Origin of the sequence: Streptosporangium sp. NPDC002524 (assembly GCF_040295985.1) — a bacterium.
Taxonomy (GTDB): domain Bacteria; phylum Actinomycetota; class Actinomycetes; order Streptosporangiales; family Streptosporangiaceae; genus Streptosporangium.
In genome coordinates this window covers 342,573-400,243 of the sequence record NZ_JBEOWK010000007.1, presented here as the reverse complement: position 1 = coordinate 400,243, position 57,671 = coordinate 342,573, and the positions used below count along the sequence as shown (strand labels likewise).

Below are 57,671 nucleotides of genomic sequence, written 5' to 3'. Positions count from 1 at the left end.
TAGCCCCAGACCGGAATAGCCGCCCGTGACCACCGCGGTCCTGCCGGTCAGGTCGACCCCGGCGAGCACGTCGGCGGCGGTGCTGTCCGCACCCAATGCGTTACGGCTTCTGTCGTCATGGCTGATCATGCCGCGAACGCTAGATGCTAGACCGAGGTCTAGGTCAACCGGCTAATATCGCCACGATGAAGGCGGACGAGGACCTGACCATCGGCGAGGTGGCGCATCGCACCGGGTTCAGCGTGCACACCCTGCGCATGTACGAACGCGAGGGGCTGCTTGCCGGCGAGGTGCGACGCGACCGGAGCGGCCGACGGGTCTACAGCGGGTGGGACATCGAGTGGCTCGCCAACCTCGCCAAGTTCCGCGCCTCCGGCATGCCCCTCGCCACCATCGGCCGCCTCGCCCGGCTCGTCCGCGACGGCACCGGCAACGAGGCGGAGCGCCTGGAGCTCCTACGCACCCACCAGCACCACATAGCCGAACAGCTGACCCAGCTCCACGCCTGCCTCGACCTCATCACCCTCAAGGTCGCCGCCTACGAACACCACCTCGCGATCGGCGCCCCCGGCGACCCCTGGCAACGCCCCACCCCCAACGGCACCGGAAAACCCGCGGGCGAACCCTACCCGGCCACCGATCGGTCGGCCGACGCCGCTCCGACAAGGGCAGAACGCGACGGCGTTCGACCAGGCTGACCGGGCAGGCACCGCCCCGAGCACTGGACGAAGGCCGTGACGCCCTCGTAGCCCGCCACCGGGGCGGTGCCGACGGTCTCGTTGATGTCCTTCGGCGCCGAGACGGTCTCGTCCGTGCCTCTACAGCGCCCGCTCGAACTCCGGCAGTAGTTCCTCCAGGAGCCGCAGCTCGGCCGCGTAGAACTCCAGCGACACGGCGGAGTCGGCCGGGCCGATGGGCCAGTCGGCCACCTGCCCGGCCTGCGCCAGCTTCGCCCTCCGCAGCGCCGGCAGGATCGCCGGGCGGTCCGTCAGGCCATAGGCGTCGACCAGGATCCGCAGCCGGGACGCCAGGTCGGGCAGCGGGTCGAACCCGGACTCACGCAATTGCCCTGGACGGGCGATCGGCAGGAACGCCCAGGCCGCCGCGGCCAGCTCGGTGACCGGCTCGACCGGCCCGGCCGCGTCCCAGTCGATGAACGCCACCGGCAGGTCGCCGCGGTAGACGGTGTTCCACGGCCCCAGGTCGCCGTGCGAGACGATCTGCTTCCGGCCGGGCGGGTGTGGCCGGAACCGGTAGCCGGTCTCGGACGGGACGAACCCGCCGACGGCACGGTGCAAGCGGGCCAGCAGCCGGCCGGTCGCCGCCAAGCTCTCCTCACTTCGGGCGCAGGAGGGGAGCCGGGCGCCCCGGCCCGGCTCCCACTCCGGATCGGAGGCCACCTCCCCCTCCAGAAAACTCAGCACCTCGGTGTCCCCCTCGGTGCCCAGCACCCGCGGCGCCCCGCCGAACCCGACGGCCTCCAGATGCCGCAACAGCTCGTGCACCGCCGGCGACCACGGCCCCATCGGCCGCCGTACCTCGTGACCACGCCGGGTGACCCCGTCGGTCATCCGCCCGCCGGACAGCGGCACGTCGCCATGCGGGTCTGTGTCCTCGCGCATCGCCCCAGTATCGGGCTCCGGCGGGGCCCCGAGAACGCCGTCGGCACCGGTGTCCCGGACGGGGTCGGCTGCCGCGTCGTAGCGGCCCTCGCGCGCTCCGTACGGGGTGCGCGGCCGGTGGACGCACTCCTCCCGCACTGCCGGACGCGGTCGCCCGCGGCCGTCACGTCTCCTCCGGCATATCGACGCGAAGGTAGTCGCGGACGAGTCTGTGCTCCAACCAGCGCTGCGGCCACCGCACAACCGCTCGGACGAGACGCTCCGCAGCCTGGCGGATGTTCTGCCTCCTAACGTGTCGGCGAAGAGCGGCCGGTCGCGATGTTCCTCGCGTGGGGGCTGTGGCACTCCCGGTAGGCTCCCCGAGTCGCAGCAGAGACCGGGAGGTCGTCGTGACGCGCGAGGTGCGGGAGATCGAGGTCAAGTACCGGGTGGGTGACCTGGCGGCGCTGGAGGACGCCCTCGCGCGGCGAGGGGCTTCGCTGTCGGCCCCCGCGCACCAGGACGATCAGGCGTACGCCGAGAGCGGATGGACCTACGCCGACAGCAAGATCGGCAGGTCGTTCGCCCGGTTGCGCACCCAGCAGGGGCGGCACCTGTTCACCGTGAAGCGGCCCGTTGACAACGCGATGGCGTGTCTGGAGCACGAGACGACCGTCACCGACCGGGAGCAGATGCACCACGCCATCACGCTCATGGGGTTCCATCCCACGGTCCGCATCGTGAAGACCCGGCGCACCGCGACGCTGGGAAGCATGACGATCTGCGTTGACGAGGTCGAGCACGCCGGGGCCTTCGTCGAGATCGAGCGCACGGTGAGCGGCGAGGAAGCCGGGACCGCCGTGCAGGTCGAGCTGGACACCTTCGCGCGGTCGCTCGGTGTCGAGCTGGAGCGGGTGTCCGACACCTACGACTCGCTGGTCCGCGCCGCGTTGATGTCGGGTTGCCGTCAGCAGTCCGCTTGACTCCTTCGGCTCAGCCCTGGGTCGTCGGCCGAAGGTCGTGAACCTGGACGATCAGTTGCGTGGCCAGCGCGTAGGGCAGTGCCGTCTCGTCTTTCAGGCTGATCTCGACGTTGTGCTCGCCTGTGGAGATGGCTTTTCGACCTGGACCGGGCGTGAACATGTCGGCCAGTACGGCGACGGGCTCGGCGCGGGCGACGGTGCAGACCGTCGAGGAGATACGAAGCCGGGGGCAGGTGGCCAGCGCCTCCGGGACGCAGGCCCAGCAGGTCGGGGGCGCGCTGGTGAGTCCTCCGGTGGGCTCGGCGGGGATCTCGCGGAACGCGGTATCGGTCATGATCCACGGGATGCGGCCTGTGACGGGGTCGATCGCCGCCATCCCACAAACCTGGCACCGCAGCCTCTCCATGCACCGCCACTGACGCAGCGTGTTGAGCTTCCGCCACTGCGGCGCCCCTCTGCGGGTGGTCAGCACGCGGACGCGCAGCACTCCACGGACCGCATCGCCCCGGCGCGGATCTTTGTAGGCGAGCCGCATCCCGCCGAGCGGGCGACGCACGAACCACAGGGGTTGCGGTGCGACCTCGTCCGCGTGGGCGATGACGTAGGGGACGCGCGGCTGTGGCGGCGCGGGGGTTGTCATGGTGCGCTTCCTGATCGAGCGGTGAGGATCGGGTCCGCGTGGCGACCTGAGCGTTCCTCTGCAGGTCGCCGTAGCTGTCTCATGGCGTCAGCTGCGCGTTCGGTGCCCTGTAGAGGGCGGCGATCCGGGAGGCGGCGTCGTCGACGTTGTCAGCGGGCGCTTCGAGCTCCTTACGGGAAGCACCTCGACGTTCGTCCTTCCAGCAGTAGAACAGGCCACCGCCGTCGTCACTTCGGACACGCACCGTTATCTCGTTCGCCACGTGCAACTTGATCCCGTCGAAGTAGCTGATGGACGGGTAAATGCGATGTCCGTGCAGGACTGCACGCAGGCGGTTGAGGGCGTCGCTGGCCAGGACCATGTCCAGGCCCCCATCCGCCCTGCCAGGGGGCTGGATCGTCTTGCGATACTCCATCACCATGTTCCTTCCGTGCCAGGCGCAAACACTTGTTCCACCAGGTCCCGAATTTCGGATTAATCGACTACCTATCCGCAAAGAAGACAAATTCCAGAGAAGTGGAATCGCCATCAGCCCGGATGGGGATTAGCGGATGTTCGAAGGGGTGTCACGTGCAATAGTGGAGCAACGCCCGGAGCTCATCCAGACATTTGATTTGGCCAATCGAGTTGGCCAAACTGGCCAAAACAGCAGGTGGTCGCATGTCTCGCGCTTCCCATCCAATCGACCCCTCACGGTCGCCATGGCATCTGTTCGGCGCAACCCTGAGGCACTGGAGGGAGTCCCGCAAACTATCCCTGCAGGACCTCGCGAAAGCCATCCTGGTGGACTGGTCCCTGCTCGCCAAGTGGGAGCGAGGGGAGCGTCCTTCGCCCCCTGACATCGTGAAACGCCTGGACGACCACCTGGACGGCGGCGGCATTCTGATCGCTTTACATGAGGTCGCAATGGCCAAATCAGCACCATCGCCTATGGCAGGAACCTCAGATGTGCAGGATGCTGCGTCTATGGACGAGCTAAGACGCCGACTCCTCGCAGGCATTGCCGCGATAGGTGTGTCAGCAGCCGTTCCACCACTCGACGGACTTGAGCACTTACGTGCTGCGGTCGACCGCAGCGTGGGCGCTTCCGCTCTGAGCGAGTGGGAGGAGACCGTCTGGGAATACGGCTTGCAGATGACACACCGGCCCCCGGCGAAGGTGATCGCTGACCTGTCTCTAGATTACGTGGCGTTTCAACAGGTCGTGCCCGCTCACACATCCGCCCGCGACATGGATCGGTGGTACCGGGTGAACGCGCGCTTCGCGTTCATCATGGCCGACGCGCTCGGGTCGGCCGGTCACGCCCGCGACTCCAGGCACTGGTGGGGATCCGCGCGCCGAGCGGCCGAGCAGACCGGCGATCACCACGTGTTGGCCATGGCACATGCCTCCGAAGCCGTGCAAGGCCTCTACGAAGACCGCCCTCTCGCATTGGTGATGTCCCGCGCGGACGATGCCCTCGCGCTGACGAACGGTCAGCCGTGTCTGGCGACCGCCAGAGCTCTCGGCGCCCGCGCTCACGCGTTGACCCTCATCGGTGATCACGCCTCGGCATATGCCAGCCTGGATCGGCAGGCCGACGTCTTCGAGGCTCTGCCCGGCAGCGTCACCCAGGATCAGCTGTCCATGGACGGCTGGCCGGAGTTCCGGCTGCTGCACACCCGTTCCCTGATTTACGCCATGTCCGGTCACCCCGCCGCCGAGAGCGCCCAGCGGGAGGCACTCGCCGCTCATCCCGCAGGCAGGCCACGGCAAACCGTGCAGGTGCGGTTGCACGAGGTGATCACGGCTGTGCGGGACGGCGACATCGAGGAGCGCTTGGAGCAGGCTCACCGCATGGTCCGGACTCTTGGGCAGAACGCCAACCAGTTCGTCCTGCGCACCGCGCGATCGGTGGCTGACGCGATCCCCTCGGCGGAGCAGTCCCGCTCGGCAGTGATCGACTACCGTAGGCAGCTGGCGCTGCCTCGGGGAGAAACATGACAGAGATCATTTTTCGCACCTTGACCGGCGACGCGGTGGCCGCCGTGCTGACCGATCCCTACGTCGAGCTGTATTTAGCGACTCGCGCGGAACCGCCGTACAACTCAGGTCCGCTGTATCGGCGAGATCGCTACCTGGAGCGTACGGCCCGCCAAGCAGAGCGCGCCGGGTTCACCGCGGTGTACGCCGAGGACGGACCGACGCTGGTCGGTTTCGGGTTCGGTCTCCCTCTGGGCAGCTGGTGGGGTGGGAACGCCACCCCGTGCCCGCCCGAGGTGGCCGAAGCAGCATCGCTGTTCGCCGTCATCGAGCTGAACGTGCGCGAGGACTACCGAGACCGTGGCATCGGCAGTCACCTGCTGGAGGACCTGCTCGCCGGCCAGGACGCCCCGTACGCCACCCTCCTCGCCAACCCGGCGGCTCCGGCGCACGCCATGTATCTCCGTCGCGGGTGGCGGGTGGTCGGCACGGTTCAGGCGGCACCCGACGCCATGGTGTCCGACGCCCTGGTGCTGAACCTGTCCAAGAGGTAGGTGATCTCTGGCGCACACCTGCTACGCGAACGTCGCCAAAGAGCCCCGGAAACGTGGAGGCCGGGCGCCATGGGGGTGACGCCCGGCCTCGCGGTCCGGTTACCCGCGGGACGGTCCGGCTGTCCGATCAGGTGTCTCAGGCACGCCCAGCCTGTTCGGTGATCCCGGTGGACGACGGCCGGCCGAACCGGAGCCGCCCTCGCGGGGCAGGACGGGCGGCCGGCTCACGGGGCCCCGCTCCGTGAACCGGTGATGCCGTGCAGGCGAGAACCTCGTACACCCGCCTCTTCCGGACTTCGGTCAGGGCGCCTTCCTCGGAAGGTACAGGTCGACGGAGCTGTGGATGATCAGATGGTCGGAGCAGGGGTGGGTGTCGCAGTTACCGGCGTCGACGATGTCGACGCCGGCGATCGGCACGCTGAAGTGGTCACGGCTGACGAAGGTGTAGTCGATCTTGCGGTTGCCGCCGACCCGCGTGGGCCGGCCGCCCCGGACGGGTTCGCACATCCCGTCCTCGCCGATGCAGCTGTCCCAGTAGGTGTCGGTCTCCCAGAAGTTGCCGCTCCCGTCCGGGTAGTAGAGCGTGCCGATCGCGGCGTCGTCCGGGGTCAGGTTGAGGTCGCCCATCAGGATGAACGGCCTGGAGTTCGCCTCGGGGCCGAACACGCGGGTCAGCTCTCGGGTCTCGGCCTGCGCCCCGGCGGCGTCGCCGTCGGCCAGGTGCGTCGAACAGGCCTTCACCGGCTGGTTCGCCGGCGGGAAGTTGGCCACGACGCAGGCGACGCTGCGTTCCTCCGTGACCACGGGCTGCTCGCGCTCCTCCAGCTTGTGGTCGGTGGTGAACATGTAGCCCTTCTGCTGGGTCACATCGGCGCGTACCAGGATGGCGTTGCCGGCCTCGTTGCGGCTGTCGGGGAAGACGATGCAGTCGGGGACGAACGTGCGGGACTCCTGGAAGTACCCCTCCATCGCGTATCCGGCCGCCGCCAGCTGGTCCACCAGGTGCGCGTACTGGCGGTCGCAGATCTCGTTGAGGGAGATCACGTCGGGGCGGCGTGCCTGCACCTCCCTGACGATCCGCCCGATGATCGGGTAGGTGCCGTTGTTCAGGATGCCGCCGGACAGGTTGAAGTGCATCAGCTTCAGCGGCGTGACGGGGTTGAAGCGCACGCCGCTGGTGGCGACGCCGCTGGTGTTGCTGTTGCGCAGATGCCACTGGAAGGGTCCGTTGGTGAGAGGCAGCACGACCGCGGGGGTGTCGGAGCCGCTGCCGTCCCAGTCGCCCGCGGCGAAGAACACCGACGACGCGCTGCCGCTGCCGTAGGTGAACGTCACGTCGGCCGCTCCCTGGGTGTTGCTGTTGCGCAGGTACCAGGTGAAAGGGCTCGTGCCGGTGCCGATGAACCCCACGGTGTCGCGGCCGTCGTTGTTCCAGTCGCCCACGATGGGCTTGCCCGCTCCGCTGCTGTAGGTGAAGGTGAGTTCGGCGCTCCCCGCGGTGTTGCTGTTGCGCAGCAGGTACGAGTTGGGACTTCCGGGCCGGAACAGGCCCGGGGTGTCGTCGCCGTCCTTGTCCCAGTCGCCGACCAGGGGCTGGGTGTCCGAGGCCGCGCCGTAGCCGAAGGTCACGTTGGCGGATCCCGACGAATTGCTGTTGCGCAGTTGCCAGGACGGCGTCCCGCCGGTGCGTACGAAGACTCCCGGGGTGTCGTCGCCGTTGTTGTTCCAGTCGCCCACGATCGGCTGCGCGCCGGAGGCGCCGTAGGTGAAGACGGTGTCGGGTACGAGGTTGTCGATCCAGTAGTTGTCGTACTGGTTCGTCAGGTACCACGTCATCGGGTTCGTGGAGATGTCCACGATGCCGTACGTGTCCACACCGTCACCGTCCCAGTCCCCCGAGATGACGACCCTGTCCTGGGATTGCGCCAAAGCCGGTGGGGCCGACGATATGACCGCCATCGGCACCACTGCGAAGAGTGCCGAGACGATCACCGTGACAATCCTTCGTAACACTCGAATACCTCTTTCGGGTTCCTCGTGAGGTCGAGGTGAGTTCGTGCTGAGTCGGCGCATCATGAGATCGACAAAGCTCATGGCGTCGCGGTGGACTGGCACGGTCTCGCAGCTGCGGGGCGGGAGACGGTGGCGATCAGTCCGCTGATGCCCTGTTCGGCGATCCGGCACCGAGACAGGGCGGTGAATCCTCCGGCGGCACGGGCGCGGGGACGGCTTCGGCTTCAGTTTCGGCTTCGGCTTCGGCTTCGGCTTCGGCTTCGGCTTCGATGCCGGGTGTGGCGCCGTGTTCGCGACAATGCCGCAGTGAGGGGATGTGGTGAGGGCTGCCGGTTCACCGTTCGCGATCGGGGGGTGAATGCCGGTTCACCGTTCGCGATCGGGGGGTGGGTGCCGGCGTGCCGTCACGGATGTCGGCGGCGGTGCCCGGGACCGCCCACGGCGTCCGAGGGCACCGGTGGCAGTGCCACCTTTCCGGCCGGTGATTCTCCCCGGCCGTGCCGATGTCCTGGGTAGTGGCGGGCACGTTGGCCAGGGAGTCGGCCAGGGAATTGACGCCTCAGCGCCGATCACGCGAAGAGCCGGTTCGAGCGCGCGCCTTCCGGCGACGCGGACTAATCGGCGCGGCAAGCCGCTGAGCCACCTCTGCCGGTGGGCGAGACGGCCTCGCGTCTCGGCCCGGAGCAGACGGTCGTCACGTCGGACAACGCCGGAACCTGCCGGTACGGCCGAGATGAGGACTGCGCACAGGTCGTGCTCGCACGGTCGGTGCCTGGACAGACCAAAGCCATCAGGCGAGCTCCAGACGTATTGAGACGAATGTGACTTTCACCCGGACTTGATGGCGAAGCTACCTTGCCAAACTCAAGGCTGTAAAGCTTTTTTAGCTCTGGTCAAAAAGGGCCGAACTCCCCCAAAAGAAGTCACGGCCCCGGCATGTTAGCGTTTTGTCCGTTCTCCTCACGGAGCGAGATACGCGAGCCCGGCCCGGCGAGATGCCCAAGGACCATCGGGACGGCCCGCACAACCGGACGCGGCTGTGCGGCGATGTCGGCGGGACGCGCGAAGGCCGGGCGCCACACGTGTGACGCCCGGCCTCACGGTCCGGTTACCGGTGGGACAGCCCGGTTACCCGACCAGGTATTCCATGATCTTCTTGATGGTCGCGGCGCGTTCGGCGGGGCTGGCCACCTGCTCCAGGCCGAAGCCGAGGAACACGGTGTCCTTCGTCGAGACGGCCGCCGTCTTGTCGGGCTGGGCCCTGGCGAAGTCGCCGGCGCCCACCGGGCTGCCCGGGGGCGGTCCGGGGATCGCCCAGGCGCCGAGACCGGACTCGAAGCCCTCGGCGGCGAGCTGGCCGCCGGTGGTGGTGATCCTGGTGTCGTCCACGAACGCGCCGACGCCGCCGGTGCCGGGGTCGGTCACGTAGCTGATCGACACCTCGACCTGCTGGCCCGCGTACGCGGACAGGTCGAAGGCCACCTGCTGCCAGCCGCCGGAGCTGCCGGTGAAGGCGTTCCACGAGCCGCTCGTCCCGGTCGGCGTGCAGGGGTTGCCCGGCGTCAGGTAACGCAGCAGCCACGGGTGCTCGTCCAGCAGGAAGCCGGCCTCGCACTCGGTCGGGACGGCGGTCGAGGTGCCGCCGTTGAGGTCGGGCAGGGTCGTCCAGTTGTCCTGGCCGACCGTGTGCGCCTCGACGATGACGTTGTCGTAGCCCTCCTCGGTGTCGTACGAGAGCTGGAACTGGAGCTTGGGCTGCTGCGCGGCGGTGACGGCCGCGAGGTCGACCGTGCGCGTCAGCCTCTTGTACGCGTCGTCTGTGTGCGGGCCCGCCACGTACCAGTCGCCCTCGGCCGGATCGAACGGACCGCTCGCCCCGGCGTACTCGGCCACGGCCTCGCTCCTGAACTGCGGGAACCGCGCGGGTGGCAGCGTGTCGCTGGTCACCTGCAGGGTGCCCGCCTCGTCCAGCGGGTTGTCGGCGAGCGCCGGGCCGCCGAAGGTGCCGCTCGTGCCGTTCATCGCGGCGTCGCTGCCGGTGAACCCGGTCGGCCCGACGCGCGGGGTGCGGCCGTAGACGCCGAGGTAGTACTGGGCGAAGTCGTCGGCGAGGATGAGGCACTCCTCGAAGAAGCCGTCCTGGCTGGTGATGACGCAGTCGGAGTCGGGTGCGCCGTCCAGGCCGTAGTAGATGCCGCCGAGGCTGGTGCCGAAGAAACCGAAGTATCCGGCGGTCTCCCCGGTGTAGAGCAGCTTGCCTCCCTCGTTGAGGTAGTCGCGGACGGAGATGGTCAGGTCCTGCTGCTGCCGCTTGACGTCCATGTCGGGGAGCGGGCCGAACGGGGTCTGGGTCGACACGTCCTGGGCGTCCATCGCGAGCCGGTCGTCACCGAGGTACCAGGCCACCGCCTTGAAGTGGCTGAGCACGCCGAGGTGGTGCGGCACGCCCTGGGCGTCGACGTCCCACGTCTCCGAGGAGTATCCGGCGGTCTGCAGCGCCTGCCTGTACTGCGCCGCGTACTTCGGCGCGGTCACCGACGCCGGGTAGTCGGGGTTGAAGCCGGTGTAGTCCTCGTTCGCCACGACGAGCACCTTGGCGTTGGGCTTCTTCTCCAGCTTGTACGTGAAGCGCTGGCTCTCCACGGTCCCGGTGCCGGGTTTGTCGCCGGTGAACCAGACCTCTACGCTGTCCCCCGCTTTGGCGCCCTCGACCTTGGCGCGGTACTCGGCGAAGTACAGGGCGTTCTCGTCGCCGTACCGCTCGCCGCCCTCCCACTCCTTGAGGCCGCGCACCTGCACGGGGCCGCCGTTGATCCGGAAGTGCAGTTCCTTGGCCGACAGGGAGCGCCGCATGGTCACGGCCACCGGCTGCGGGTCGCCGTACGAGACGGTGAAGCTGTCGGGGCGGAAGTCGGGGACCGTGCGGTTCACCGGCGAGACCGGGTTGTCGGGAGTCTCCACGGACTTGGCGAGGTCGACCGCGAGCGGGACGTTCTTCGCGAACTCCGCCTGGATCAGGGCCTCGCTGTCGGGGAAGGTGAAGCCCGAGCCGCCGGCGCAGTCGGCGAGCGTCCACTCGTCGTCCGGCACGCTCTCGACCGCCACCTCGCAGGTGGTCATCTCCGGCGTGATCGTCAGTGCGCCGCGCTTGTTGGTCATCTGACCGTCGGTCTCGCCGTTGGTCGTGTACAGCTCGGCGCCGATGTCGGGGTCGTAGCCGGGCACGGCGGGCGTCGCGTCGTCGCCGAGCAGCGCCTCGAAGATGAGGTCGTCGGGAGAGGGGGTGGCCTGCTGCCAGCCGACGCCGTACAGCAGCAGCTGGGCGGCCGAGTGGTAGTTGAGGATGTAGGTGAAGTCGACCTTCTTGGCGAGGGTGTCGACGGCCATGGTCTCCGGCTCGGACTGCGCCCTCGGGCCCCGGTAGGTCTGGCTCGCCGGGTTGTCGGAGGAGCCCTCGTTGTCGTAACCCCACTTGTAGTCGAAGTTACGGTTCAGGTCGACGCCGTCGGCGCTGGTGATCTGGCCGTCGTTGTTGTTGTCACGGAGGTTCTTGCGCCAGAGGCGGTTGTTCCCGGTGAAGGTGTGGTCGTAGCCGTCGGGGTTGGCCACCGGGATGAACCAGAGCTCGACGCTGTCGATCAACTGGGTGATCTCGGGGTTGGTGCCGTAGCCGTTCAGATAGTGGAGCAGGAGCCTCCGGTTCATCTCCGGGGTGATCCACTCACGGGCGTGCTGGGCGGACATGTAGAGGACGGCCTTGCGCGCCCCGTCCCTGAGCTGCCGCGCGTCCTTGGTCACCTTGATCGCGGTGAGCGGCTGGCCCTTGACCGTGGTGCCGAGGTCGACGACCTTGGCGATGTTCGGCTTGGCGTTCGCCGCGGTGACGATCTGCTCGCGGATGCCTCCGGCGCCGCTGTACGGCTTGAAGACGCCGTCCCCCTTGGCCGCCAGCCTGTTCGCCGCCGCGGACCGCTGGACCTTCAGGCCGAGGCCCGCCCTGCCGAGCTGCTCCGCCTGGGCCGCGCCGAGGATCGCCTCGACGCTGAACTTCTTGCCGTCCGCGGACTTGGTGAACCGCAGTTCCTCGCGATCGACACCCGACTTCAGCAGCGTGTCCAGCTGCTCCGGCGTGAGCTCGCCGACGTAGACGTGTACTCCGTCGCCTCCGGCGGGTGGATCGGGTACCGCCGACGCGGGAGTGCTCACGACCAAGCCCAGGAGCAGGACCGCGATTGCGAGAATGGCTAATCTCGCACGTTTCATTGCTACCTCCGTACATCCCCCGAAAAACTGGAATGTCCGAAATCTGGGCGATAGCCGGACCTGAGTCAACGTCAATCCTCGCCAGCATTCCGCGCTGACCTCATGTGGTCAGACAGGGCCCCGGGTCTTCCGTAATCACGGGGGACGTGCAGGGGGTGAGCGCACCGGACCTACGAGGGAGGTGCCGAGTGTGAGCGCACCGGACCTCGGAGGGACGGGCCGCGGGTGAGCGCACCGGACTCACCAGGGACGTTCCGCGGGTGAGCGCACCGGCAACCCGAGGGACGGGCCGCAGGTGAGCGCACCGGAAACGCGGAGGATCCCGGGCCGGTTGACCGGCCCGGGATCCTCGTCACAGAGAACTACAGGAACTACAGAGAACTACAGGGAACTACGGGGAACGGGTTACCTGCCGTAGACCTCCAGCTCCCACAGCGAGTAGCCGTACGGGGTCGCCCGCTGGGTGCCGTACACCCGCACGTAGCGGGCGCTCGCCGCGGTGAAGCTCACGTCGTCCACGCCGCCGTCACCGGTCGTCGTGGCGTAGGCCTGCGTCCAGGTCGTGCCGTTGGTCGAGGTCTCGATCCGGTACGCCCTGCCGTAGGCGGCCTCCCAGTTCAGCCGGACCCGGCTGACCTGCCGGGCGGTCCCCAGGTCCACCGAGATCCACTGCGGGTCGGAGAACGCCGAGGACCAGCGGGTGCCGCCGTTGCCGTCCACCGCGTTGCCCCCGACGAAGGCGCCGTTCTCCGTGGAGGAGGTCGTCACCGGACGTCCGGACGACAGCAGCACGACACCCGGGCTCGGGGTGGGAGTGGGCGTCGGGGTGGGCGTCGGGTTCGGGGTGGTGCCGCAGTTGCCCGCGACGACCCCGGCCGCGTAGCGGAGGCCGCCGTACAGGTGCGCCCGGAAGTTCGCCTCGGTGTAGGAGGCGGCGGTGTGACCGAGACCGGTGTACCAGGAGCGGCCGCCCGAGTACGCCTTGCACCAGGAGATCGGGTGGTCGGCGCCCATCGAGCCGCCGGAGTAGGTCGACTCGTCGAGCGTGGCGAGCACGCGGGCGGTGGAGCGGGGGTTGGTGCGGTAGTTGTACAGCTCGTCGGTGCGCACCCAGTTCGCCGGGAGGTGCGTCGTCGAGGGGTGCGTGCGGTCCTCCACCTTCACGGTCACCTGCTGGATGGCCGGGTGGGAGGCGAAGTAGGCGCCGACGAGGTTGCCGTACCAGGGCCAGTCGTACTCGGTGTCGGCGGCGGCGTGGACGCCCACGTAACCGCCACCGGTCCCGATGTAGGACTCGAACGCCGTCTGCTGCGCGGCGTTGAGCACGTCGCCGGTGGTCAGCAGGAAGACGACCGCCCGGTACTGGGCCAGGTTGGCCGTGGTGAAGGCGCCCGCGTCCTCGGTCGCGTCGACGGTGAAGCCGTTCTCCGTCGCCAGCCCGCGCAGCGCGGTGATGCCCGCCGGGATGGCGTCGTGCCGGAACCCGGCCGTCTTGGAGAAGACCAGGACCTTGTACGCCGGATCGGCCGCCATGGCCGGAGCCACCAGACCGATCATGACGACGAACAACGCGGTGACGACCGCGATGATGTTACGCACCGTAGACCTCCATTTCCCACAGGGAGTAGCCGTACTGGGTAGCCCGCTGCGTTCCGTACACCCGCACGTAGCGGGCGCTCGTCGCCGCGAAACTCACGTCGTCCACGCCGCCGTCACCGGCGGTCGTCGCGTGCACCTGCGACCAGGTCGTGCCGTTGGTCGAGGTCTCGATCCGGTACGCCGTGCCGTAGGCGGCCTCCCACTGCAGCTTCACCCGGTTCACCTGGCGGGCCGAGCCCAGGTCGACCGAGATCCACTGCGGGTCGGAGAACGCCGACGACCAGCGCGTACCGAGGTTGCCGTCCACCGCGTTGGACCCCGCCGAGGCGGCGTTCTCCGCCGAGGACGCGGTGACCGGGCGGCCCGCCGACAGCAGCGTGCCGGTGGGCGGCGGGCCCGTCCCGGTGGTGAGGGTGAAGTCGTCCACGTCGAACAGCGGGCCCGCTCCCCCGGCGAAGACCAGGAAGAGCTTGGTGGTCCCGGCCGGGGCGTTCGTCAGGGTGGCGGAGACGTCGACGAACGTCTCCCACCCCCCGGTCGGTGCCACGGTCGCGGTACCCAGCAGGGTCCCGGTCGCCGAGCCCGCCCTGACCTGGATCGTCCCGCCGGCCCCGCCCGAGGACACCCGGGCGGTGAGCCTGGTGACGCCGCTCAGGACGTAGGGGTCGAAGGAGATCCAGTCGCCGTTCTCGATGCTGCCCACGGTCTTCGCCCCGTGCGCGGTCGGCTTGTCGTACTGGACCACCCCCTGGGAGGTGCTGTAGTGCTCTGCCTGCCGGTTCCTCGGCTGGGTGACGTGCTGGGTGTGCGTGGTGAGCCCGCCCGCGTCGGTGTACTCGGCGTCCCAGACCCCGAACAGGTTGGCGGCCCCGTCGTGCTCGCCGTTGCCCGGCGTCTGGATCGTGCCCGTACATCCGTTGGCGGTGGCCATCAGGTGCCCGTGGTCGTCGTGCCCGAGGACGTAGTTCATCTTCACCCTCGTGCAGTCGATCGTCGTGTCCTCCGCGTCGGTGACCGTGATGCGGTACGGCACGGCGTCGCTGAAGCCGAACACCTGCCCGTTGAGCGGGAGGTCGATCCGCACGACGGGCGCGGTGTTGCCGACGTTGATCTCGACGTTCGCCGTCGCGGTGTTGCCCGTGCTGTCCCGCACGGTCAGCGTGACGACCCGCCTGCCGTCGGTGGTGTAGGTGTGGGTGGGGTTGGCCGCGGTGGACGTGCCCCCGTCGCCGAACGCCCAGGAGTAGGTGAGCGCGTCGCCGTCCGGGTCGGAGGTGCCCGCCGAGGAGAACGCCACGGTGAGCGGCGCCTTCCCGGAGACCTTGTCGGCGGTCGCCTTCGCGATGGGCGCCCGCCCCCCGGCGCCGATGTGCTCGATGCGGTACAGCGCCGAGTCCTGGTTGCCGTTGAACCAGCCGGTGCCGTAGTCGAGCACGTAGAGGGCGCCGTCGGGGCCGAACGCCATGTCCATCACCAGCTTGCCCGTCCAGGGGAAGGGCTGGATGGTGCCCCGGGTGCCGTTCGCGTTCACCTCGATGTCCTTGATCCACTGACGCTGGAGCTCACCGGCGAGGAAGTGCCCGTCGAGCGACTGCGGGAACTTGACCGGCGAGTTCAGCGCGGCGGAGTAGCGGTAGACGACGCCGCCCATCGGCGACTCGGCGCCGCAGCCGAACTCCGGCAGCAGGGTGCAGCCGTCGTAGGTGATCCAGGCGGCCTTCGCCGCGGGCAGCTTGACCAGGCCGGTGTTCTTGCGGGAGGTGTTCTCGGGACCGCCCGCGCAGTCGTACTTCGCGCCGATCGTCGAGGTGTCGTAGTTGTAGCGGGCGTAGGTCTCGGCCGGGGTGTTGTTGCCCGTGCAGTACGGCCAGCCGAAGAAGCCGGGCCCGGTGATCCGGTTGAACTCGACCTGCCCGCCGGGCCCGCGCGGACCCGCGGTTCCGGCGTCGGGACCGTAGTCGCCGAGGTAGACGACGCCGGTGGCCTTGTCGACGCTCATCCGGAACGGGTTGCGGAAGCCCATCGCGTAGATCTCCGGACGGGTGTTCGCCGTCCCCGGCGGGAACATGTTCCCGGCCGGGATCGAGTACGACCCGTCGGCGTTCACCTTGATGCGGAGCACCTTGCCGCGCAGGTCGTTGGTGTTGGCGGCGCCGCGCTGCGCGTCGAGCGCGGGGTTGCGGTTCGGCCTGTCGTCCAGCGGGGCGAAGCCGTCGTTGAACCCGGGCTCGGTGTCGTCGCCGGTGGTCAGGTAGAGGTTGCCCGCGGCGTCGAAGTCGATGTCACCGCCGACGTGGCAGCAGGCGCCGCGGCTCGCCCTGACCTCGAGCACGGTCTTCTCGCTCGCGAGGTCGAGGGTGCCGTCGGTGTTCAGCCTGAGGCGCGTGAGCCGGTTGACGCCGTCGAAGCGCGCGAACTCCGCCGGGGTCCCGTCGGGCGGGGATCCGTTCGGCGGCGTGGACAGCGGGGGCGCGTAGTAGAGGTAGACGAACCGGTTGGTGGCGAAGCCGGGGTCGACTCCGATGCCCTGCATGCCCTCCTCGTCGTTGAAGTAGACGGAGAGCTTGCCCGACACCTTGGTGTTCCCGGCGGCGTCGGTGATCCGGACCGTGCCGTCACGGGCGGTGTGCAGGACGGAGCGGTCGGGCAGCACCGCCATCGTCATGGGCTCTCCCACCTCGGCGACCCCCTTGGCCAGCGTGACCTGCTGGAACTTGGTGGGATCGACGGGCGGGGCGGCGGCTTTCACGGTGGCGGTGGCTGTCGCTGTGGCTGTTGCCGTGGCGGTGGCCGGGAGCGGATACAGCAGGGCGGTGAGGGTGAGGAGAGCAGTGAGGGGTGGTAACCATCGGCGGAGCGAGGCCATGGGCGAGACTCCAGGTCTCAGTTGGGGGGTGGACCGGTGGTCAAGGTCTCGGGGCAGGGGTCCGGAGTCTCTGGCGGGGGACACCGGGAAAAAGCTGAGGGAGCGCTCTCCCAACCCGAGATTGCTCTTGCTCGACAATCCTTGTCAAGAGGCTGTTTAACCTGACGGAAACAGCTCGCACACCGCGAGCGAATACCGGTGCATCTCGGGGAACGTTCCCTTACGGCCTTTTGTATCGTGCCAATGGCCACTGACCTGGGCGAATCGGAACGCCTTTGAGGAAGCGCTTTCCTGGCTCGGCCGGGTCCGTCGGCGGACCGAACCGGTTTCGGTGTCGGCAGGAAACGTGAACGCAATCACCCCTTGCCGGGGAGCGCTCTCTCCAAGATCGCCATTTGCGGGCGTCCGGCGCGGCTGCTCGTGCGGCTCCGGGCCGCGTTCCGAGGTCGCGTTCCTGGGGCGTGTCCCGAGGTCGCGTTCCTGGGGCGCGTTCCCGGGCCGCGCCTCCGGAGTGCGGCCCCGGACCACGACCCCGGGGTGCGGCCCCGGACCACGACCCCGGGGTGCGACCTCGGACCACGACCCCGGGGTGCGACCTCGGACCACGACCCCGGACCGCCTCGGAGCGCGCCCGCGAACCGCGATCTCGGACCGCGATCTCGGACCGCGATCTCGGACCGCGATGGGGAAGAGCCCCGGCCGGGCGGTGTGCTCCGAGCCGGGGACGACGCGCCGACCGGTCAGTTCGATGCGGGGGCGTCCAGGACAGGGGCGTCCGGAGTGGAAGTATCCGAGCCGGGGGCGTCCGATGCGGAAGCGTCCAGGGCCGAGGGGTCCGGGGCGGAAGCCTCCAGGGTGGAGGTGTCCAAGGCAGGGGAGCCCGGGGCGGGGGCGTCCGATGTGAGGACGCCGTTCCTGAGGTTGACGGGGCGGTGGGCCCGGAACTGGTCGCCCGGTTTCAGGCCGTGTTCGACGACGCGATGGTCGGTACCGTAACCGGAGCGCTGCTGGTAGGCCCAGTAGGAGGTGCGCCCGGCGTCGGCCCACCGGTCGAAGATGACCACCGCGCGGGCGGTGTTGCCGCCCACCGGGTCGATGACGAGATCCCCCTGGATCAGCTCGGTCATCTTGATGCGCCTGCTGAAGTTCGACGAGGCGAGACTGATCGTGTTGGGACCCGGCTTCGGCAGCCCGAGGGTCATGGAGACGTAACCGGAGCCGTCGGTCCGGTAGCCGCCGTACGTCTTGAACTGGCTGTAGGGCACGCGCCGCGCGGTGGCCGGGTGCCAGCTCCTGGCACGGCCGATCATCCCGGCCCGGTCGACGGCCGGTTTCGCCGCTCCGGTGGCACCGCCCGCGACAGCGCCGGGGACCGAGGGCGCCGGTCCGGTGCCGTCGCCCGCCCGGCTTCGGAGAGCAGATCCGCCGAGCACGACACCGGCGGCCACGCCGACGGACAGGCCCAGCGCGGTCCCGATCAGGAACCGCCGCCGCGGGCGGCTCGTCAACCAGCGCCTTACGCGCGCACCGGGCTCACCGTCGCCTTCGTTCTTCCCGTCACCCCCGGTCTTCCATTCCCCTCCGGGGTCCATCTTGCCCCCGGTCTCCTCCTCGTCCCCGGGTTCCCTCTTGTCCTCGGGCTTCTCCCCGCCCCCGTTCCCCTCTCCCCTTGAGAGGTCCTTCGCTCCTCCGGAGAGTCCTCCCGAGAGCTCCGCGGTCGTCTCCCCTTCGAAAGCTCCCGCTGTCGCCCTGCCTCGGTCCCCTCCGTCCCCTTCGTCCCCTCCATCTCCGTCGGAGACCTCGGCGGGCGCCTCCCGGATCCGCTCGCCCGCCTCCGGGAAGCCCGCCATCCGCCGCGCCTGCTCGGCCGCCTCCCACAGCTCACGGAACCGGTTCTCGTCCTCCCGGCACAGCCGGGCGAGCCCTTCCACGGCGCCGAGGGGAATCCACGTGTCCCCGGCGAGCCATCGCCCCCAGGACGACCGGCTCGCGTGGGTGGCCTGTTCCAGCGCCCGCAGATCGAGCCCCGCCCGTTCCTTGAGAGCCCTCAGCTCCCGCAGGAGAACGCGGGTCGGCTCGGGCAGATCGTCGGGCAGCGGGCGCTGTCGTCGGCTCCGGCTCGTGTTCCCGATCCCATTCACCACGGTGATTCGTCCCAACCTTGTCCCAGAGGCCTGAGTCATCGCAGGTCATATCGTCACATTGGGAACTATTGTCCCAACTTCCCCAATTTCACGATGTGTTTCAGGAATTTCCTGCCAGCGTGTGTCCCGCCAACCGAACGATCAACGGCAGGAACAAGGAGAGCACATGCCCTCGAACCGAAACTCCTGGATCACGGCGGGAAACCTGGCACTCATCACGGTGCTCGCCTGCGGAGGCGGCCTGGCGCCGACGGCGTCCGCGCAGGCGGCGAGCACTCACACCGACCCGCTGGCGAAGGCGACCACGCCGCCGGCACCCACCCCCACCCCCACTCCCACGCCCACTTCCGTGACGCCGCCGCCCGCGCAGGAGGACGAGACCGAGACGTCCCCGGAGCCGGACGAGGAGCAGGCGCAGACGCTGGCCGCCGCGGCACCGGTCACCCGCTCGCAGATGATCGCCCGGGCCAAGACCTGGAAACCCGGCACCGCGCAGCGGATCCCCTACAGCCAGACCAAGACGCACGGCGGCTACCGGACCGACTGCTCCGGCTACGCCTCCATGGCACTCGGCCTCGGCAAGCCCGGACAGATCACCGTCGGGCTGGCCAAGAGCGCCTACAGCCGTCCCATCAAGATGTCCCAGCTGCTCAGGGGCGATCTGGTCATCGACGCCATCGGCAGCAACACCACCCGGCACGTCGTCATCTTCGACCGCTGGGCCAACTCCGCGCGCACCTCGTACTGGGCCTACGAGCAGCGCGGCGGCTACGGGACGGACTACCGGACGCGCAACTACGGGCTCGCGGCGAAGAGCGAGTACAAGGCGTACCGGGCGCTGAACATCCGCGAGGACGCGCCCCCGGCGCCCACCACGGTCACCCGCGCCCAGGTGATCGCCCGCGCGAAGACCTGGAAGCCCGCCACCGCGCAGCGCGTCCCCTACAGCCAGACCAAGACGAACGGCGGCTACCGGGCCGACGGCTCCGGCTACGTCTCCATGACCCTCGGACTGGCCAAGCCCGGACCCATCACCACCGCTCTCGCCACCGGCACCCACACCCGCCCCATCAAGATGACCGAACTCCTCCAGGGAGACCTCGTCATCGACCCCGTCGGCGGCAACACCGCACGACAGGTCGTCATCTTCGACCGCTGGGCCGACGCCGGGCGCACCTCCTACTGGGCCTACCAGCAGCGCTCCGGCTACGGCACCGACCACCGCGTCGTCAAGCACGGCCTCACCTCCGGCACCCAGTTCCGGGCCTACCGTCCGGTGAGGATCCGCTAGTGCACCGCTCACGGCCCTGTGCCGGACCGTACGGGCCGAGTGGCCCGGCCGGTCCGGCCCGTCCGGGCGGATCGACAGGTCCCGGGAAAGCGACAGGTCCCGAAAAAACGACGGGTCCCGGGAAAGCGACAGGTCTCACGGAACCGGCGGGTGCCGGGAAGCCGGCGGGCCGGGACGGATCGACGGGTTCGGGCGGATCGGCCCGGGTCGCGGGAGCGCTGCTCCTCGCGGTCACCATGGGAGTGAGCCTCCCCGCCATCCCCGCGACCGCGACCACGGTTGCGGCCGTGGCCGTGGCCGCCCCCCTGCCGACCGCTCCCTGCGGCAGCGGGGGTGTGACGGCGGGCGACACGGCACTGGCCGCCACGCTCAACGGCCGGCTCACGATGAAGATGCGCGGTTACCTGGACGGCTACCGCGTCTCCTGCGCCCGGACGGTGATCGCGGCGGTCCGCGCCCGCGGGCTCCCCCGGGAGGCGGCGGTGGTCGCGATCACCACGGCCATCGTCGAGACGGGTGTGCGGAACATCAACCGGGAGGTGGACCACGACAGCCTGGGCGTGTTCCAGCAACGGGCCACCTGGGGCAGCGCAGCCCAGCGGCTGGACGTGACCTGGGCGACCGGCGCGTTCCTGGACAAGATGCTCCGCAAGTATCCCGACGGGTCCTGGCGGACGGCGGTGGTGGGCGACGTCTGCCAGCGCGTACAGGTGTCGAAGTACCCGGAGCGGTACCAGCCGCAGGCGGCGGACGGACAGATGGTCGTCTCGGCGCTGTGGCCCACCGGCGGCGTGACCCGGGAACAGGTGATCGCCCGCGCGAAGACCTGGAAGCCCGCCACCGCGCAGCGGATCCCCTACAGCCAGACCAAGACGAACGGCGGCTACCGGGCCGACGGCTCCGGCTACGTCTCCATGACCCTCGGACTGGCCAAGCCCGGACCCATCACCACCGCTCTCGCCACCGGCACCCACACCCGCCCCATCAAGATGACCGAACTCCTCCAGGGAGACCTCGTCATCGACCCCGTCGGCGGCAACACCGCACGACAGGTCGTCATCTTCGACCGCTGGGCCGACGCCGGGCGCACCTCCTACTGGGCCTACCAGCAACGCTCCGGCTACGGCACCGACCACCGCGTCGTCAAGCACGGCCTGTCACCGGGAACCGATTTCACCGCGTACCGGCCCCTCGCCTTCCGCTGACCCGGAACGCTCACCGAGCCAGAACATCCACCGACCCGGAACACTCGCCGAGCCGGAACATTCACCGACCGGAACACTCGCTGACCCGGGACATCCACCGAGCCAGAACATCCACCGATCCAGAACATTCGCCACCTGAAACATTCGCCACCTTGAACGGGAGCCCGGTCACGCCCGTGACCGGGCTCCCCGCCGTCTCGCGGGCTCATCGGTCCACGGCGGGCTCATCGGTCCACTCGGAACCGGCTCGAACGGAACCGGACCGCGGACAAAAGCTCGACCAGGACGGGCCTTTCCACGCCGTCCGCACGTCCCCGCGAGCATCCTCCCTCGCCTCACGTCCGGCGATCAGCGATCAGCGACACAATCCGCTGCGAAAGGACAGGACTCCAAAGAAAGGCCACTCCGGCCGTGCCGGGATTTCCCGCCACCCGCCGACGGAACGGGTACGGGCTTTCCGGTCACACATCGGCGGAACAGATCGGGGTTTCCGGTCACACCCCGACGAGACCGTACCGGCTTTCCCCTTACGGACCGGCGGAGACACCCGGCCGAATGACGGACGGCCGAGGACCGGCCGTTCCGGATCCCCCTCGGACACCGGACCAGAATTGAGGTGACATTTCGTAATATTTCCCCTAAATACCCATACAGCTCTTCGTGACCCCCATTGGCGCGGAGCCCACCCGCACCCGCGAATCGGCACGGACAGCCCTCAGAACCCACCCCGGCGAAAGAGCCCGCGACAGGCTCCCGAGATGGAAGAACACCTCACACGAACTGCGACAACACAGAAAACCCGCCCTGCCCCCGGCGAATGCGAGTTGTTTCATCCGAAGGCCCGGCGGTGCGGGAATCGACCGAGTCGTATTCCAAAGAAAGCACACCACCGGATATGGTGACGCGCACCGGTATCTGCGGCAGAATCAGGGACCTGCTATGCGAAACAGAGAGCAACATCGATCTCCGGTGAGGTTTCATGGTTGTGGTGGCGGTCCCAAGTGCGTCCGGTCACGGGGCTATCCAAATCGAGCTCGACGAATTGGAGGTGGATGACCACTCCTCGATCTATGACGACGACACCCGAGGGCCACTGGAAAAGCCGCTGGTGATCAGCCGCCATCTGTTCAGCGAGGCGATCCAGATGGTGACGAACTGCGCCTACGAGGCGCGGGACCAGATCGCCGCCATGGCGGAGAGGGCGCGTCCCGACGAGTTCGAGATGCAGCTCGCCGTGAAGGTCGATGGCAAGGTCGGCGCGAAGATCGTGGAGTTGAGCTCGGGGGCACAGCTTCTGGTGACGTTGCGCTGGAGGAAGTCGGCCCCATGACCGAGGTGCGGATTCTGCCCTACAGCCACGTCGTCGGACAGACGGATCTGCGGCGGTGCCTGGAGCTGGCCTTCGTCGCGCCGGGCATCGGCGGCGTGCTGGTCAGCGGCGAGCGCGGCACCGCCAAGTCGACCACGGTGCGGTCCTTCAGCCTCATGGCCTACGGCGAGCTTCCGGTCACGCTGCCCATCAACGCCACCGAGGACCGCGTGCTCGGCGGCTGGAGCATCGACGCGTTGATGGCGGGCAAGACCAGGCAGCAGGCCGGCCTGCTGGAGGTCGCCGGTGAGCGGGGCCTCCTCTACATCGACGAGGTCAACCTCCTCGACGACCACCTGGTCAACATCATCCTGGACGTCACCTCGACCAACGTGCTCGTGGTCCACCGAGAAGGAGTCGACCGGCCGACGATCCCGGTCAAGTTCACCCTGGTCGGCACCATGAATCCGGAGGAGGGATGGCTGCGCCCGCAGCTTCTCGACCGGTTCGGCCTGCTGGTGCCGGTCAGCGCGGAGACGGCGGTCGAGCAGCGGCACAAGATCCTCCGCACGGTTCTGCGGTTCGAGGAGGAGGTCACCAGGCCAGGCTCCTCATGGCTGGCGGAGGGGGCCGAGCGCGACGGGGAGATACGCGAGCGCCTCGAACGGGCCAGGGCGAGAGTGAACGAGGTGGAGATACCGGACGAGATCCTCGAACTCTGTGCCCAGATCTCGGCGAGATTCAAGGTAGCCGGGCACCGCGGCGAAAAGGTGATGGCCCTGGGCGCCAAGGCGCGGGCGGCGCTGGAAGGACACAGGGTCGTCACCCCCGACGACATCCACGCGGTGGCCGAGTTCGCTCTGGCACATCGTCTTCCCGAGGCGGTTTACGGCGAGTCGATCAAGTGGACCGACGAGGACCGGGACCTGCTGAAAAAGATCATCACGGGATGACGATGGCCATGTCGCCCGCGTCGCGAGTGCGGCACGCCCTGGCGTGTGCCGCGCTCGACCCACGGCTTCGCGGAGTGCTCCTGTTCGACCTGGAGCCCACCCTGCTGCCCGACGTGGGGCACTGGCTCGGCTCGCTCCTGGGAAATCCCGGCCTGTTCACGCTGGGAGCGTCGACCGGCTCGGACACCATGTGGATCGGGCTCACCTCACGGCCCACGTTCGGCGTCCGTCCCGGACCACTGGTCGACAGGTCGGACGCCCTCGCCCTCACCGTCATGGTCCCCGACCTCGCGAAGCTCTCGCTCACCGGCCGACGGGCCGCGATCACCCTTTTGGACGCCGACGTGGCGCACCTGGAGCGCGACGGACTCAGCGTGACCTGGGTGCCGCGCACTCGGTGGGTGGCCGTCTGCGCACGGGCCGATGCCGGCAGGATCCCGCCGCACCTGCTCGACCGCTTCCCCCTGCGCGTCGATGCCTCCGGGCTCCGCGCGGACCTGGGACCGCCCCCGGACAAGTGGCGGCGCGCACTGGCCCGGGGCCGGCTGGCGACCGTACCCGACGAGGTGGTCCTGGGGATTCTCGACCACGTCCCGAAGGGGGCGTCCGGTGCGCGCAGAGACCTCGCCCTCGCCAGGATCGGCCGGGCGCTGGCGACCCTCGACGGCCGTACGGAGACCACGGACACCGACATCGGTGAGGCGGCGGCGCTTCTTCGCCTCCCCTTTCCACGTGGCCGTGGTCCCGTCAACGCTCTCGGCGACGGCGCCACCCTTGGAAGACGCGACCGTGGAGGAGGCGACAGGTCCTGGAGGCAGGGCGGCGAGAAGGCCTCTCCCCCGCGGGCCGACGAGCTCAACGTCGCGGTACCGGCTCCCGCGGAGCCGCTCGCTCCGGGGACCGCCACCCCGGCCGATCCTCTCGGCCCCTACCCCGAGGACGACAGCGAACCCGAACGGGACCCGGAGTCGCTGCGTTCCCGGGCCGCGCGGCACTCCTCGTCGCGGCCGAGCCACGGCAGGCCCATCGGGTCCCGGCCGGGCGCCTTCGGCGATCTGGCGGTCGTCGCCACCATCGTCGGGGCCGCTCCCCTGCAGGCCCGGCGGTGCGAGGACCACTACTCGCTCCCGCCGCACCCCCTGCACCTGATCGCGCCGGACCTGAAGATCCACCGCAGGAGTGCCGAGCCGGCGAGGCTTCTGGTCCTCGTCCTCGATCACACGTGCCGGGCCGGCTGGGACTGGCTCGGCGCCCTCGCCCCCTACCTGCAGTGGGCCTACACCGGCAGGGCCGGCATCTGTGTGATCGAGGTCGGTGCCGCCGGTGCCCCCAGCGAACTGCGCGCCCAGCGGTTCAGCGCGTCCAGCCTGCTCGATCCCCGGGTCGCGCGGGCCCTGGAACGACCCGCGGGCCGCTGCACCCCGCTCGCGCACGGGCTCGACCTGGCCGTCGAGACGCTGCGCCACCGGCTGCACCTCGGGAGGGTGCCGGCCGACGACGTGTTACTCGTCATCCTCACCGACGGGCGCGGCAACATCCCGTTGCGGGCGAGCGCGGCGGGCGAGCTGCCGGACCACGTCGGCCGCGAGGGAGTGGAGGACGCGCTGACGGTGGCCCGGGAGCTGAGCACGATGAAACGGATCCACACCGTCGTCCTGGACCCGGGCCCCCGGCCGGGCGCGTACCTCACCCATGCGCTGGCCGAGGCCTGCGGCGCCCGGCTCCAGCAGGGCGGCGATCCGCGGTGACCGGCGTGCCGAACGGGCTGCGCAGAGCACTGGGCGGCGGCAGCCGTTCCTACCACCTGCGCGCCGCCGGGCACGCGCGGGCGCCGGTTCCCACGGACGGGGATCCCGGGACGGCGGCGCCGCGGGTTCTTCCCGCCGCCGACCCCGGCGGGGAACGCCTCCTCCCCGTGACCGTCGCCGACCCGACCGCCGGCCTGCCGCCCCGGACCGCCCGCCTGAAAGTGTGGCGGGAGGGTGACACCGGCAGGCAGAGCTACGCGCTCACGGGGGCTTGCTGCTGCGGCATCACGTTCGCCTACCGGAAGCAGCCGAACCAGGTGAAACCCTCCAGGCTGACACTGGGAGCGCTCATAAAGAGGGGCGGCGAGTCTCCCACCGAGATGTTCATCCGCCTCAAGAACTGGTCCAGGGACGCCAGCCAGGACCTCAAGGTCTTTCTTTCCGAGATCCGCCGGGCGCACGGCGACGACGTCCATCTGATCATCGAGGATTTCACGGGCTACGACCTTCCGTGGGACTTCCTGTGGCAGTTCAAGACGGATCTGCCCGACACGGACCTGGCCGACGGATGGCTGGGGGCGCTGCTCCCGATAGCCCGCTCGGTGGGGACACCGTCCTCCGCGACGGGGATCCAATGCACCGGCGAGATCCTCGCCCATGTCGCTCCCGACATGGTGGCCGACCGGGCCCTGCTGGACCGGTTCCGGGTCACCGTCCGGGACGTCACCCTCGACGACCTGCTGGATCTCCTGGACGAGAAGGGCGACCCGCTCTCGCTGGTCTACGTGGCCTGTCACGGGAGATACGGGAAGCCCGACGCCCGGTTCTCCGCGGCCGACATCGAACTCGTCGAAGGTCAGCGCGACTCGGAGCAGGGGGTCACCCTGGGGGAGATCCGCTCACGCAACCTGCTCCGCATGAGGGGGACCGGCGGACTCGTCTTCCTCAACGCCTGCCACTCGGCCAGGGAAGGAGTCGATCCCAACCTGGACCGCACCACCCTGCGCAGTTTCGCCAGGGTCTTCCTCGAAGCCGGAGCCTCCGGATTCATCGGGACCATGGGAAAGGTCGGCCTGCAGGACGGATACGAACTGGCGAAGAACCTCCTCGACACACTCGCCGAGAACCCCGACACACCCGTGGCCGTGGCCCTGCGCGACTATCGCAGGAAAGTCTGGGCCCAGGCCCCGCGCACCCCTCGCAGGAGCGACCAGGAAGCCGCCAGGCGACTGCGCCCGTTCTTCTACGCCTTCATGTACGCCTACTTCGGAAACCCGGAGACCACCCTGAGGCCGGTGCCGCGCGAGGAGACCCGATGAGCCCGCCCACCATCCGGCTGGAGCCGCTGGTCAGCTGGCCCCGGATCATGATGGTGGGTCAGGAGTACCTGGTCACGGTGGACCTGAGGCTCGCGCGGATCGGCGACGAGTGGCCGTACCGGGAGGAGGAGTTCGCCTTCGACTGCATGCTCGACGGCGGGGAGCGGATCGTCGTCGAGTCGGTGGACGACATCTCGGTGATCCTGCACCGGTTCGGCGGCACGTACGGGCCCGCCCGGTTCATCGTGACCGCCCAGGGAGACCCGGGCCAGGACGCGTTCCGGCTCGTCCTCAGTACCCAGAGAGGCGCGACCGTCCGGACCGACAAACTGCCCGTGCGCATCACCGCGCCCGGACCGGTGGAGGAAGGCCCGCGCGTCGATCTCCGTTCCGCCCCCGGGGACACCGGCCGGGAAAGCCGGCGAGGCGGAGAGACCTGGGTCGCCGCGATTCACCTCGGGGACGACCCGGCTCCGGTGGGCGCCGGTGTGCTCCTCGGCGAGAACCGGGTGCTGACCTGTACCCGCGTCGTCCCGGCCGGTCCGCGGTTCGCGGAAGGGTTGTGGGTGACCTTCCCCCACGCGGACGAGCCGACGCGCCGGTACGGCGCCTCGATGGCGCCCCCGGGCGCGCTTCCGGGGGATCTGGCGGTCCTGGTGCTCTCGGAACCCCCCTCGCCCGAGGTGACCGCGGCACCCGTGCAACCGCGCGGAGAGGACGACCTGGTGGGGCGGCGCTGGTCGGTGTCCGGACTCCCCGGCGGTGAGGGTTCGAGCGTGACCGTCAGTGGGATCATGAACCCCGCTCCCGGTCACCGAGGCGTCACATTGACCACCGACTCCGGCCGGCCGCTGGATCCGGCTCTCCGCGGTGCCGCGGTGTGGTCGCCGGGCCACGAGGCCGTCATCGGAGTGGTCGTGGAGGTCGGTGAGAGGGGCGGCCTGGCGGCCACGATTCGGGAGGCGGACTCGCTGATTCCCGGACAGCGGCCCGAGACGCGAGAGAGAACGACCGAGGACCTGGGGCCGAGGGGCCGACCGGTCCCCCCCGCGCGTCCCGGTCCTCCGTTCGATCACAACGAGGACGTCCTACCGGCTGACGGCGAGACCATCCCTCCACCACTCCCCGCCGGGCTTCCGGACGACCGCGCCTCCGTACGGCGGGAGCCGACGGATGTGATCCTCGCCATCGAGATGTCCGGGAGGGACGAAGCCGTTCTGCGCCGCCGGCGGCTGGCGGCAGCCACGATCGAGCAGCTGGCCGACCGCTATCCCGGCCGTGTCAGGGTGGCGGTCATCGGCTACACCTACCACGACTTCAGCCGGGGTGGCGACGGGCAACGGCGGGTGGTCACCGGCTCCTGGCTGGAGCCTGCGGAAAAGGCCCTGGCGTCACTGGCGGGCCTGGAATCGACCCGGACGAGTTTTCCGGGGGCAGCACCCCTGGAAGACGCCCTGCACCACATCGACCGCCTTCTCCCCACCGACGAACCGGACCGTCCCGTCGTCCTGCTGGTGCTAGCGAAACAGCCACCCCACCCGGTCAGAACCACCCGCGACGCGGTGCTCCCGTGCCCGCACCGCTACGACCACCGCAAGTCGACCGATCGGCTCGCCGAGCGGGGAGTGCGGCTCATGACCGTCATCGACGACGCCTCGGGCCGGACGTTCCCCCACCTGCGGCGACTGGGCAGCGACTACTCCGTGGAGCTGCGGTGGGCCGACCCCGTCGCCCTCGTGGACGCGATGGCCATTCACCGCACTCCCCCCGCCCGGGTGCCCACGCTCGGACTCGGGACCTGGCCCGGTCACGCACCGGGACGTGCCCAGCGCGTGTACGACATCGGGCTGCTGGGTACCACGGCCAGCGGCAGGACGAGCTTCCTCACCGCACTCAGTGTGGCGACCCTGCGTCACGACTCCGACTGGATGCTGCTGGGTGCCGACGAATCGTCGACCGATCGTCTCGTCACGCTCACCCAGGAACTCGTGCGAAAACGTCGATTCCCCACGGCGACCGCCTCCGCGGAGGATCCGGAACTGGTGTTGCTGGGCAGGAACCTGAGCCGGGGGTTCTGGGGCATCCGTCGTGAGACCGACGTCAGTCTCCATCTCAGCACCGCCGACACCTTCGGCGGGCCCCACGACGAGGCGCGGCGACGGCTCGCCGCGTGCGACGGCCTGATCTATTTTTTCGATCCCGTCCGCGAACTGCGGCAAGGCGACGCCTCCGACGCCCTCCGGAGAACGCTGCTCCAGCTCGGCCGGTACGTCGACGCCGACGGTCGCCTTCCGCAACGCCTCGCGATCTGTGTGACCAAGTTCGACGATCCCGCCGTCTTCGCCCCGGCGCGCCGGGGCGGCCACGTCACGTTCGACGATCCGGAGATGCTGCCCCGCGTTCCCGACGACCAGGCCGCCGGATTCTTCCACGAACTCTGCGCGCGGAGCGGGAGCACCGGCGGTGACCTGATGAGGGACATGGTCGGGCACTACTTCCATCCCGACCGGATCAAGTATTTCGTCACCTCGGCGATCGGCTTCCATGTGGGGCCGGCCGGAGTGTTCCACGAGAGCGACTATTCCAACGTCGTGCAGGAGAGGGCGGGAGCGGTACGTGTTCGCGGGCGGATCAGCCCCGTCAACGTGCTGGAACCGTTCCTCTGGCTGGCGCGGCCGTGAGCCCCGCCGGTCCGTCCTAGGCTCGTTTGCGGTACGTGAACCCCAGGCGGCGCAGGAACGGGACGTCGGTGTCGCGCTTCCCCTGCGGGGATACGCGCGTCCACGGCGTGACGGGCTCCGGGGTGTCGTGCTCGATCTGGAACTTCTCGAAGGTCTTTGAAGTGATGCCCCCCTGGTTGAGGAACTCGCGGAAGGAGAAGTCCGTCAGCAACCGGTAGGCGGGTGGGTCGCACAGCAGTGCCAGCGCGGTGAGCAACGGCACCGACAGCACATCGGCGTGGGAGAAGAACGCCTCCCGCAGCAGGTCGGGGCCGAGTGACGGACCGTAGTCGGCGATCAGCAGCACTAGATACACCCCGACCTGGCTGTCCGGCTCCTCCCCGTCGAGCCGCTCGACCGCGGCCATGAACCGCGTACGGCCGCGCAGCACCGCGCCGATGGCGGCACGCTGGGCGGGCTCGTCCCAGCGTGCCGCGAGCTCCGAACACACGAGCCGCACGATGGACGCGTCTTTCCGCTCCCGTTCCCCGGTGTCGACCAGTTCCTTGACGGACAAGGACGCGAGAGCCAGGACCGACTGGCTCTCGTTGAGGCGGTGGGCGAGCCTCAACGTGACGGCGGGGTCGGTCGTGGGCATCCGGCACAGCGCGCTCAGCAGCCGTGACGGGATCGGATCCACGTCGCCGAGGATCCGTCCGAGCCCGTCGGCGGTGAGTTGCGGCCCGTAGCCCAGGCTCAGCACCAGGTCGTAGAGACGGTCCTGAACCGCTGGGACCAGGGCGGGACTCGGCATCAGCAGGCGGCGGTCGCTGATGATGTTGCGCCTGCGGGTCAGGCCGCCGTTCGGAGGCGCCGACTCCCGCAGGGCGTCGAGCCGTGCCAGGTGACCGGGGACCAGATCGGCCTTCCCGTGCTCGATGCTGTCCGCGCAGGCCATCAGCACGTCGTCGATCGACAGGGGGGAGGGCGGCGCGCCGGATTCGGCGGCGGGAAGGACGGCCGACAGGTCCTCCGCGGAAAATCGCCGCTGCCTGGTGTCGAGGGCGAGCCGCGCGAGGAGTTCCGTGAGCCCCTTTCCCACCTTGCTCTTCAGCATGTCGTGGTAGCGGTGGGCGACCTCGTGGCCCTCCGGAACGCTCACCTCCTGCCCCCAGCTGACGTTGTGGGCCTCCGCCGACGGGTGCCCGGCGAAGAACAGCCTGCTCCGATGCTCGGCCGCGGCGGGGGCCCACGTCGAGGCGACCAGCTTGGCCCTGAAGCCGTACGGGAGCAGTGCGGCCACCGTGTCCAGGAACCGGAGCCGGTCGAGCAGCGGCACCCCGTCGGCCTGGACGACGCAGACGCGTCGCCCGGTGAGCAGGAGTGCCGCCGTGCCCATGGCGGTCGGGTTCACGGCCCGTACGATCTCCGGCGACGGCGTGCTGACGACGAGCGGGTCTCCGTCCAGCGGCAGCGCGTGGTGGACGAGCGCCGTGTAGAGCTGCTCGTACGAGAGGGCACCGGAGGCGGCCTGAACGTAGGGGACGCAGAAACAGCGGGTGACCGCGATTCCCCGGCCCATCCCGTCGAACTCGCCGGACCACTCCTGGACGGCCAGGACGATGTGCGCGTTCTGGTCTGCGCCCGCCCTGGCGATGGTCACCTGGGGAAGCTGCTCACCGGGATTCGCCCTGGCGTAGCGGTCGACGAGCTCGCCGAAGTCGGCGCGTCCGATCCGCCCTCGGCTGCAGGACAGGACGCCGTTCGAGCCCTTGCTTCCCGGGCGCATGCCCCACAGTGCCCACTCGGCTGTTATTCGCATGACCGCTCTCCTGCTCAGGGACGGACGAGGAGCAGGACCACGACCGCGATGAGCACACCTATCAAGGAGTACAGGGTCGCGATCGGGACGACATGACCGGGCCTGTCACCGGAACGTGGTGGCCTTCTTGGACCGCCTCCAAACACACGCCGCCTCTTGCCCTGGGGCTTGCCGGTGGTCAGATGGCTCACGCCGGGCTCGGATTCGATCAGAAGCCTGACATGCTCGAAGATCTCGGGGTCGAGTCCCGACTCACCCAGGAAACGGATGACGGTGGTCTTCAGCGCCCCGCCCGCCCCCGTGCCGTAGAGAGCCACCGCGGCGGCGACCAGCATCGGTGACCGCGCGCCCGGTGAGCGGAGGATCTCCTCGAACGCCTTGATGTGCAGTTCCTGCCCGTAGGAGGCCTTCAGCAGATCGCGGAACAGGTCGAACTGGGAGCGGCCCGTGGCCGGGTAGAGCGCGCCGACCGCGTCGGTGAGATAGCCGTGGTCGCACAGGGCCTTGGCGACCTCCGGGTCCTCGGCATCGGCGCCGCCCCGCCTGACGAGCTCGTCGCAGGCGATCGTCACCACCCGCATGTCGTAGGGCTGCCGCGCGGCCACCTCGACCAGGTCCCGGGTCCGCTGTGGCCTGAGCGCCTCCTCCAGCTCCCCCTGGCCCAGCTGATGCGCCAAGATCATGGAGACGACCGGGTCGGGAACGGGCCTGCGGACTATCGCCGTCATCAACGCCCTGGTCGGATGGAGCACGTCCCGGCTGATCCCGCCCATCTGTTCGGGCGTGACCGTCAGACCGTATCCGGCCATCAGGATCACCTCGAACAGCTGGGCTTCCAGTTCCTCGGACAGATCGCTCCATCCTGACAGCAACTGCCGATTCCTGATGATCTTCTGGTAGCGGACCCGCTCGTCCTCCGAGATCGTCATCCCCCTGCCCGCGACGACACCGTCCAACTTGATCAGGACGTCCTTGAGCTCAGCCTCACCCCCGTGTGCGAGGGTCTCGGCACACTCGACCAGCAGCCTTTCCACCGGGTCCTGGTCGGCGTCCACGGGCAGGGACACGACCGTGGACGCCTGCCCGGAAGTGATCGCCTGCGGGGGCACGAGGGCCGGCGGGGGCGAGGGGTCGAACCTCCGGAGCATGTCCAGTGCCCGGGCCCTGCCGTTCTTTCCGAACGTGAGCGGTTCGGTTCTCGTGGCGAGCCAGCCGATCAGCCTGGCGTCCAGGGAATGGCGCAGCAGCAGGTCGAGGTAGTCGTGCGCGTCCTGCTCGTGGCCAGGGATCTCCGCCAGTTGTCCCCAGGTGACCGGATACGTCCCGTGCGGGACGTGCTGGGTGAACGAAAGCCTGATCTTGTGCTCGGCGGTGCTGCTCGCCCAGGTGGACGCCGTCAGTCTCGCGCGCATGCCGTACGGGAGCAGCGCGGCCACGGTGTCGAGGAACCGCAGGCGATTGGTCACCGACACGGCCTCTCCGCCTACGACGCAGACGTGCCGGCCGGTCATCAGGAGCGCCGCCGTGGTCGTGACCATCGCGCCGATCCTCGCCGCCACGACGCCGGAGTCGAGTGTGGGAACGGAGACGACGACCTGCCTTTCCGTGGGCAGCGGAAAGACCGCGAGAGCACGGTGGAGCTCTTCGTAGGACACCGGAGACGGAGGCCGGGCGAGGCGCGCGTACGGCACGCAGAAGTAGCGGGTGCGAGCGATGCTACGGTGTCGCCTGTCCTTCTCGTCCGACCAGTCCTGGATGGCCAGGACCAGCCGCGTGTTCTCGTCGGCCCCCACCCACGCGATCGTGACCTGGGGCAGGTTCTCGGGCGTGCCTGTCGCGTAGACCGTCCTGATCTCCTCGAAGTCATCGCGGCTGAGCTGCTTCTGACTGCAGGCGAGGATCTCGTAGTCGTCGCCGCTGCCGGGAGGCTTTCCCCCCACCGCCCACTCGAGCGGCAGTTCCACCATGCTCATCGGCCAGTCCTCCTGATCGGCTACGGCGTCGAAATCTGCTGCCCGAGCCAGAGCATCGGCTCCATCACATTGATGGGGCGTACCTCACCGCGTATCCGAACACCATTGGCGAATTTGGCCCCGGAGGTCGGTTGACCGCTCGCTGTCCGGAACACCGCCGGAACAAGATTCTCGTAGTCGTCGATATCGAAAACCTTGGTCCTGGGGTTGACGTAGAAGCCGATCGACGAGGTTACAAAGTACCTAATTCGGTCTTTATGGAAAAATCGGTCAATAGCATTCAAAGCCATGTCCGCGTTACCGCTGGCCGATACCCGGCACAGCTCCTGGAAGAGCTCTTTCCCGTCCTCGTTGCTCACACGGGGAAAACCGAAGGGATCTTCGGGGTCGGCGGTCAGCAGCCTCAGCCTCTTCGCCGTCTCCAGCACCTTGTAATCGTCGAATTTGGTGATGCAGACCGCGAGATGGTGCGGCAGTCTGCCGTCGGTCGTGTCGGCCCCGGCGATCACCTGCTCCGCGAGCTGGGCCAGCGCCCCGTGCAGATACTCGAACGCGTCGCCGTCCTCGTTCTCCCTGATGGGATCGAAGAGGAAGACGATGCCCCTGCTCTGCACCAGGTTGCGGAGCAGCTCCTGCTGGGATGTGACCCCCTGCCTGTTGCCGAAGACGCCACCGGGAGGGTCGAGCAGGTTGATACCGATCTTGTGGGCACGAGCCGTCCTCGACCTGCGGAACCAGCGCGCACGTCGCTGCTCGGACTGACCGACCAGGAACCAGTTGTAGTTGTCCAGGACCTGCGTCGCCGGAGGGAACACCTTGTCCCGCGACAGCGCCGTGGTCTTGTCGGTCAGGAAACCGGTGGACGCGGGGTCGGCGCCCACGATGCTCCAGCTGCCCGGCTGGCGGAGCAGGGCGATGTTGAGCGCGGCCAGAAGCGTGGTCTTACCGCTGCCCGGAGCGCCCCACATCGCGATGTTGGGCTGTGAACGCCCGGATCCGGCGTCGAGAGCCGTACGCCGTCCGTTCCGCATGTTCGTCATGGCACCTCGATCAGAGGGAAGGGAACCGATTGGTCTTGGGGCGCCGTCAGGCCGAGCTCGGCGCCGAACTCGCGGATGTCCAGGGCGTCCAGCCGGGTCAGCGCGGTCGCGCCCAGACGGGACCAGACAGGGCCCGCCTCCTGGGCGTCCCGGTCACAGATCGCCCCGAACGCCATGCCCGGGTGCTGTTCGAGCCGACGGAGCAGCAGGTCCCAGTCGTGCCGGTGCGGGCAGGGCAGGAGCGTCCCGTTCACCCTGGGCGGATGCGGAGGGCGGTCGCCGACCGTGAGCAGCACCGTCCGCCCGGCCTCCCTGCCGGCGACCCGCCCGACCACCACGGCCAGCATGTCCTCCAGCTGCGCACCGTGCGGATGGCCCTCGGCGCCCGGTCCGCGTTCTTCGAGGCGGTTCAGCGAGGTCAGGGCCTGCCCGGGGGAGACCAGCCAGTCCACGACCTCCACCGGCTCCTCTTGGACGCCTCGCTCGTAGGAGTGCGCGCCATAGGTGATCAATGACACCTCGAGGAGATCGGCAAGGCCTGCGGACATCGTCGCGATCATCTGGCGGAGACGGTCGAGCCGCTGCGTGACGTTCTCCTGTGCCCCGCTGATCTCGACCGCGCAGACGAGATGCTGTGAGACATCCCGGTTGCCGAGTTGGCGCGGCACCGTGGCGACCAGGTCGGCCCAGGTGCGATCGTCCTCCACCAGACCCGGCAGGCCGGTGAGGCGGACCCGCCCCGGCCGCTCCAGCTCGACCGTGAAGTCGTAGCGTCCGGGGACGAGCCTCGCCGACTGGAGCGACAGCAGCAGCGGTTTCCTGCCCCAGGCCACCACGGCGAAGGTGGTGCCCCTGTCGTCACCCGACTCGCAGCGCGCGGTCACCTCGGCGGTCGCACCGGGCCGCGTCCCGATACCGAACAGCTGATGGGCCGCGAGTTCCAAGCGGCCCGTCATCGCGCTTCGTTTCAGCACCACCAGTTCGTACGGACGGTCGAGCGGGTCGTTCAGAACGACCTCGCGCAGCAGCGCGTCGACCCGTACGTCCGCCTGGACGAAAGCCGCCGCCTCCGGGCGTGCCGCGTGAAGCCAGGCCAATGCCTGGCCGGCCAGCGGGCTGCCGGGGAAGGAGCACACGAGGATCAGCGCGGCGTGGGAGTGGACGCCCGCGGCACGGATGACGGCCTCCTCGGTGGGATCCTGCCCGGTCGGGTCAAGGTCTCGCCCGGAGTGGTCCCACGCGTGCTCGTCCGCCAGGGAGGTCCATGCGACCACCGGGCCGAACCGGCAGCGCGGCCTGCCCAGGTCGTCGCGGCGCAGCTCGAAGGTGATGATGCCGTCGGCGGCGACTTCCACCACTGCCAGCCGCCTTGACTCGTCGAGTCCCGCGACCGCCCCGGCGAGGGCCTTGCGGAGCAGATCCTCGCCCGACTCGGTCACCTGACAGCCTCCGTAATGCGTCTGAAGAAAGGCGTGGACTGCTGTCGGCACGGCGACTTCGCCCGCCTCGGGAACGCATTGATGAATTCCCGGACACCTCGCGGTGTAATTGTCTTGCCGTCCCCTGTCAGCGTCTCGCCCCCTCCCCGTCAATGATCACTCCGGGGAACCCACGAACTTGATTTCCCCGCAGCATAAGAAATCACACCTCACGGAATTATAATAGTGTCCAGGTGCTGGCGACGTCCCAGCCCGTGATCTAAAGTTCATGACCGCGAGCCTGGACGCCATTCGGAAGGGGATTAGATGAGGGCGTTCCTAATTACCCTGTCCGGCGCACGGCAAGAGATCTTGAAGCTCTGCCCGACTGAGCAGGGGAAATTCGAGGGCATCGGCGGAACGGTGCTCACCACCGGCGTGCTGGCCATCGTGTCGATGACGTTCGCCCTGCACTCCGCGCTCGACGTCCCCCTCCTCATCGCCATCCCGGCGGCCCTTGTCTGGGGCCTGGCCATCATGAGCCTCGACCGGTGGCTGGTCAGCACGATGCACGCCGACGGGCCGCGGCGCTGGCGGGTGGCCCTGCCCCGGATCCTCATGGCCGTGCTGCTCGGCCTCGTCATCTCCACCCCGCTGGTGTTGCAGATCTTCCGGTCCGAGATCGACGCGCAGATCGTCCAGATCAAGCAGCAGCGGGCCAACGAGTTCGCCACGCGACAGAACTCGGGCAGCGTCGCCCAGGAGCTCAATCGCCTCCGCAGGGAGACGGCCGCCCTCCAGAACGTGATCACCTCGGAGGGTGACGTTCCCCTGGATCCCGCCAAGGACCCGAAAATCAAGTCGTTGACCGCGGAGCGCGACGCCCAGCAGACGCAGGTCAAGAAGCTCTACGACGAGTGGCAGTGCCAGCTCTACGGCGGGAAGGCGTGCCCGCGTAAGGGCAACGGTCCCTTGGCCCAGGCCAGCAAGAACAACTACGAGAGGGCCAAGAGCAGAGTCGACCTGCTCAATCGGCAGATCGAGGACCGGAAGCGGGAGCTCACCGCCACGGACGAGAACAGCAAGAAGGAGCGTCTCGACCAGGCGACCCAGGCGCTGCCCAAGACCCAGGAACTGCTCGACGCGGCGGTGAGGCGTCAGAGCGATCTGCAGACGGCGTTCGACGCGGAGAACAAGGCCACCGACGGGTTGTTGATCCGGCTGCAGGCCCTCAACGAGGTGTCCGGAGAGGATCTCACCCTCAGGTCCACCCACCTGCTGCTGTTCCTGGTGTTCCTGCTGATCGAATGCCTGCCGGTCACGGTCAAGCTGATGCAGAAGCCGGGTAACTACGAGAAGATCCTCGCGCTCGCGGCGCGGCAGGAGTTCCGCGACGCGCGAGACAGTTACAGTTCCCAGTTCGGTTCCGCCATCCATTCGCCGGGTTCCGCGTCGCATCAGGACCCGAACGACCATTCACCATCGATATGGGACATATGGCAAGAACCCGGTTCCCCGCGCGGCACCCGGGTGGCACCGCCCCCGACCGCACAGACCTCGACCGTGCAGAGGACCGTGGACATGGCCGACCCGCGGACCAAGAACGACGACCAATACCTCACCGAGTACCCCGGCGATTACTCCGCCGAGGACGACATGCTGCGCGCTATGCCGAGCACCCGGGTGTTGCGCGACTCCGACACCACTCACCCGGCGGGGGAGCGTCCCAGCAGATTCGAGCTGTTCCCCGATGACGACGACTGACCCCGCGAGGTCCCCGAGTTGACGTCCTCCCCACGGCCGAGGCCGGGGGGCTCCACGCTGGAGGTACGCGATGAACGGCCGCCTGGTCAACGGCCGCTACCGGCTCCTGTCCATGATCGGCAGCGGTGGGATGGGCCATGTCTGGCTGGCCGAGGACGAGGTGCTTGGGCGCCGCGTCGCGCTCAAGGAGCTCGTCCTGGCGCCGAACGGGGAGCACCTGTCGGTGCGTCACCAGCGCGTGCGGCGCGAGGCGCGGGCGGCGGCGCGGATCAGGCACTCCGGCATCGTGGAGATCTACGACATGTTCGTGGAGGACGGTCTCTCCTGGATCGTGATGGCCTACGTCAAGGGCCGCTCGCTCCAGGACCTGATCGAGCACGGCCCCCTCGGCGAGCGCCGGATCGCCGAGATCGGCCGGCGGGTGCTGGCCGCGCTGACCGCCGCGCACCGGGCCGACGTGCTGCACCGTGACGTGAAACCCGCCAACATCCTGGTCGCCGAGGGGGGTGAGGTCTTCCTCGTCGACTTCGGTATCGCCCACATCGTCGGGGAGAGCCGCCTCACCTCGCAGAACGCCTTCGCGGGCACGCTGGAGTACATGGCGCCGGAACGGATCAACGGGCTTCCCCCGGGGCCGCCCGCCGACCTGTGGTCGCTGGGGGTGACCCTCTTCCACGCCCTGGAGGGACACTCCCCGTTCTTCCGTGGCAACGTGCCCGCCACCATGAAGGCCATCACCTTCGACGATCCCCCCCGCCCCACCCGCGAGGGGGCGCTGTCCGGCGCGATCGTGAGGCTGCTCCGCAAGGATCCCGGCCGGCGGCTGGACGCGCGGGGACTGGAGGGGATCCTGAGGTCGATCGTCACCGACCCCCCGCCCTCCCCCTCGCCGCACCGGCCCAGGCCCGCGCCTTCATCGCCCACTCCCGACCAGTCGGCGTCACCACGCCGCCCCAGACCCGCACCCTCCCCGCCCGCTCCCGACCAATCGGCGTCACCGCGCCGCCCCAGACCAGCGTCCTCCCCGCCACCCCCCGACCAGTCGGCCTCACCACGTCGCCCCAGGCCGGCGTCCTTCCTGCCTCCTTCCGATCACTCCGCCTCACCGCGCCGGTCCGGGCCCGCACCCTCCTCACCCGCTCCCGACCAGTCGGCCTCACCGCGCCGCCCCAGGCCGGCGTCCTCCCCGCCCCCCCCCGACCGCTCCGCCTCACCGCGCCGGTCCGGGCCCGCGCCCTCGGCCGAGCCCGGACCCGTGTCCTCGCCGTTTCCGTCCGGGGCGGCCGGGCGCGCGCGGGAGAGACCCGTGGACCTCGGCGGGCTGGATCCGGCGGAGGCCGGCCGGGTCGTCAGTGCCATGGCGGCCCCTCCCGCCGCGCGGCTGCTCGCCCGCCTTCCCGCGGAGGTCGTCCAGCGGGTGCTGGTCCGGATGGAGCCGGAGGCCGTGGGGGCGATCCTGCTGGAGGTGTCCGCGGAGAGGGCCGCCTCGTTCCTCGACGCGATCCCGGCGAGGACCGTCGGCGCCGCGCTGAACGCGATGGCCGCCAGGCGGGGGGAGACCGCCGCGGTCCTGCGGGCGATGGGGGCGACTCGCGCGGGCCAGGCGCTGAACCACATCGATCCGGGACAGGGCGGCGCGCTGCTGGGCGCCATCCCGCCCGGTGAGGTCGCGAAGATCCTCGCGTGCACCGCCGCCCGGACCGCGGCCGGCATCGTCCGCGTCCTCGCCGCGGCCCCGCTCGCCATCCGCCTGATCGAGACGATGCCGACAAAAAGGGCATGCAGTGTGCTCGACCACGTGCCCCCGGTCCTCGTCGCCCAGCTGCTCGAGGCGTCCTCCGACGGCCGCGCCGACCGGCTGCTCAACGGCCTCGACGACGCCGTACGCGCCCAGGTCCTTCGCCACACGCGCGCTCCCGAGCACCCGCCGGGGAGAGAGCGGCGGTCACGGGAAGGACGGTCGTGGCCGGGGAGTCCCGAGCGGGGCCGGAAATGACGAAGGGCACCTCCGCGGTGCGGAAGGTGCCCAGGTCATCGGCCTCAGCCGGTGGTGCGCCGCCAGGGACTCGAACCCCGGACCCGCTGATTAAGAGTCAGCTGCTCTAACCAACTGAGCTAGCGGCGCTTGCAACGGGGGTAACTCTAGCAGCAGCCTCAGCGCGCTCGCACCCTGGTTGATCCCGTTCCGGCACCCCCACGCCTCTGGGGAGTCTTGTCCGTTTCCCGGAGAAGAACCAGGCTGTTCCGCTTCCTGAAACAGGTGCGGGGCCGGACAGTCCCCCAACTGTCCGGCCCCGACCTCTTCGCGGGCTTTGCCATCGTCTCCCCCAAGACTCCGGCGGCTCCGCTCAGGAACGCGATCCCCCTCGCGTCCTTATCCGGTGAAAAGTCTCTGCAACGCTCCCCCCGGGCTTCGCAGACCCCTCGACCTGCAACAACACTACCTAGCCAAATGTAACGGGCGCGTCATCCAAAGGTTGATTTTGCGCCTACACCCAACCTTGACCCGGTATCACCGAAGCGCCGTCAGCCCCTGCGGACACGCGAGGACCCGGCGTCGAGGAGGCGGTTCCAATGGTTTCCGGCCAGGCGCCCCAGGCCTTCAAACCCCCGGGTCCTCCGGCCGTCCGGGCCGGGGTCGCGGTGATCATCGGGTTTCCGGGCGGGAGGTGCCGAGGAGTACGGAGAACGCGCGGGCTCTCCGGTGGGGTGGTCAGGGGAGTTCGAGGTTGATCTCCATGTTGTCCCGCAGGGCCCGGCTCACCGTGCAGTACTTCTCCTCGACGCGCTGGGCCACGGCGCGCAGGACCTCGGCGGCCTTCTCGTCGCCCTCGGGCAGCTCCACGTCGTAGGTGATGGTGATCGTCCCCAGCCTGGCCGAGTCGACCTTCTCCGCCTGGACGGTCATCGCCAGGCGGGTCATCCGGTGGCCGCGCTGGGCCGTCAGGGGCTCCACGGTGACGATGTTGCAGCCGCCGAGCGCCGCGAGCAGCAGCTCGACGGGGGTGAAGACCCCCTGCTCGTCGCCGCCGCCCATCGCGACCTCGGCCCCGCGGTCGTTGCGCGCCACGAACCCGTCGTCGGTCCGCTCCACTCTCACCTGTGCCATGGCGTTCCTCCCCTGAATCTGCGGATCACCCTACAGAGGGCCGCGAAGGGAGGAACGCCCGGGTGAGGGCGGGCACCCGGCCCGCCTCAGGCCTCCGGATGTTTGGACAGGTATTCGATGTAGAACGGCCGCAGCGCCTCGCCCAGCTCCCCGTGGCCCGAGGCCATCGCGTCGCTGAGCAGGGCCGAGACCCGGCTGAGGTCGTTGGTCGTCTGGTCCTCGTTCCCCGCGGACGCCTCCGCCGCGGGAATCAACGTGAGCAGCTCCCACAGGAAGCCGAGATCTCCGTGGTGCACGGCGTAGTGGACCGCGCGATCATGCAGTTCCTGGGCCGACAGCGACTCAAGCTCGTCCGTTTCCAACAGACCCACCCCCTCACGCCCCTTCTGCCCCGAGAATATGGCCATCATGCGCAAATGACGGTATGCACCGTCAGTGCGCCAGCCTGACCAGCATCTTCCCGGTGTTGGCGCCGCGGAGCATGTCGATGAACGCCCGCGGGGCGTTCTCCAGGCCGTCGACCACGGTCTCGGTGAAGGTGATCTTGCCTTCGCGGAGCCAGGCGCCCACCTCGGCGATCATGTCGGGCAGCCGGTCCGGGTGGTCGGACACGATGAACCCGCGCAGGGTGAGCCGCCTTCCCACGGCCAGGCCGATGTTCCTCGGCCCCTGGACCGGCTCGGTGGCGTTGTAGGAGGAGATCGACCCGCACATGGCGACCCTGCCGTACGTCCTCAGCTCGTCGATGGCCGCCTCCAGGTGCTCGCCGCCGACGTTGTCGAAGTAGACGTCGATCCCGCCGGGGGCCGCCCTGGCGAGCTGCTCGTGGATCTCGCCGTCGCGGTAGTCGAAAGCGGCGTCGAAGCCGAGGTCGCGGACCAGGTGGGTCACCTTCTCCCGCGACCCGGCGCTGCCCACCACGCGCGAGGCGCCCTTCAACCGGGCGATCTGCCCGGCCATGCTGCCCACCGCCCCCGCCGCGCCGGACACGAACACCGCCTCGCCTTCCTCGAAGCGGGCGATGTCGAGCAGGCCGACGTACGCGGTGAGGCCGGTCATGCCCAGCGCGCCCAGGTAGGCGGAGAGCGGCACCCCGGGGATCTCCTCGACCCGGCGGGCGTCCTTCGCGTCGAGGACGGCGTACTCGCGCCAGCCGGACCTGTGGGTGACGGTGTCCCCGGGCGCGAGGCCGGGCGCGTGTGACACGACGACCTCGCCGAGGGCACCGCCGTCGAGGGGCTCTCCGACCCGGAAGGGTGGGGTATAGGACTTGCCCTCGTTCATGCGCCCCCGCATGTAGGGGTCGACGCTCATGAAGAGGTTGCGGACGAGGATCTCCCCATCGCCGGGGGCGGGCAGCCGCACCTCCACCAGGTCGAAGTTCTCCGGGGTCGGCCACCCGGAGGGCCGCGACGCGAGCCGGATCTCCCTGGAGGCCGTACGTCCCTCCTTGCCCGGCGTACGACCGGCGGGTCCGGCCTTCGTGCCGTTCGCCGCGGTGTGCTCCGCCCGCGACGCGGACCCGGGGGTGGATCCGGGAGCGGGTCCGGGGTTGGACCCGGGAGCGGGTCCGGGGCCGGACCTGGAAGTGGATCCGGTCTCCTGCGTGCTCTCCGTTCCCGGGTCGGGTTCCGTTCCCGGGTCGGGGCCGGGCCTGGGAGGGGGGCCGGGCCTGGGCGGGCCGGGCTTCGGCGGGGGGCCGGGCCTGGGGGGAGGTCCGGGCTTGGGCGGTGGCCCCGGCTTGGGGGCGGAGTGAGCCTCGGCCGCGGTTCCGGACGTCGTCCCGGCTCCGGCGGACGGCTTTTCCTGTCGACCGGTGGATGATCGGGCGTTGGACATGATGAGGCCCCCTCGGCGATTCGTGCTCCTCACCTGGGACCTTCCCATCCGGCGGCGTTTCTCCCCGCCGGGGAGCGGCACGCCTGGCATGATCTCGCCACTTTCATGACCGCATACGGTCACGGATGCGAAACTTTCCGCGGGCGCCGGGCCGGGCCTCCGTCCCGGCGACCGTCGCGGCCACCGCGCCCTCGCCGCCCGGGGTGACCGGATCGGCGGGGACGCGACCGGTCGGCAAATCACCCGTTATGCGTATATATCCACATTTAGGGCGCGAACCTACCGCCCGTCCGACCATCCATGCGAGGATCCCGAGACGTGAAAATAATCATCAAAATACTGGTTGTGGCAGCCGCCCTGTGGGCGGCGACCCGGTTCGTGGACGGCATCACGGTGTCCGCGCCGACTCCGATCAGGGAGATCGGCACGCTCGTCGCCGTCGCCTTCGTCTTCGGGGTCGTCAACGCGGTCCTGAAGCCGATCATCGCGACGCTCGGCTGCGCCTTCTACATCCTCACGCTCGGCCTGTTCGCCCTGGTGGTCAACGCGGGGCTGCTCCTGCTGACCAGCTGGATCGCCGAGCAGTTCCGGCTGCCCTTCCACGTCGACGGCTTCTGGGCCGCGTTCTGGGGCGCGATCGTCATCGGCCTGGTCAGCTGGCTGCTCGACCTGATCCTCGACGCGATCGTCGGCGACTGAGCCGATGACCGTCGTCCTTGACGGCGCCCATCTGACCTGCGAGCAGGTCGGCCGGGCGGCCCACGGCTCCGGGATCGCGCTGGGCTCCACCGGCCGCGCGGAGGCGGCGTGGCGGACGTCCGGCCTGCTCGAAGGGCCCGTGTACGGCCGGACCACCGGCGTGGGCGCCAACAAGGGCGTGGCGGCCGAGGACACCGGCCTCGACCTGCTCCGCAGCCACGCGGGCGGCGCCGGACCGGCGATCGAGGCGTTCCGCGCCCGCGCCACCCTGGTGGTCCGCCTCAACCAGCTGCTCGCCGGTGGCTCGGGGGTCGATCCCGCGCTCCTGCCCGTGCTGGCCGACGCCGTCAACCGGGGCCTCACCCCGCCGATCCGCACCTACGGCGCCATCGGCACCGGCGACCTCACCGCCCTGGCCACCACCGCGCTCTGCCTCCTGGGCGAGCTTCCCTGGACCCCGCCCCCCGAGGACGTACGAACCGGGGCGCGGCCCGGAGACATCGGGGACGCCGGGAGTCCCGGGACGCGAGCGGGGGATCCGGTGCCCCGGTTCGCGCTCGCCTCCGGTGACGCGCTGCCGTTCATCAGCTCGGGTGCGGCGACCCTGGCGGACGCCGCGCTGGCCTGTCACCGCCTCGGCGTCCTGCTGTCGGCCGCCACCTCGGTCGCGGCCCACTCCTTCCGGGCGGTCGAGGCCTCGCTCGAACCGCTCTCCCCCGTCGTGCAACGCGGCCCGGAGCAGACCGGGGTCGCGGCAGGGCTGCGCGCCCTGGTCGGCTCCACCAGCCCGCGCCGCGTCCAGGACCCGTACGGCTACCGCGCCTTCCCGCAGGTCCACGGGGCCGTCCTCGACGCCCTCGGCCGGGCGGAGCGGACGATCACCGAGGAGATGAACGCGGCCCCGGAGAACCCGCTGATCGCCGACGGCCGGGCCTGGCACAACGGCAACTTCCACTCGGCGCGGGTCGCGCTCGCCCTCGACGCCCTGCGGGCCGCGCTCGTGCAGACCGCGACGCTGAGCGCCGCCAGGCTCGCCACCTTGAACGACCCGGCCCACACGGGCCTGCTCCCCTTCCTGGCCGAACGTCCCGGGCTGTCCGGGGTCATGATCCTCGAGTACGTCGCGCACTCCGCGCTGGCAGAGCTGCGCCACCTGGCCGCCCCGGTCACCCTGGGCGGGGCCGTGCTCTCCCTGGGCACCGAGGACCACGCGAGCTTCACCCCGCAGGCGGCCCGCTCCGCGCTCGCCGCCGCCGAACCGCTGGAGATCGTCCTGGCGTGCGAGCTGGTGGCCTCCGTACGGGCCCTGCGGGGGCGCGGGCTGCCCTGCGACCTGCCGCTCGACCCCGCGATGGAGGACCGTCCCCTGGACGCCGACCTCGACGCGGCGCGGGGGCTCCTGCCCGGTCTCGTTCCCTGAGACCTGCGGGCCGGCCTCGACGCGGCGCAAGAACTCCCGCCCTGAAACCTGCGGGTCAGCCGACCGAGCCGCGCTCGCGGAGCTGGGGTGCCTGGACGATGCGGCGGCGGCGCGTGTTGCCGTCGGCGGCGGCCACGACGATGCGGACGGCGGCCCGGACGATGCCGTCGATGTCCCAGTCGACCGTGGTCAGGCCGGGGGTGAGCAGGCCCGACATGGGATGGTCGTCGTAGCCCATCACGGACACCTCGAACGGGATGCCCAGCTTCCGCTCGGCCGAGGCCGCGTAGACGCCGTAGGCGATCGAGTCGGCGAAGCAGAAGAACGCCCGGTGCCCGGCGTCGAGCATCTCGCCCGCGACCCGGGTGGCGGTCCCCAGCGACTGCGAGGAGGTGACCATCTCGATGTCCAGGTCGAGCCGCCCGGCCTCGGCCAGGACGTGCACGTCGGCGGGCCGGTCGGGGGTGCTGGCCCGCGTCGAGGTGAGGACGGCGAGGCGCCGGTGCCCCCGCCCGCGCAGGTGCTCCAGGGCGAGGGTCACCCCGGCGCGGTTGTCGAAGACGACCTCGCCCGCGGCGCGCGCCCCGGCCAGGGCGTCGCCGATCGACACCACCGGCAGCCCCTCGCACAGGTCGGCCCAGAGCGGCGCCGCGGGGTCGACCGGCTGCACGATCAGCGCGTCCACCCGCTGGTCGCGGAGCTGCCTGGCGAGGGTGTGCTCCCTGGCCGGGTCTCCCGCGGCGTCCAGGATCAGGGCGTAGCGGTCGTTGTCCTTGAGCGCGCGGCCGATGCCGACGGCCAGCGCCTGCTGCCAGAGGTCCTCCAGGGAGCCGCAGAGCAGGCCGATCATGCCGGTCCGGCCGCTGGCCAGGGCGCGGGCGATGGGGTCGGCCTCGTAGCCGAGCTCGGCCGCGGCCTGGCGCACCCGCTCGATGGTCTCCTCAGAAACCTGCAGGCCGCGCAGGGCGTACGAGACGGCGGCGGGCGACAGGCCGGTGGCCTTCGCCACCTCCCGTATGGTCGCTCGTTTCCGGGGCTGGGGCATCGGACCAGCCTATTCCTCGGGGCCTTCGGGGGCGCGCCACCCGCGCGATCGGAGGCGTCGCGGGACATCCGGAGGTATTGACACAAAGCCAGGTGAAGCGGTTCACTGAAACGGTTCACTGAACCGTGTCACTGTTGGATGTAGCGAGGTGGGGGCGTTTACCCCTATTCTAGGTAGGGAATACCTCGAAGGCCGGAAAGGAGGGGACCCGTCGTGACCGTCGACGTTCACCAGCATCTGTGGACGCCCGCGTTCGTGGACGCGCTCAGACGTCGCACGACCGCGCCCCGGCTCGACGGCTGGACCCTCCACCTGGACGGCGAGCCCGCCTACGAGGTCGACCCCGCCGACCACGACCTCGCCGGGCGCCTCGCGCTGAACGAGGGGCTCGACCTGGCCCTCGTGTCGCTGTCCAGCCCGCTCGGCGTCGAGTCGCTGCCGCCCGGCGAGGCCTGGCCGATCATCGACGCCTACCACGAGGACGCCCTCGCGCTGCCCGCGCCCTTCGGCGCCTGGGCGGCGGCCTGCCTCAGCGAGATCGACCCCGCCAGGCTCGCCAAGGCCCTCGACGCGCGGAGCGGTGTCAGGGACGCCGCCGGGGACGCGCGGCCGGGGTTCGCCGGGCTCCAGCTGCCCGCGACCGCCGTGCGCGACGCCGCCGGCCTGGACAGGGTCGCCCCGCTGCTCGACGTGCTCACCGAGCGCGACCTGCCGCTCTTCGTGCACCCCGGCCCCGCCACCGAGCCCGAGGGCCCCGGCTGGTGGCCCGCCGTCGTGCCGTACGTGCAGCAGATGCACGCCGCGTGGTACGCCTTCACCGCCTTCGGGCGGGCCCGCCACCCGCGCCTGCGGGTCTGCTTCTCGCTGCTCGCCGGGCTGGCCCCGCTCCACTCCGAGCGGCTCGCCAACCGGGGCGGCGAGGGCCGGGGACAGGTCGACCCCGGCATGTTCCTGGAGACCTCCTCCTACGGCCCGCGCGCCATCGACGCCGTCGTCCGCGAACTCGGCGTCGACGTCGTGGTGAGCGGTTCCGACCAGCCCTACGCCACCGCACCCGACCCCGCGCTCGGCGACGCCGCCTGGCACGCCGTCGCGGTCACCAACCCGCACCGCCTTCTGAACGGAAAGGAGTCGCGCAAGTGAACCAGTACCAGGGCCGCGAGAGCTGTGCGCTCCCGGCGATCCACGCCGCGGGCAAGCGGCGCGCAAGAGTCACCGGTCATGTCAGTCACGCCGGGCGAGCGGACATCGCGGGCTCCGGTCCGTCCGGCGGTGAGACCTCATGAGCTACGAGGCCCTGCCCGCCCGCGCCCTCGACCGGCGCGAGCTCCTCGACCTGGTCAACGAGCTGGCCGCCGACCCGTCCAGGTGGGCGGACCAGGTGGAGTTCCCCGAGGAGGGCGGGCGCCACTTCGCCTCCCTCTACCGCGACTCCCACGTGGACGTCTGGCTGCTGTGCTGGCGGCCCGAGGACGACACCGGCTGGCACGACCACGACACCTCCTCGGGCGCCGTCCGCGTGGTGGCCGGGACGCTCCTGGAGTGCAACCCCCGCATCGGCGGCGAGCACCTGGAGACCGTGATCTCGGAGGGCGAGTCCTTCTCGTTCGGCCCCGACCACATCCACCGGCTGACCGGCGCGGTGCACGGCAGCGTCTCGATCCACGCGTACTCGCCGCCGCTGTGGCGCCTGGGCCAGTACTCCATCAGCGACAGCGGCGTGATGCGCCGCGTCTCGGTGAGCTACGCCGACGAGCTGCGCCCCATGGACGACGCCGAGCAGATGGTCGAGGTCGCCTGACGGGCGCGGGCTCCGTCGAAGATTTGACAAGAAGGTGATCCCGGGCCGTTGCCGGATTTGATCAAAAAGGTTTTGATCAAATCTGGTAACGGAAGGGGACCCGTGAACATCCCGACCATCGCCCGCAGCTCGCTGGCCGCCCTGTGCGTTCTCGTCGCCACCGCGTGCGCGGGCACCGGCACCTCCGCGCCGGGCTCGGGCGCGCCGTCCGCGCCCGCGGCCACCACGAAAATCAACTACCTGACCTCGTTCAACGTCTTCGGGCGCGACTCCTACGCCTACGTCGCCCTGGAGAAGGGGTATTTCAGGGACGCGGGCTTCGACGTCACCATCAGGCCCGGCAGCGGCACCGCCGACTCCCTCAAACTGATCGCGAGCGGCCAGGCCGACTTCGGGATCACCGACCTGACCGGCTCCATCGTCACCCTCGCGGGGCAGAGACTGCCGGTCACCGGCGTGGCGGCGATCCAGCAGCGGTCGCTCACCGCCGTCATCGCCCTCGAGGGCTCGGGCATCGCGGCGCCCAAGGACCTGGAGGGCAAGAAGATCGCCGACCCGCCGGGCTCGGCCGTGAAGCTCGTCTTCCCCGCGTACGCCAAGGCGGCCGGGATCGACCCGGCCAAGGTCACCTTCGTTCCCGCGCCGCCGCCGTCGCTGCCGCAGCTGCTGTCCTCGGGCAAGGTCGACGCCATCGGCCAGTTCGTGGTGGGCAGGCCGACCATCGAGCAGGCGGCCCAGGGGCGCAAGGCCGTGGTCCTGCCGTACAGCGACCACGTCAAGGAGATGTACGGCAACATCCTCACGACCACCACGAAGATGGCGGCCGAGCAGCCCGTCGTGGTGACGAAGTTCCGGGACGCCCTGCTCAAGGGACTGGAGTACGCCATCGACAACCCCGACGAGGCGGGGCGGATCCTGAACAAGCACCACCCGACCCAGAACCCGGTCACCGCCGCCGCGGAGCTGAAGGAGATGGCCGCCTACGTACGGCCGTCGGAGGCCGGGGTGCCCGTGGGCGCCCTGGACGAGAGCCGCGTGACCGCCGTCATCGCCATCCTCGAGGACGCGAAGGTGATCAAGCCCGGTTTCAGGCCCTTCGACGTCGTCACCTTCGGCCTGGCCCCCGGATCCTGACGATGATCGAGATCTCGGATCTGTCCTGCGTGTTCCCCGGCAGGGCCGGGCCGGTGGCCGCGCTGGAGGGGATCGGCCTGCGGGTGCGCGAGCACGAGTTCGTGGCGGTGATCGGGCGCTCGGGCTGCGGGAAGTCGACGCTCCTGCGGCTGATCGCCGGTCTCATCCCGGCGACCGGCGGGGAGGTGAAAGTCGCGGGAGAGCCGGTGACCGGGCCGCGCCCCGACGTCAGCCTCATGTTCCAGCGGCCCGCCCTGCTCCCGTGGCGGACCGTCCTCGGCAACGTACTGCTGCCCGTGGAGTTCCTCGGGCGGTCGAAGGCCGCCCATCTCGGCCGCGCGCGCGAGCTGCTGCGCGTGGCCGGGCTGGAGGGGTTCGAGAGGCGGCTCCCGCACGAGCTGTCGGGCGGCATGCAGCAGCGGGTGGCCCTGTGCCGGTCGCTGATCTGCGAGCCGAAGGTCATGCTCATGGACGAGCCGTTCTCCGCGCTGGACGCGCTCACCCGCGAGGAGCTCTCCGCCGAGCTCCAGCGGATCCGGGCGGAGAGCGCCGCCACGGTCGTCCTCGTCACCCACTCCATCGAGGAGGCGGTACTGCTCGCCGACCGGGTCGTGCTGCTCAGCCCACGGCCCGGCCGGGTCCGGGAGATCGTGGAGATCGACGTACCCCGGCCGCGCTCCCTCGGCCGCGACGCCCACGCGGAGCGGCTGGCCGGGTACGGCGCGAAGTTGCGCTCCCTGCTCGCGGAACCGCTCGGCGACCGGGCCGGCGACCGGGTCGGCGACCAGGCCGGTGAGCGGCCCGGCGAGCGGGCCGGTGAACGAGCGGGCGCGCGGTCCGACGAGCGGGCCGGTGGGCAGGTTCCGGGCTCGTCCGGGGAGCCGACGGGGAGGAACGCCCGGTGAGGGTCTGGGTGCTTCCCATGATCGGCGCGGCGCTGGCCGTGGCGGCGTGGTGGCTGGCCACGGTCGCCTTCGGCATCGCGCCCTACGTCCTGCCCGCGCCTCCCGACGTGCTCGCCGTCTTCGGCCTGCACGGCGGCTACCTGCTCGACCAGACCTGGGTGACGCTGGTGGAGACGCTGCAGGGGTACGCGCTCGCCGTGGTGGCGGGCGTGCTGATCGCGGTCCTGATCGCCACGTTCCGGATCGTGGAGGAGAGCGTCTACCCGCTGCTGATCGCCGTGAACGCGGTGCCCAAGGTGGCCGTCGCGCCGATCCTGGTCGTGTGGATGGGGTTCGGCCAGCTCCCCAAGGTGGTCATGGTCTTCCTCGTCTGCTTCTTCCCCATAGTGATCTCCACGGCCACCGGCCTGCGGTCCACCCCGGCGGAGTTCGTCGAGCTGAGCAGGTCGCTCCGGGCGAGCTGGTGGCGCACGTTCCTCCAGGTGCGCTTTCCGCACGCCCTGCCGCAGATCTTCGTCGGGCTGAAGGTCGCGATCTCGCTGGCCGTCATCGGCGCGGTGATCGGTGAGTTCGTCGGCGCCCAGGCGGGGCTCGGCTACGTCATCGTCCAGTCCGGCGCGAGCGCGGACACCGCGCTGGCGTTCGCCGCGATGGTCCTGCTCGGCGCGATGAGCATCGCGCTGTTCTACGTCCTGGTCGCGATCGAACGCCTCCTGCTGCCGTGGGCGCGCGAGACCACCGCCTGAACCCGGCCCTCCCGGCGGGTACCCGCCACATCATCCGAGTCGACACGGAGGTATCCGATGAGTGATCCAGAAGTGGGCGAGACCGGCCTTGGCCCGGTGGGCCAGCACGTCGTCTTCGAGAACGAGCTGGTCAGGGTATGGCAGATCGAGCTGGAACCGGGCCAGACCCAGCCCCTGCACCGGCACGACCACCCGTACCTCGTCATCGCGGTCGAGGAGGCCCTCAACGTCATCGAGACCGCCGACGGGCGGCTGATCGACGCGCCGGAGCCGCGCGGCTCGGTGGTCTTCAGGGATCCGGGCGCGGTGCACAAGCTGACGAACGTGGGAGGGACGAGATACGTCTCGCGGCTGGTGGAGCTGAAGAATGGCTGAGCCTCCCGCTCCGGTCGTCGTGGCCGGTGCGGGTCCCGTGGGGCTCATCACCGCGCTCGGGCTCGCCCACCACGGGCTCCCGGTCGTGGTGCTGGAGGAGGACGAGCGGCTCTCCCCGGACACCAAGGCCGGTTCGCTGCTCACCCGCAGCCTGGAGATCCTGCACCGGTACGGGGCGCTGCCCCCGGTGCTCCGCGCCGCGCTGCGCGTCGACGAGATCGGCGAGTTCGAGCGCGCCACGGGCCTGCCCAGGTTCCGGGTGCGCACGGACGCGCTGGCCGGGGACACCCGGTTCCCGTTCATCGCCAACATCCCGCAGCACCACCTGGAGCCGGTGCTCCGCGACGAGCTGGAGCGCAGGGCGCCGGGCGCGCTGCGGATGGGGCACCGCGTGACCGGTTTCCGGCAGGACGCGGAGGGGGTGGAGGTGACCGCGGAGACGGCCTCGGGGCCGCGGGCGATCCGCGGGTCGTTCCTGCTCGGCTGCGACGGCGGGCGGTCGTTCGTCCGGGGGGCGCTCGGCGTGGCCGTCGAGGGGCGGACGCTGGAGGAGCGGTACGTGCTCGTCGACCTGGAGGTCGACCTCGACGTCGAGACCCCGCGCGACTATCCCTACCTGGGCTACTTCTCCGACCCGGAGGAGTGGGTGGTCGTGGTGCGCCTGCCGCACTGCTGGCGCTTCGTCTACGCGCTCAAGCCGGGCACGCCGGAACCGGACGAGGCGGAGCTGCGCGACCGGGCGCTGCGCTTCCTCGGGGAGGTGGGGCCCTCGCGGCTGGTCGGCTGCAACGTCTACCGCGTCCACCACCGGATCGCGAGCCGCTGGCGTGACCGGCGGGTCTTCCTGCTCGGGGACGCCGCCCACCTGATCACCCCGATGTGGGCGCTCGGCCTCAACACCGGGGCGCTGGACATCTCCAACCTGGCGTGGCGCCTGGCGTGGGTGCTGCGGGGGTGGGCGGGCGACCGGCTGCTCGACGGGTACGAGCGCGAGCAGCTCCCGGTGGCCTCCCTGGGCTCGGGCAAGATGGCCGAGGCGGCCCGCGCCGTCATGGCCCATCGCGGTACGGACGCCGCGGCCATGACGGAGGGCGGCTGGGGAACCGCCCAGACGCGCACCCTGCTGGGAGTGCGGCTCGACGTGGACGGCACCGGCGACTGGGCGATGGTCAGGACCGGTGACACCCCCGCGCCGGTGCGGCACGGCGACCGCGTCCCGGACCTGCCGCTGTTCGGCCCGGCCGGGGAGGTCCACCCGCACGACCTGTGCGCGGACTCCTTCGTGGCGCTGTACTTCACCGACGCCCGGCGGGCTCCCCTGGCCCCTCCCCCCGACTCGCCCGCGCTGCGGCAGTACGTGGTCAGCAGGTGGGACGTGCCCCCGGGCTCCGAGCTGCGCGACCGGCTCCTGCTCGACCCCGGCGAGCGGGTCCGCCTGCGGTTCGGCGTCCCGGAGGACACGCTGGTGCTGCTGCGGCCCGACGGGCACGTCGTCGCGGTCGGGCCGTTCGCTCCCCGGGGCGGCGAGGGCCTGGCCGAGGAGCTCTACGCGGCCGTCACGGACAGGCCGCCGCCCGAGGGCTAGCCGCGTTCCCGACCGTACGGGGGCCGTCGTGCCCGGACGGTCGGGACCGGGAGATGCTAGAAGACGCGCGCCCTGACGGCGTTGGCCATGCCCGGGTCGTCGGCGAAGACGCCGTCGACGCCGAGGGAGTAGAGCCTCTCCAGCCAGCCCATCACGTTGCCGGTGGCGCGCGGGTAGGCCGGGCTCGCCGGGTTCCCGGACCGGAAGTCCACCGGAAGCTGCGAGTTCTCGTTCCTGACGGTCCAGGTGTGGACCTTCAGGCCGGCCCGGTGGGCGTCCCGGATCAGCGAGGTGGGCTGCAGGAGGCGGCCGTCGGGGCCGGTGGGCACGATCCGCCTGGTGTCGACGCCGACGCCGTCCGCGTAGCTCGCCACGTCGCGGAGCCCGGCGGGGGTGACCATCGTGTCGTAGGTGCGCGGGTCCCCGGCGGCGGCCCAGTCGTACGGCGCGCCGGTGGCGGTGATGAGCTGGACCAGCGGCAGCCTGGTCCTCTTGCTCAGCTCGCGCAGGTTGGCGGTCTCGAAGGACTGGATGAAGACCGGGTCCCGGCTCCCGCGCCAGCCGTGGCGGCCGAGCACGGCGAGCAGCGGCTCCTCCAGGGAGAGGCCGATGGAGTCGAAGTAGCTCGGGTGCTTGGTCTCGGGGTAGACGCCGACCCCGCTGCGCCTGGCGAGCGCGACGACCTCGTCGAAGGTCGGGATCTCCGCGAGGCCGTTGAAGGCGGTGTTGTCCGGGCGCAGGTCGGGGATGCGCTCCTCGGCCCTGAGCGTCTTCAGCTCGGCGAGCGTGAAGTCCTCGGTGAACCAGCCGGTGATCGCGACGCCGTCGATGGTCTTGGTCGTCCGGCGCGCCGCGAACTCGGGGTGGCTCTCGACGTCCGTGGTGCCGCCGATCTCGTTCTCGTGCCGGGCGACGAGCACGTGGTCCTTCGTGGAGACCAGGTCGGGCTCGATGTAGTCGGCACCGAGCGCGATCGCGGTCTCGTACGCGAGCAGGGTGTGCTCGGGCCGGTGCGCGCTGGCGCCCCGGTGGCCGATGACGAGGGGTTCGCGGCCGCGGGGCTCGGCGGTGGCGGGTTCGGGTTGTTGCAGCACAACGGCGACGGTACCGGTCGCGAGGACCGCGAGCGCCGCGGCCAGAAGCCTACGGATCATGTTCAGGAACGTAGGCCGCCCGGATGACCATTGGAACAACGACTCGCGAAGGGAACGGGACATACGAGCGGCTTCCTGCGGGTGACGGGGAGCCGCCCCACGAGCGGCCGCGCCGTCACGGCCGTGTCCGGCTCCGCGTCAGTGTCCCCGTCCGTGTCCCCGTCTCCGTCTCCGTTCCCGTTCCCGTCCCCGTCCCCGTCAGCGTCCGCGCCCGCGTTCCCGTCCGTTGTCCGGCGCGGGTCAGGCCAGGGAAGGCGAGTCCTCGGACGGGTGGGGCTCACCGGCGCCGGACGGCGCGACCGGGCGCCCGGCGAGGAACCCGGCCGCCAGCTGCAGGCCGCACGCGCCGAGCCCGGCCAGCAGCGGCAGCGTCCAGCCGCCCGAGAGCTGGTGGAGCGCGCCGATCAGGAGCGGCCCGAGCGCGGCCAGCGTGTAGCCGACGGACTGGGCGACGGCCGACAGCGCGGTGACCGAGACCGGATCGGGCGCGCGGAGCGTGATGATGAGCAGGGCGAGCGCTATCGAGGCGCCCTGCCCCACCCCGAGGACGATCATCCAGAGCCACGGCAGGGCGGCGGGGGCGATCAGCACGCCGAGATACCCGGCGATCGTGAGGACGGTCGCGGCGGTGACGTACGGCACCTGCGACCTGGCCCGTCCCGCGAGCACCGGGACGGTCAGCGTGGCCGCCACCTGGGCGAGGTTGGTGAGGCTGAGCATGTATCCGGCCTGGTCGGCGGGGAGCCCGGCGTCCTTGAAGATCGTCGGTATCCAGGCCAGCACGATGTAGAAGGTGAGCGACTGCAGGCCCATGTAGACGGTGACGTACCAGGTCACCCGGCTGCGGAGCAGCAGGGCGAACGGCCTGGGCGCGACCTCCGGGCGGGCGGGGCGGCGCAGCGCCTGGGGCAGCCAGAGCGCCGCGGCGGCGAGCGCCGGGATCGCGGTCATCGCCGTCACCTCGCGCCAGCCGAGCCCGGTGGCCCGCTCGATCGGGACCACGGAACCGGACGCGGCGGCGGCGCCCAGCACCAGGCAGGAGACGTAGACCGCGGTGAACGGCCCGACCCGCGCGGGGAAGTGCTGCTTGACCACGCCGGGCATCGCGACGTTCATCACGGCGATGGCCGTGCCCGCTATGGCCGCGCCCGCGTAGAGCGCGGGGACGCTTCCCGTGCCGCGCAGCACCACCCCGGCCGCCAGGATCAGCAGCCCGGCCATGAGCGTGCGGTCCAGGCCGAAGCGGCGGGCGAGCAGGGGTGCGAGCGGGCCGAGGACGCCCAGGCAGACCACCATGACCGTGGTGATCGCCCCTCCCCCGGCGGCGCTCAGGCCGAGATCCTCCATGATCTCGTCCAGCACCGGGGAGACGCCCGCCAGCGCGGGCCGCAGGTTGAGCGCCGCGAGCACGAACCCCGCGATGAGCAACACCCGCGACACCGGCGACACCCGCGACACACTTCCCCCTCGCTCGGACCTTGCCCAACTCTCCCATAGGGCTCACAGCGCACCACCGGGGGTGGTTACCCAGCAATCCCCGCTCACCCGGGGTTCATCGGGCACGGTTCTGGTCCGGCCGACTCACAGTCCCGCCCGGCCGACACACGCCCCCGGCCCGGCCGACGCACAGTCCCGGTCCAGCCGACACACGCCCCCGGTCCGGCCGACGCACAGTCCCGCCTCGGCTGACGCACGGTCCCGGTCCGGCCGACGCACGGTCCCGGCCTGCCGGAACCCGCTCGCCGGGACCCGCCAGGAGCCGCCAGGAGCTCCCAGGAGCCGCCCGCCCGAACCGGTCCGCCGGTGCCCGCCCGTCAGAAGGGGTACGTCGCGATGTTTCCCTGCATCGTCACCCAGCGGGTCTCGGTGAAGGCCTCGATGTTGGCCCGTCCCCCGCCGAAGCGCGAGCCGGTGCCCGACGCGCCGACCCCGCCGAACGGGGCCACCGCCTCGTCGTCCACCGTCTGGTCGTTGACGTGTACGATCCCGGTGGGAACGAGGTCGGCCAGTGCCAGGCCGCGCATCGCGTCGCGCGTCAGGATGCCCAGCGACAGGCCGTACTCGCTGTCGGACGCCAGCGCGGCGGCCTCCTCGATCGTGGAGAACGGCACGACGGGCGCGACCGGGCCGAACACCTCCTGGACGTACGCGGGAGAGTGCTCGGGCAGGTCGGCCAGGACCGTGGGCCGGTAGAAGAGTCCCTCGTAGGTGCCTCCGGCGGCCAGCCGCGCCCCGGCGTCGACGCTCGCGGTGACCAGGCCGTGGACCTTGTCGCGCTGACCGGCGTCGATGAGCGGGCCGAGCGCGACCTGCCCGCCCGCCGGGTCGCCGACCGGCAGGTGGTCGGCCTTCTCCGCGAGCCGCGCCACGTACTCCGCCGCGATCGAGGAGTGCACGAGGTGGCGCCCGGTGGTCATGCAGATCTGTCCCTGGTGCAGGAAGGAGCCCCAGGCGCCCGCCGAGACCGCGAGGTCCAGGTCGGCGTCGTCCAGGACGATCAGCGCGCTGTTGCCGCCGAGCTCCAGGTGCGCCCGCTTGAGCAGCCGCCCGCACGCCTCCCCGACCGCGCGCCCCGCCGAGGTCGAGCCGGTGAAGGAGATCACTCGTACCAGCGGGTCTCCGACCAGCGCCTGCCCCGCCGCCACCCCGCCCGGCAGCACGTGGAGCAGCCCGGACGGCAGTCCCGCCTCCTCGAAGACGCGGGCGATGACGACGCCCCCGGAGACGGCGGTGCGCGGGTCGGGCTTGAGGATCACCGCGTTCCCCAGGGCGAGCGCCGGGGCGACCGAGCGGATGGCGAGGACCAGCGGGAAGTTGAACGGGGAGATCACCCCGACCACCCCGGCGGGTACGCGGCGGGCCAGGCTGAGCCGCTGCTTGACGGTCGGCAGGATCTCCCCCAGCGGCTGGGACGCCAGCGCGGCGGCCTCGTGACACTCCTGGGCGGCGACGTGCGTCTCCACGCCCGCCTTGGGACGGATCGACCCGGCCTCGCGGACCAGCCAGTCCTGGATCTCCTCCGCGTGCTCATCGAACAGCCTCCCGGCCCGCCGCAGCACGGCCGCCCGCTCCTCGAACGAGGTCGCCGCCCACTCCCGCTGCGCCCGTACGGCGCGCACGGCCGCCGCCGCCACGTCCTCGGCCCCGGCCACGCCGACCCGGCCGAGTTCCGCGCCGGTGGCGGGCTCGACCACGGCCGCGTCACCCGCGCGCGAGGTGACCCAGCCGTCCCCGAAAACCTGCCCGGTCCATGTCTTGGCGTCCATGAGCGGCATGACGTTCTCCTTTTTCGTGTTCGGCCGCACGACTGTCGTCCGGCGGCCACTGTCAGCCGCGAGACACCGCGCACGCCGTACCCGCGGCAGGTGCCGCCCGGCGGGGAGAACGCGACCGCGCCGATCGGAAGGCCGGCCGGGAGGCCGGTCAGGACGGCTGGGGGACGCGCACAGGACCTCCCGGAGGGAAGAGTGTGAGGGGTGAAGTTCGTTATGCGAACAATGATTCTCCGGACGAACGGCGCATATCGCGGAAGTTACGCCGCCGACGTCAAGTGTGTCAAGGAAGCGTGCCCGCCGAGTTGACCGCCCGGACGGCGAATCAGTATGTTCATTGAGAGAACATTCGTTCGCATAACGAACACACATTCCGGCGACCGCGACACCCGAACACCCGGGCACCGGGCGGACAGGAGCTTCCGATCGTGAACGACGTCTACATCCTCGACGCGGTCCGCACGCCCATCGGCCGGTACGGCGGCGCGCTGTCCGGCGTCCGCCCCGACGACCTGGCCGCGCACGTCGTCCGCGCGCTCACCGGCCGCGCCCCCGCCCTCGACCCGGCCGCCGTCGAGGACGTGTTCTTCGGCGCGGCCAACGGGGCGGGCGAGGACAACCGGGACGTCGCGCGGATGGCCGTCCTCCTGGCCGGGCTGCCGGTGACGGTGCCCGGCACGACCCTCAACCGGCTGTGCGGCTCCGGCCTGGAGGCCGCGATCGCCGCCTCCCGCGCGGTGGCCGTGGGAGACGCGTCCCTGGTGGTCGCCGGAGGCTCCGAGTCGATGAGCCGGGCGCCGTGGGTGATGCCCAAACCGGCGCGGGGCTTCGACCGGGGAGAGCGGACCCTGCACGACACCGCCCTCGGCTGGCGCATGGTCAATCCCCGGATGCCCGCCGAGTGGACGGTCGCCCTGGGCGAGGGAGCCGAGATCCTCGCCGACCGCTACGACATCGGCCGCGAGGCCCAGGACCGGTTCGCGCTGCGCAGCCACCGTCGCGCGGCGGCGGCCTGGGAGCGCGGCGTCTTCGACCGCGAGGTGGTCCCGCTCGACGCCCTCGACCGTGACGAGTCCGTCAGGGCCGACTCGACCGAGGAGTCCCTGGCCGCCCTGAAGCCGGTCTTCCGCCCCGGCGGCACCGTCACCGCGGGAAACGCCTCCCCTCTCAACGACGGCGCCGCCGCGCTGCTCGTCGGCGACGAGGCGGGGGCCGCCCGGTCGGGGCGGGCCCCGCTGGCCAGGATCGTCTCCCGCGCGGTGGTCGGCGTCGAGCCGCACCTGTTCGGCATCGGACCGGTCGACGCGGCCCGTACGGCACTCAAGCGGGCGGGGGTCGGCTGGTCCGACCTGAGCGTGGTCGAGCTCAACGAGGCGTTCGCCGCCCAGTCGCTCGCCTGCCTCGCCGAGTGGCCCGACCTCGACCCTGAGATCGTCAACGTCAACGGCGGCGCCATCGCG

General features: G+C 70.4%; 43 protein-coding genes and 1 tRNA gene (2 of these 44 cut by a window edge). 23 read left to right on the top strand and 21 right to left on the bottom strand.

The genetic code is table 11. The features are described from left to right. Window positions 1-129, bottom strand: the 5' end (the start) of a protein-coding gene (locus ABT053_RS15275; protein ID WP_350969614.1) for an oxidoreductase. The gene continues 795 nt to the left of window position 1, outside the view; 129 of the gene's 924 nt are visible here — the first part of the coding sequence; the start codon lies at window positions 127-129; the stop codon falls past the left edge of the window. A gap of 56 nt (window positions 130-185) precedes the next feature. On the opposite strand from ABT053_RS15275, the gene ABT053_RS15270 reads away from it, so the two are divergent. Further along, window positions 186-698, top strand: a complete 513-nt coding sequence (locus tag ABT053_RS15270) for a MerR family transcriptional regulator (protein WP_350969613.1) — start codon at window positions 186-188, stop codon at window positions 696-698. Window positions 699-818: 120 nt separating this feature from the next. On the opposite strand, the gene ABT053_RS15265 is transcribed toward ABT053_RS15270, so the two are convergent. Further along, window positions 819-1,622: a phosphotransferase gene (locus ABT053_RS15265; RefSeq protein ID WP_350969612.1), complete on the bottom strand. Its 804-nt coding sequence runs from the start codon at window positions 1,620-1,622 to the stop codon at window positions 819-821. Window positions 1,623-2,011: 389 nt separating this feature from the next. Between ABT053_RS15265 and ABT053_RS15260 the strand changes: the two genes are divergently transcribed. Next, window positions 2,012-2,584, top strand: coding sequence for a class IV adenylate cyclase (locus ABT053_RS15260; RefSeq protein ID WP_350969611.1), 573 nt, complete (start codon window positions 2,012-2,014; stop codon window positions 2,582-2,584). A 10-nt stretch (window positions 2,585-2,594) separates the two neighbouring features. On the opposite strand, the gene ABT053_RS15255 is transcribed toward ABT053_RS15260, so the two are convergent. Next, a complete protein-coding gene (locus ABT053_RS15255; RefSeq protein ID WP_350969610.1) occupies window positions 2,595-3,224 on the bottom strand; it encodes a hypothetical protein in 630 nt (209 codons plus the stop codon). Window positions 3,225-3,303: 79 nt separating this feature from the next. After that, a complete protein-coding gene (locus tag ABT053_RS15250) occupies window positions 3,304-3,639 on the bottom strand; it encodes a hypothetical protein (RefSeq protein ID WP_350969609.1) in 336 nt (111 codons plus the stop codon). Between the two features lie 245 nt (window positions 3,640-3,884). Between ABT053_RS15250 and ABT053_RS15245 the strand changes: the two genes are divergently transcribed. After that, a complete protein-coding gene (locus tag ABT053_RS15245; RefSeq protein WP_350969657.1) occupies window positions 3,885-5,207 on the top strand; it encodes a helix-turn-helix domain-containing protein in 1,323 nt (440 codons plus the stop codon). After that, window positions 5,204-5,740, top strand: a complete 537-nt coding sequence (locus tag ABT053_RS15240) for a GNAT family N-acetyltransferase (protein ID WP_350969608.1) — start codon at window positions 5,204-5,206, stop codon at window positions 5,738-5,740. Before ABT053_RS15245 ends, ABT053_RS15240 begins: the two co-directional genes overlap by 4 nt. Window positions 5,741-6,040: 300 nt before the next feature. On the opposite strand, the gene ABT053_RS15235 is transcribed toward ABT053_RS15240, so the two are convergent. The 5 genes from ABT053_RS15235 to ABT053_RS15215 form a co-directional block, all read right to left on the bottom strand. Then, complete coding sequence (locus ABT053_RS15235) at window positions 6,041-7,669, bottom strand: endonuclease/exonuclease/phosphatase family protein (RefSeq protein WP_350969607.1); 1,629 nt, start codon at window positions 7,667-7,669, stop codon at window positions 6,041-6,043. Window positions 7,670-8,881: 1,212 nt separating this feature from the next. Beyond that, window positions 8,882-11,959, bottom strand: a complete 3,078-nt coding sequence (locus ABT053_RS15230) for a M14 family metallopeptidase (RefSeq protein WP_350969606.1) — start codon at window positions 11,957-11,959, stop codon at window positions 8,882-8,884. Between the two features lie 462 nt (window positions 11,960-12,421). Further along, complete coding sequence (locus ABT053_RS15225) at window positions 12,422-13,615, bottom strand: ThuA domain-containing protein (protein WP_350969605.1); 1,194 nt, start codon at window positions 13,613-13,615, stop codon at window positions 12,422-12,424. Then, window positions 13,608-16,364 carry a PQQ-dependent sugar dehydrogenase gene (locus ABT053_RS15220; RefSeq protein ID WP_350969604.1) on the bottom strand — a complete coding sequence of 919 codons (2,757 nt, stop codon included), beginning with the start codon at window positions 16,362-16,364 and terminating at the stop codon, window positions 13,608-13,610. Before ABT053_RS15220 ends, ABT053_RS15225 begins: the two co-directional genes overlap by 8 nt. An 857-nt stretch (window positions 16,365-17,221) precedes the next feature. Then, window positions 17,222-18,625: a helix-turn-helix domain-containing protein gene (locus ABT053_RS15215; RefSeq protein ID WP_350969603.1), complete on the bottom strand. Its 1,404-nt coding sequence runs from the start codon at window positions 18,623-18,625 to the stop codon at window positions 17,222-17,224. A 166-nt stretch (window positions 18,626-18,791) separates the two neighbouring features. On the opposite strand from ABT053_RS15215, the gene ABT053_RS15210 reads away from it, so the two are divergent. The 7 genes from ABT053_RS15210 (at window position 18,792) to ABT053_RS15180 (ending at window position 29,131) form a co-directional block, all read left to right on the top strand. Next, on the top strand, window positions 18,792-19,916 hold the full coding sequence (locus tag ABT053_RS15210; protein ID WP_350969602.1) for an NlpC/P60 family protein: 1,125 nt from the start codon (window positions 18,792-18,794) through the stop codon (window positions 19,914-19,916). 236 nt (window positions 19,917-20,152) lie between these two features. Next, on the top strand, window positions 20,153-21,121 hold the full coding sequence (locus ABT053_RS15205; RefSeq protein ID WP_350969601.1) for a hypothetical protein: 969 nt from the start codon (window positions 20,153-20,155) through the stop codon (window positions 21,119-21,121). Between the two features lie 979 nt (window positions 21,122-22,100). After that, complete coding sequence (locus ABT053_RS15200) at window positions 22,101-22,451, top strand: CU044_2847 family protein (RefSeq protein WP_350969600.1); 351 nt, start codon at window positions 22,101-22,103, stop codon at window positions 22,449-22,451. Continuing rightward, window positions 22,448-23,383, top strand: a complete 936-nt coding sequence (locus ABT053_RS15195) for an AAA family ATPase (RefSeq protein ID WP_350969599.1) — start codon at window positions 22,448-22,450, stop codon at window positions 23,381-23,383. The genes ABT053_RS15200 and ABT053_RS15195 overlap by 4 nt, the downstream gene beginning before the upstream one ends. Further along, window positions 23,380-25,131 carry a hypothetical protein gene (locus tag ABT053_RS15190; protein WP_350969598.1) on the top strand — a complete coding sequence of 584 codons (1,752 nt, stop codon included), beginning with the start codon at window positions 23,380-23,382 and terminating at the stop codon, window positions 25,129-25,131. The genes ABT053_RS15195 and ABT053_RS15190 overlap by 4 nt, the downstream gene beginning before the upstream one ends. Continuing rightward, window positions 25,128-26,450, top strand: coding sequence for a CHAT domain-containing protein (locus tag ABT053_RS15185; protein ID WP_350969597.1), 1,323 nt, complete (start codon window positions 25,128-25,130; stop codon window positions 26,448-26,450). The genes ABT053_RS15190 and ABT053_RS15185 overlap by 4 nt, the downstream gene beginning before the upstream one ends. Continuing rightward, complete coding sequence (locus ABT053_RS15180; RefSeq protein WP_350969596.1) at window positions 26,447-29,131, top strand: hypothetical protein; 2,685 nt, start codon at window positions 26,447-26,449, stop codon at window positions 29,129-29,131. Before ABT053_RS15185 ends, ABT053_RS15180 begins: the two co-directional genes overlap by 4 nt. Window positions 29,132-29,147: 16 nt before the next feature. Here the strand turns inward: ABT053_RS15180 and ABT053_RS15175 are convergent, their stop codons facing one another. The 4 genes from ABT053_RS15175 to ABT053_RS15160 are packed head-to-tail and all read right to left on the bottom strand — an operon-like array spanning window position 29,148 to window position 35,384. Continuing rightward, window positions 29,148-30,932 carry a hypothetical protein gene (locus ABT053_RS15175; protein ID WP_350969595.1) on the bottom strand — a complete coding sequence of 595 codons (1,785 nt, stop codon included), beginning with the start codon at window positions 30,930-30,932 and terminating at the stop codon, window positions 29,148-29,150. 14 nt (window positions 30,933-30,946) lie between these two features. Beyond that, the gene (locus ABT053_RS15170) at window positions 30,947-32,905 is read right to left on the bottom strand and encodes a hypothetical protein (protein WP_350969594.1); all 1,959 of its coding nucleotides are present in this window, start codon (window positions 32,903-32,905) and stop codon (window positions 30,947-30,949) included. Between the two features lie 20 nt (window positions 32,906-32,925). Further along, a complete protein-coding gene (locus ABT053_RS15165; protein WP_350969593.1) occupies window positions 32,926-33,945 on the bottom strand; it encodes a hypothetical protein in 1,020 nt (339 codons plus the stop codon). Next, window positions 33,942-35,384 carry a hypothetical protein gene (locus ABT053_RS15160; protein ID WP_350969592.1) on the bottom strand — a complete coding sequence of 481 codons (1,443 nt, stop codon included), beginning with the start codon at window positions 35,382-35,384 and terminating at the stop codon, window positions 33,942-33,944. The genes ABT053_RS15165 and ABT053_RS15160 overlap by 4 nt, the downstream gene beginning before the upstream one ends. 306 nt (window positions 35,385-35,690) lie before the next feature. On the opposite strand from ABT053_RS15160, the gene ABT053_RS15155 reads away from it, so the two are divergent. Together ABT053_RS15155 and ABT053_RS15150 are read left to right on the top strand one after the other, a co-directional pair. Then, a complete protein-coding gene (locus ABT053_RS15155) occupies window positions 35,691-37,127 on the top strand; it encodes a DUF4407 domain-containing protein (RefSeq protein ID WP_350969591.1) in 1,437 nt (478 codons plus the stop codon). A 70-nt stretch (window positions 37,128-37,197) separates the two neighbouring features. Next, a complete protein-coding gene (locus ABT053_RS15150) occupies window positions 37,198-39,123 on the top strand; it encodes a protein kinase domain-containing protein (protein ID WP_350969590.1) in 1,926 nt (641 codons plus the stop codon). A 52-nt stretch (window positions 39,124-39,175) separates the two neighbouring features. On the opposite strand, the gene ABT053_RS15145 is transcribed toward ABT053_RS15150, so the two are convergent. From ABT053_RS15145 to ABT053_RS15130, 4 genes are all read right to left on the bottom strand, one after another. Continuing rightward, window positions 39,176-39,252, bottom strand: a tRNA-Lys gene (locus tag ABT053_RS15145). A gap of 588 nt (window positions 39,253-39,840) precedes the next feature. Beyond that, window positions 39,841-40,236, bottom strand: coding sequence for an OsmC family protein (locus tag ABT053_RS15140; RefSeq protein ID WP_350969589.1), 396 nt, complete (start codon window positions 40,234-40,236; stop codon window positions 39,841-39,843). Between the two features lie 86 nt (window positions 40,237-40,322). Beyond that, on the bottom strand, window positions 40,323-40,607 hold the full coding sequence (locus ABT053_RS15135; RefSeq protein ID WP_329085017.1) for a hypothetical protein: 285 nt from the start codon (window positions 40,605-40,607) through the stop codon (window positions 40,323-40,325). Between the two features lie 61 nt (window positions 40,608-40,668). Continuing rightward, entirely contained in the window at window positions 40,669-41,661 is a 993-nt protein-coding gene (locus tag ABT053_RS15130) for an NADP-dependent oxidoreductase (RefSeq protein ID WP_350969656.1), read from the bottom strand. Between the two features lie 732 nt (window positions 41,662-42,393). Here ABT053_RS15130 and ABT053_RS15125 point away from each other — a divergent pair. Beyond that, window positions 42,394-42,774 carry a phage holin family protein gene (locus ABT053_RS15125; RefSeq protein WP_350969588.1) on the top strand — a complete coding sequence of 127 codons (381 nt, stop codon included), beginning with the start codon at window positions 42,394-42,396 and terminating at the stop codon, window positions 42,772-42,774. Between the two features lie 4 nt (window positions 42,775-42,778). Next, window positions 42,779-44,194, top strand: coding sequence for an aromatic amino acid lyase (locus tag ABT053_RS15120; protein ID WP_350969587.1), 1,416 nt, complete (start codon window positions 42,779-42,781; stop codon window positions 44,192-44,194). Between the two features lie 55 nt (window positions 44,195-44,249). Here the strand turns inward: ABT053_RS15120 and ABT053_RS15115 are convergent, their stop codons facing one another. Next, window positions 44,250-45,239 (bottom strand): LacI family DNA-binding transcriptional regulator, encoded by a 990-nt coding sequence (locus ABT053_RS15115; RefSeq protein ID WP_502991765.1) that lies wholly within the window; start codon window positions 45,237-45,239, stop codon window positions 44,250-44,252. A gap of 213 nt (window positions 45,240-45,452) precedes the next feature. Between ABT053_RS15115 and ABT053_RS15110 the strand changes: the two genes are divergently transcribed. The 7 genes from ABT053_RS15110 (at window position 45,453) to ABT053_RS15080 (ending at window position 51,785) form a co-directional block, all read left to right on the top strand. Further along, window positions 45,453-46,382: an amidohydrolase family protein gene (locus ABT053_RS15110; protein ID WP_350969585.1), complete on the top strand. Its 930-nt coding sequence runs from the start codon at window positions 45,453-45,455 to the stop codon at window positions 46,380-46,382. A 139-nt stretch (window positions 46,383-46,521) separates the two neighbouring features. Then, window positions 46,522-47,040, top strand: a complete 519-nt coding sequence (locus tag ABT053_RS15105; protein ID WP_350969584.1) for a cysteine dioxygenase — start codon at window positions 46,522-46,524, stop codon at window positions 47,038-47,040. A gap of 102 nt (window positions 47,041-47,142) precedes the next feature. Beyond that, the gene (locus ABT053_RS15100; protein ID WP_350969583.1) at window positions 47,143-48,174 is read left to right on the top strand and encodes an ABC transporter substrate-binding protein; all 1,032 of its coding nucleotides are present in this window, start codon (window positions 47,143-47,145) and stop codon (window positions 48,172-48,174) included. Between the two features lie 2 nt (window positions 48,175-48,176). Beyond that, a complete protein-coding gene (locus tag ABT053_RS15095) occupies window positions 48,177-49,079 on the top strand; it encodes an ABC transporter ATP-binding protein (protein ID WP_350969582.1) in 903 nt (300 codons plus the stop codon). Continuing rightward, window positions 49,076-49,825, top strand: a complete 750-nt coding sequence (locus ABT053_RS15090) for an ABC transporter permease (RefSeq protein WP_350969581.1) — start codon at window positions 49,076-49,078, stop codon at window positions 49,823-49,825. Before ABT053_RS15095 ends, ABT053_RS15090 begins: the two co-directional genes overlap by 4 nt. 57 nt (window positions 49,826-49,882) lie before the next feature. After that, window positions 49,883-50,200: a cupin domain-containing protein gene (locus tag ABT053_RS15085; protein WP_350969580.1), complete on the top strand. Its 318-nt coding sequence runs from the start codon at window positions 49,883-49,885 to the stop codon at window positions 50,198-50,200. Continuing rightward, a complete protein-coding gene (locus tag ABT053_RS15080) occupies window positions 50,193-51,785 on the top strand; it encodes an FAD-dependent monooxygenase (RefSeq protein WP_350969579.1) in 1,593 nt (530 codons plus the stop codon). The genes ABT053_RS15085 and ABT053_RS15080 overlap by 8 nt, the downstream gene beginning before the upstream one ends. A gap of 56 nt (window positions 51,786-51,841) precedes the next feature. On the opposite strand, the gene ABT053_RS15075 is transcribed toward ABT053_RS15080, so the two are convergent. The 3 genes from ABT053_RS15075 to ABT053_RS15065 form a co-directional block, all read right to left on the bottom strand. Next, window positions 51,842-52,939: a glycerophosphodiester phosphodiesterase gene (locus tag ABT053_RS15075; RefSeq protein WP_350969578.1), complete on the bottom strand. Its 1,098-nt coding sequence runs from the start codon at window positions 52,937-52,939 to the stop codon at window positions 51,842-51,844. A 240-nt stretch (window positions 52,940-53,179) separates the two neighbouring features. Then, window positions 53,180-54,397, bottom strand: a complete 1,218-nt coding sequence (locus ABT053_RS15070; RefSeq protein WP_350969577.1) for a CynX/NimT family MFS transporter — start codon at window positions 54,395-54,397, stop codon at window positions 53,180-53,182. A gap of 356 nt (window positions 54,398-54,753) precedes the next feature. After that, complete coding sequence (locus ABT053_RS15065) at window positions 54,754-56,214, bottom strand: benzaldehyde dehydrogenase (RefSeq protein WP_350969576.1); 1,461 nt, start codon at window positions 56,212-56,214, stop codon at window positions 54,754-54,756. 425 nt (window positions 56,215-56,639) lie between these two features. Here ABT053_RS15065 and ABT053_RS15060 point away from each other — a divergent pair, with 425 nt between their 5' ends. Continuing rightward, window positions 56,640-57,671, top strand: the 5' portion of a protein-coding gene (locus tag ABT053_RS15060) for a thiolase family protein (RefSeq protein ID WP_350969575.1). The gene runs 150 nt beyond the window's last position; 1,032 of the gene's 1,182 nt are visible here — the first part of the coding sequence; the start codon lies at window positions 56,640-56,642; its stop codon lies beyond the right edge, outside the window.

What these genes read in the sequence shown, in the direction of transcription:
- ABT053_RS15265 (WP_350969612.1), bottom strand. Translation starts at nt 1,622, where the DNA reads ATGCGCGAGGACACAGACCCGCATGGCGACGTGCCGCTGTCCGGCGGG.
- ABT053_RS15240 (WP_350969608.1), top strand. Translation starts at nt 5,204, where the DNA reads ATGACAGAGATCATTTTTCGCACCTTGACCGGCGACGCGGTGGCCGCC.
- ABT053_RS15150 (WP_350969590.1), top strand. Translation starts at nt 37,198, where the DNA reads ATGAACGGCCGCCTGGTCAACGGCCGCTACCGGCTCCTGTCCATGATC.
- ABT053_RS15190 (WP_350969598.1), top strand. Translation starts at nt 23,380, where the DNA reads ATGACGATGGCCATGTCGCCCGCGTCGCGAGTGCGGCACGCCCTGGCG.
- ABT053_RS15170 (WP_350969594.1), bottom strand. Translation starts at nt 32,905, where the DNA reads ATGAGCATGGTGGAACTGCCGCTCGAGTGGGCGGTGGGGGGAAAGCCT.
- ABT053_RS15105 (WP_350969584.1), top strand. Translation starts at nt 46,522, where the DNA reads ATGAGCTACGAGGCCCTGCCCGCCCGCGCCCTCGACCGGCGCGAGCTC.
- ABT053_RS15085 (WP_350969580.1), top strand. Translation starts at nt 49,883, where the DNA reads ATGAGTGATCCAGAAGTGGGCGAGACCGGCCTTGGCCCGGTGGGCCAG.
- ABT053_RS15080 (WP_350969579.1), top strand. Translation starts at nt 50,193, where the DNA reads ATGGCTGAGCCTCCCGCTCCGGTCGTCGTGGCCGGTGCGGGTCCCGTG.
- ABT053_RS15250 (WP_350969609.1), bottom strand. Translation starts at nt 3,639, where the DNA reads ATGGAGTATCGCAAGACGATCCAGCCCCCTGGCAGGGCGGATGGGGGC.
- ABT053_RS15095 (WP_350969582.1), top strand. Translation starts at nt 48,177, where the DNA reads ATGATCGAGATCTCGGATCTGTCCTGCGTGTTCCCCGGCAGGGCCGGG.
- ABT053_RS15210 (WP_350969602.1), top strand. Translation starts at nt 18,792, where the DNA reads ATGCCCTCGAACCGAAACTCCTGGATCACGGCGGGAAACCTGGCACTC.
- ABT053_RS15115 (WP_502991765.1), bottom strand. Translation starts at nt 45,239, where the DNA reads ATGCCCCAGCCCCGGAAACGAGCGACCATACGGGAGGTGGCGAAGGCC.
- ABT053_RS15155 (WP_350969591.1), top strand. Translation starts at nt 35,691, where the DNA reads ATGAGGGCGTTCCTAATTACCCTGTCCGGCGCACGGCAAGAGATCTTG.
- ABT053_RS15165 (WP_350969593.1), bottom strand. Translation starts at nt 33,945, where the DNA reads ATGACGAACATGCGGAACGGACGGCGTACGGCTCTCGACGCCGGATCC.
- ABT053_RS15065 (WP_350969576.1), bottom strand. Translation starts at nt 56,214, where the DNA reads ATGCCGCTCATGGACGCCAAGACATGGACCGGGCAGGTTTTCGGGGAC.
- ABT053_RS15140 (WP_350969589.1), bottom strand. Translation starts at nt 40,236, where the DNA reads ATGGCACAGGTGAGAGTGGAGCGGACCGACGACGGGTTCGTGGCGCGC.
- ABT053_RS15255 (WP_350969610.1), bottom strand. Translation starts at nt 3,224, where the DNA reads ATGACAACCCCCGCGCCGCCACAGCCGCGCGTCCCCTACGTCATCGCC.
- ABT053_RS15195 (WP_350969599.1), top strand. Translation starts at nt 22,448, where the DNA reads ATGACCGAGGTGCGGATTCTGCCCTACAGCCACGTCGTCGGACAGACG.
- ABT053_RS15175 (WP_350969595.1), bottom strand. Translation starts at nt 30,932, where the DNA reads ATGCGAATAACAGCCGAGTGGGCACTGTGGGGCATGCGCCCGGGAAGC.
- ABT053_RS15180 (WP_350969596.1), top strand. Translation starts at nt 26,447, where the DNA reads ATGAGCCCGCCCACCATCCGGCTGGAGCCGCTGGTCAGCTGGCCCCGG.
- ABT053_RS15200 (WP_350969600.1), top strand. Translation starts at nt 22,101, where the DNA reads ATGGTTGTGGTGGCGGTCCCAAGTGCGTCCGGTCACGGGGCTATCCAA.
- ABT053_RS15075 (WP_350969578.1), bottom strand. Translation starts at nt 52,939, where the DNA reads ATGATCCGTAGGCTTCTGGCCGCGGCGCTCGCGGTCCTCGCGACCGGT.
- ABT053_RS15245 (WP_350969657.1), top strand. Translation starts at nt 3,885, where the DNA reads ATGTCTCGCGCTTCCCATCCAATCGACCCCTCACGGTCGCCATGGCAT.
- ABT053_RS15270 (WP_350969613.1), top strand. Translation starts at nt 186, where the DNA reads ATGAAGGCGGACGAGGACCTGACCATCGGCGAGGTGGCGCATCGCACC.
- ABT053_RS15120 (WP_350969587.1), top strand. Translation starts at nt 42,779, where the DNA reads ATGACCGTCGTCCTTGACGGCGCCCATCTGACCTGCGAGCAGGTCGGC.
- ABT053_RS15205 (WP_350969601.1), top strand. Translation starts at nt 20,153, where the DNA reads ATGGGAGTGAGCCTCCCCGCCATCCCCGCGACCGCGACCACGGTTGCG.